Source organism: Corallococcus macrosporus, from assembly GCF_017302985.1.
In the GTDB taxonomy this organism is placed as follows: Bacteria; Myxococcota; Myxococcia; order Myxococcales; family Myxococcaceae; genus Corallococcus; species Corallococcus macrosporus_A.
On record NZ_JAFIMU010000008.1, the window covers coordinates 115,344 to 172,011 of the forward strand.

Below are 56,668 nucleotides of genomic sequence, written 5' to 3' on the forward strand. Positions count from 1 at the left end.
GCCTACCTGCTCACCGTGGCCGCGTACCTCGCCGCGCACAGCTACTGGTCCAACTACAACGCGCTGCTCGCGGGCCCGGAGGCGCTGCTCGGAGGGCTGGGCGCGGCGGCGCTCGTGGGCTTCGCCGCCGCGAGGGCCCGGCCGGTGGGCGCGGTGGCGTTCGGGCTGGTGCTGCTGGGGCCGCTGCACTCCGTGCGGGAGGCGCTGCGCGGTGCGGAGATCCGGCCTCCGGAGCAGGTCCTCCAGGCCCGCTACATCCGGGAGCAGGTCCCGCCGGACGCGTCGCTGTGCGGCTTCGAGCCGGGCTGGGGACTCATGGCGGGGAGGCTGCCGCCGAAGCTCCCGGGGCAGGCCGTGCCCGTGGACCCCTACGCGCTGATGCTCCAGGACGCGCTCACGTCGGGCGCACGCTACCGGGACGCGGCGGCGGCCTTCGCCAGCCCGGCCTCCCAGCAGCGCATGGTCGCGCTCCTGGGGCACTGCGACTTCGTGCTCCTGGGCGCGCGCGGCCAATGGCAGCTGTCCCCCGACAGCCGCCGCTGGCTCGAGGCGAACTACACGCGAGGCGTGTCCCCCGACTCGCCCGCCGTCGAGCTGTGGCGCCGTCACGAACCGCAGCCCGGGGCCGCGACCGGCGCGTCGCCGTAGGGGTCGCCGCCAGATGGCTTGACGCCCCGTTCGAATCAGGGGACGAACCGGCCCATGCCCTACACCCCCATCGTCGCCACGCTGGGCTACGTGATGTCGCCGGACGGCCAGCAGGTGCTGCTCATCCACCGCAACGCGCGCCCGGACGACGCGCACTACGGCAAGTACAACGGCCTGGGCGGCAAGATGGAGCGCGACGAGGACATCGCCGCGTGCATGCGCCGGGAGATCCGCGAGGAGGCCGGCATCGAGTGCACGCGCATGGTCCTGCGCGGCACCCTGTCCTGGCCCGGCTTCGGCAAGCACGGCGAGGACTGGCTGGGCTTCATCTTCCGCATCGACGCCTTCACGGGCACGCCGCTGGAGAAGAACCCCGAGGGCTCGCTGTCCTGGGTCCCCGTGTCCTCCATCCCGTCCCTGTCGCTGTGGGACGGGGACCGGCACTTCCTGCCGCTCGTGTTCGACGCGGACCCGCGCCCCTTCCACGGCGTCATGCCCTACGAGGGGGGACGCGCCCTGAGCTGGTCGTTCACCCGACTGTAGGGCCCGCGCGGGCGTCCTGAGACCAACGCTCGCGGGCGCCCCTTCCGGTTTTCCAGCCAGCCCCCGGCTCCGGGCGCTACAACCGCCGCCTCTCACTTTCGACACACGTGAAGGAGCGCGGCGCATGGACCTCATCGGACAGCTCTCGCAGCAGCTTGGGGTGGATGGCACGCAGGCACAGGGGCTCGCGGGTTCGCTCCTGAAGCTGGTGCAGGGCACGGTGCAGGAGAAGGTCGGCCCGGACGCGGCCCGGCAGATGGACCAGGCCATCCCGGAGATGCAGGGCTGGCAGCAGCAGGCCCAGGCCCAGGCTCCGGCGGCGGGCGGTGACGGCGGAGGCCTGATGGGCGCGCTGGGCGGGATGCTCGGCGGCGCGGGCGGCGGCGGTGGCGGTGGCGGCCTGATGGGCGCCCTGGGCGGCGCGGCGGCCCACGCGGGGGAGATCGCCGGCGTGGTGGCCATCCTCCAGCGCTTCAACCTGGACGCGGGCAAGGCGACGCTCGTGGCCCCCATCCTCCTCAACTTCCTCAAGTCCCGCCTGGACCCGGGCCTGGTGGGGAAGATCCTCGCCGTGGCTCCCATGCTCGCGGGCGGCTCCGGCGGCGGCAGCGGCCCCCAGGGCGGTGGCGGGCTGGGCGGGATGCTTGGCGGCATCCTGGGGAAATAGCCCCGGAGGCCTGCTGTAACCCCCTGGGATTGCAGGGGGATTCGGGAAGGTGCCGGACGGAAATGCAAAACAATTCCGTCCCTGGCGGCTTGTAGGGGAACGGCGGGCCTCCACCCGCCACGGAGCCCCGGTCATGACCTTCCTGTCCCGCATGCAGCCCTCCCCCGCTCCCATCGCCCCCCGCCGGCTTCCGGAGGTCCCGTCGCAGGGCCCCGCGAACCGCCCGGCGCAGCGGCCCGCTGTCGGGCGTGCGGGAGACGGGTTCGAGGTGCGCGGCGGGCGCGCGGGTCCTGCCGGCGTCAACGGAGGCGCGCAGGCGAACCCCGTGGCGGGTGGGGCCGCGAGCGATGGCCCCGGGGACCTGGGACTCGTGGCGGGCGCCGAGGGACAGGTGCAGCCGGATGCCGTGGCCGTGGGAGGCGTGGGCGGCACCGCGCAGCCGCCGGGAGCGATGGAGCAGTTGCTTCAGAGCGCGCGCGACAACGTGCCCGGCTTCACCTGGCTGGAGTCGAAGGTGGACGGGGCCCTCAAGGTGCTGGGCGCCGCGACCGACGTGACGGGCTCGCAGGCGGACCTGGAGTCCATGAAGCCGGGGGACAAGTACTCCACGTCCGGCGGCTTCGACGGCGGCTACAAGGTGGGCCGCCTCCAGACGCGCGCGCAGATTGAAGTCAGCTGCGAGGAGGGCATGCGGACGGATGAGAAGGGCAACCGCGTGCCGGGGCCCAACTACCGGCTGACCATGGACTCGGAGGTCCTGGGCGGCGTGGGCTTCGACAACGGGAAGATCGACGCCAAGCTGCTGGCCGGTGGCGGCGGCAAGGTGGAGTTCAAGTTCGAGACGCCCCAGGAAGCGGCGCGAGCCACCGCCATCATGGACCGCCTGAAGACAGGCATGCAGTGCAACATCGCGGGCACAGCCGACATGCCGCCTCCGGAAGACCTGGCGTGGCTGCGCGGGAAGATGGCCGCCGTGGAGCTCCGGGGCACGGGCGCCGCCCAGGTGGCCGCGGAGTTCCCCGTCCCGGCGGGCCCCCTGGCGAACTCCGGGGACGTGAACGGCAAGCTCCGCGCGGACCGCACGGTCCGCATCGAGTTCCCCGAGGGCAAGCCGCCGGAGCTCGTCATCAAGGACACCGCCCAGGTGGAGGTGGGCGGCGGTGTGGGCCGGAAGATGGAGGCCAAGGGCACCCTCGTCGGGCCGGACCGGATGAAGATTCCCCTGGAGGCCGGCACGAAGGTGGGGGGCACGGTCAAGGGCAGCGGCAAGCTGGAGATTGAAACGCGCTATCCCCTGCCCACCGGCGTGAACGTGGACGACGTGCTGAAGGATCCGAAGGGCACGCTCGGTCCCGCGATGAAGGACATGGCGGCGAACCAGAAGAGCAAGGTCACCCTGTCGGTGGAGGGGGCCGCCCTGGTCCAGGGCAACGGCAAGGGCACGTCGTACGAGGTCAGCATCGAGGCCAACCCCAGCACGCTCGTGAAGAACGGCACGTTCGACAAGCTGCTGGAGGGCGACGTGCCGGGCGCGTTCAACACCGCCGGCAAGGACGCGACCGTGGAGTACAAGCAGACGAACTACACGCAGCGGGGCGTCACCATGGCGCCCGGCTTCAAGGTCGGCCCCGTGAAGGTGGGCTGGGAGCTGGAGGTTTCACGCCGCACGGTGGACGGGCCCCCGACGACGTGGAAGGGCAACGGGGCGGAGGTGGCCCAGTGGCTGGAGAAGGACTCCAGCCAGAAGGCCGCCTGAGCGGCTACAGCGCCATCGTCCCGGCGATGATCTCCTTCATCACCTCGGACGTGCCGCCGCCGATGGTGAGCATGCGCACGTCGCGCCACGCCCGCGCGACGTGGGACTCCTCCACGTAGCCCATGCCGCCGTAGAACTGCTGGCAGTCATAGGCCACGCGCTGGGCCAGCTCCGTGGTGAGGAGCTTGGCCATCGCAATCTCCTTCACCGGCTTCTGTTTGCGTTTGCGATTGAAGAGCTGGACGGCCTGATAGGTGAGCTGCCGCGCCGCCTCCACGCGGGTGGCGTGGTCCACGAAGGTGTGACGCCACACCTGGAAGTCCAGCAATCGCTTTCCAAACGCCTGACGTTCGCGGCCGTAGCGGATGGCTTCGCGCAGCAGGTCGTCCATCACCGCCACCGTGTAGAGCGCCGTCACCAGCCGCTCCGCGTGGAAGCTGTTCATGATGTGGAAGAAGCCGTCGTTCTCCCGGCCCAGCACGTAGCGGGCGGGGATGCGGCAGTCCTCGAAGTAGAGGATGGCCATGTCCGACGAGCGGTGCCCCACCTTCTGGAGCTTCTTCGACACGGCGAAGCCCTTCACGTCCGTGGGCAGCGTCACCAGCGAGATGCCCGGCGCGCCCTCCCCGCCCGTGCGCACCGCCAGCACCAGGAAGTCCGCGCGGGCGCCGTTGGAGATCCACGTCTTGGCGCCCTGGATGACGTAGTCGTCGCCGTCCCTGCGCGCGGTGGTGCGCAGCCGCGCCAGGTCCGAGCCCGCGTCCGGTTCGCTCATCGCCAGCGCCGCGATGCGCTCCCCGGTGAGCGCGGGGGCGAGGAACTCGCGCTTCTGCTCGTCGGTGCCCAGCTCGTTGATGACCGGCGTGGCCATCTGCCCCTGCACCAGGAGGGACATCGCCACGCCGCCGTTGCGCGCCCGGGCCAGCTCCTCCGCGAAGGCGGCCACGTACCAGTAGTCCAGTCCGCTGCCGCCCCAGGCCGTGTCGTGGCTGATGCCGAAGAAGCCCAGCTCGCCGCAGCGGCGGAAGACGTCGCGAGGGAACTCACCGGCCTGGTCCCACTCCAGCGCGTGCGGGGCCAGCTCCTTCTCGACGAACTGACGCACGGTGCGGCGGAACGCCTCGTGCTCCGGGGTGAAGCGCTCATCCATGCGCGGGATGCTGTCAGGGCCCGCCCCACGCTTTCAAGCCGCGCGGCCCTCAGCGTGCGCGGATGAACGTGAAGGACAGCGGCTGGCCGCCCCGGTGGAGCGCGAGCACCGCGGGGCTGCCCGGCGCGCCCAGCTCGCGCCGCCGCGCCTCGCCCGTGTCCAGCACCACCGCCCCGTCGATGGAGCGCACCACGTCCCCCACCTGGAGGCCCGCGACGTCCGCGCCCTCCGCGATGCCGCTGATGATGACGTCCCGTCCCGTCATGCCGAAGCTCAGACCCAGCCGCCCCGGCTCCACGCGCTGGGGACCCAGGCGCCAGTCCCCCAGGGCCTGCGTCTTCCCCGCCGCCAGCGTCACCCGCCGGTCCACCAGCTCCCGCCCCCGGCTCCACGCGGTGAGCCGGTGCGGGCCCGGGGCCAGGTCCTTCAGCTCGAAGCGGCCGTCCGCGCCCGTCGTGGGGGACGCGATGCCGTCCGCGTCCACGTACGCGCCCGCCAGCGGCTCGTTCGTGCGCGCGTCCACCAGCCGTCCGGACACGCCGCCGCCCGCGTCCACCACCACCTCCACGGCGGCCTCCGCGCCCGACGCGAGCGTCACGTCCACCTTGCCCGCACGCCCGTCCGGCAGCGTGGCCGTGACGGTGACGCGCGTGGGGAAGACGTCGTCCACCTGGAAGCTGTCTCCGGAGAACTGGCGCTCCACGCGCGAGAGGAAGTCGTCCTCGCCGCGCGCCGCGGTGACGGTCAACGTGAAGCCCCGCACCTCGCGGCCTCCGGCGGAGCTCACGGTGCCCTTCAGCCGGGCGGCGGGCTTCAACTGGAGCGTGAGTTCCTTCTGTGTCGCGGACACGCGCGCGGCCTCGCCCTGCCGTCCGCCGTTCGTGGACCAGACGCGCCATGCGTCCGAGCCCAGCCCATCCAGCGCCAGCACCGCCTGGCCGGACGCGTCCGTCATCTCCTCCGCCTGGATGTCGGAGTGGCCCGCCTCCGTGGCCATCACGGTCGCCCGGACGGAGGGCGCGCCGTTGGGCTCCAGCACCGTCACGCGGAGCGGCTTCTTCGGCTCGCCCACCACCAGGTCCACCTGACGCCGGCCTCCGGCTTCCAGCTCCACCACCTGCTGCTGGTCGCCGTTCTGGTAGCGCAGCGCGGACAGCCACGCGCTCAACTGGTAGCGCCCCGCGCCCACGCGCATCGACCACGTTCCATCCGGCTTCGCGGGCACGTCGACGGACTCGGACGCGGGCGCATCCACCCGGTGCGCGGTGACCGTCACCGCGCCCGAAGGCCGCTGTCCGTCCCCGGTGCGCACCGTGCCCTCCAGCACGCCCTCGCCCACGAGCTTCAGCCGCGCCGTCGCCGTCTTTCCCGCCTCCACGCGCACGGGCTGGCGCACGGCGTCCTCGCTGTTCGCGCGGCGCGCCGCGACATACACGGTGCCCTCCGGCACGTCCTCCAACGTGAAGCGCCCCTGCGCGTCTGTCATTGAAGGCAACGCGTCCGGCAGGGGCCGCCACTTGAGCTGCGCCACCACCGTCACGCCGGGAAGCGGCGCGTCCGCGCCATCCACCACCGTGCCCTCGATGCGCCCGGGCGCCGCCAGCTCCAGCACCAGCTCGAAGCGCTGCCCCGCGAGCACGCCCAGCCCCGTGCGCGTGAGCGGCTGGAAGCCCTGAGCGCTCACCTGCACGTCGTAGGCGCCCGGCGCGAGCCCGCCCACCTCGAAGCGCCCGTCCGCCGCCGAGCGCGCCTGGAGCAGGTCCGCCCGGTCGCCATGCGCGCGCACGCCCACCGTGGCCCCCGCGATGGCCTCACCCGAGTCCTTGCGCCGTACCCAACCCACGAGTGACGCCGCGCCGCCGAGGCGGATCCGCACGTCCTTCACCGTCATGCCCGGCCCCACGACGACCGCGCCCCCGGCCGCGCCGGTCTCCTGCGCGTGACGGGCCGTCACCTGGAACGACCCCGGGGGCACGTCCAGAGAGAAGCTGCCCGTGTCCCCGGCCTCCACCTCCACCGCGCCGTCCTCGCCCCAGGCGCTCACACGTGCGCCCGGCGCGGGCGTCCCATCCGCGCGCGTGACGAAGCCCTCGATGAACGCGGAGCCCTCCAGCTCCACGCGCACGTCCGTCCCCGGGACGTGCACGCGCGCGATGCGGCGGGGCGCGTGGCCGGCAGCCCTCGCCTCCAGTTGGTACTCACCGCGCGCCAGCCCGTGGAACCCGAACGCGCCCCGTGCGTCGCTGAGCGCTTCGTGCCGCGCCTCGTCCGGCACCGACGCGCCCGTCTGGAGGAACACGGGGAGCGCGTCCTCGAAGCCCGTGTGCGGCGTCAGCGTCAGCTCCGCCATCGGCACTGGCGCACCGCCCGCGCGCTCCACCGTCAGGCCCGTCAACGACACGCCAGGCTCCAGCAGGAGCCGGACCGTGGATTGGGCTTCTCCACGCGGCCGCGTCACCTCCGCGCGCGCCAACGCCAGACCCTCCGCACGCGCGGTGACGAGATAGGGCCCGGGACGCGCGGGCAGCACGAGCGCTCCCGCCGCATCCGTCCGGCCCTGCCCCGCCACGCGCCATGAAGGCAGCCGCGAGCCCGGCGCCGCCGGTCCCCGCAGGTACAGCGTCACCTCCGCGCCCGCGAGCGGCCCCGCTGGCGTGACGGTCTCCACGCGCAGGGCCCCGTCCGCGTCCCGCATGGGCTGTTCCACGGGCGCGGTCGCCGGCCCCCCGTCCTGCCCCGGGGCCCCCGCCATTCCCGCCGTGGGAGACACGGCGTGCGTCACGGTCACGCCGCTCGCCGACGCGACAGGGCTGGAGGCGCGAAGCCAGACGAGGACGCCGGCCAGCAGGAGCGCCAGCCCGGCCACGACGACGAACACCTTGCGAGACATGCACCCTCCGGGGGGTGGGGAGCCGCGCTCCAGACACCTCACCCGGGCCCCAGGTTCCAGGGGACGTCCCGCTTTGTCCAACCCCCGCCCGCGCTACAGCGGGAGCACCGCCAGGCGGAGGCCCACGGTGAACAGCGCGTGGAAGCCGTCGTCCACGCGCGCGAGCGGCTGGTCGCGGCTGCCCAACCCGGTGATGTCCACCGTCTGCGAACCGGTCCGCACCGTGTAGCTGCCAATGGACGCGGTGATGATGGGTCCCACCGACAGGGCGCGCATCAGCCGCACGTCACCGCCCAGCGTGACGCGGGCGAAGGTGGGGCCCCGGTCCGTGACGTGCGTATCGACGTGCGCGGGCACGAACACCCCCGGCGCGGCCTGCACCTGCGTGTCGCCCTCCACGTGGCTCTTGAGGATCTCCAGGCCCACGCCCAGGCCAATCCACGGGTCGAAGCCCGCGTCCGGAGCGATGTGGTAGCGGACCTCCGGCCCGAAGCGCCACTGCTCGGTGGAGCAGTCGAAGCCCTCCGGGCACGACAGGTCGTTCGTCTTGGTGAACACCTTCTCCCAACTGCCCCACACCCCCACGTAGAAGCGCGGCGTCGCCCGGAAGCCCAGCTCCGCGATGACGGGGATGGACACCTTCGCGGAGTCGGTGATCTTGAGGCTCTCCACCGTGCCCGCGGGGCTCAGGCCGTTCTTGTAGACGTAGCCCACGCCGAAGCCCGCGTTGCCGCTCACCGCGATCTCCGGCCCCATGCGCCCGTAGGGCCGCACCGGCGTCGTCAGCGACTCCGTGGTCGTGGTCGTCGTGGTGGTGGTCGTCTCCGCCTCCGTCTGGGGCTCCGGCTCCTGCGCCCCCGCCGACGTGACGATTCCCAGCGCGGCGGCGAGCGACAGCGTCCAGCGGAACGGCGAGGTCATGAAGGTCATCCGGTACATCCTCCGTGTTCGGGATGGAGCCGGACGGAAGCAAGCCGCGAGTGCCGTTAGAAGCCACCCTCCGCCCGCGCGCGCCGCCATTCGACAGACAGCCGCTCTGAGCGACCGGTCGCGAACAGCCACCCCACCCCACGGGGAGGCAACCGCGATCCCTACATTAGCAAGACGGCCCGAAAATCCAACGGGTTGACCCGGCGGGGACCAGCGTTCACCTTGCACGGCCACCCAAACGCCCAAGGGCGGAAAGGAAGCCATCATGGCCGGCCAGGAGCTGTCGCCCGAGGCGCTCGCGCTCATCGCCGAGGAAGAGGCCCTGCTGTCCCGCGTCCAGCAGGCGCTGTCCGAGGCGCGCCGTCAGGCCGCGGAGCGCACGCTGGACACCCAGGGGCTCATGGCCCAGCTCCAGGTCCTGCGCGACGACGCCACCACCGCGCACGCCGCGGACCTGCCGCATGTCTTCACGCAGATGAACGAGGTGCGCTCCATGCTGGAGCGGCAGGAGACCGTGCCGCTGCCGGACGCGAACGCCCCCTATTTCGCGCACCTGCGCCTGTCCAGCGCCACGGGCGCGCGCGACTACCTGCTCGGCCGCACCAGCTTCGCCAACCTCGCCGCCGGCGTGCGCGTCATCGACTGGCGCTTCGCCCCCGTCGCGCGCGTCTTCTACAACTACGAGGAGGGCGACGCGTTCGAGGAGTACTTCGGCGACCGGCTCTCCGAGGGCGAGGTGGAGGCGCGCCGGCTGGTCATCATCGAGAAGGGCGTCCTCACCCGCATCAGCACCGGCCCGCACCTGCTCCAGCGCGACGCCCAGGGCCGCTGGCACGCGAGAGGACGCGACGCGGCCTCCGTGCTCGCGGGCGGCAGCGGCACCGCCGCGCGTCCGGGCTTGCTGGGCGTGGGCCGCGGCACCACGCGCGTCGAGGATGCCTTTGGCGTCACGGCGCTCCTGGACGCGGAGCAGTACGCCGCCGTCAGCACCGGCCCGGAGCAGCCGCTGCTGGTGCTGGGCAGCGCGGGCAGCGGCAAGACGACGGTGGCGCTGCACCGGCTGGCCAAGGTCGTCTTCGACGACGCGAAGGCGTACCCGCAGGCGCGCACCAAGGTCGTCGTCCCGGAGGCGGGCCTGGCCCGGCTCACGCGCCGGCTCCTGGAGCCGCTGGGCCTGGGCAAGGTGTCCGTGGAGACGCTGGAGTCCTGGTCGCTCGCCACCGCGCGCTCCGCCTTCAGCCTGCCGGGCATCAAGCTCTCCCCGGAGACGCCCGCGCTCGTGTCGCGCTTCAAGCGCCACCCCGCCCTGCGCCGCGCGCTGGCGGACCGGGTGCCCGTGTTCAAGGGCAAGGCCCTGCCGCCCACGCTGGACCGGCTGCGCCTCAAGCTGGCGGACGCGTACCTGGACCGCGCCTTCCTGGAGGCCGTGGTGGCGGACGCGAAGGGCGAGCTGCCGCGCACCGTGGTGGCGGAGGTGATGGAGCACACGAAGCAGCAGACCGCCACGCCGCTGGCGCGCCAGTACAAGGGCTACGACGCGGACAGCCTCATCACCGTGGACGGGCGCGCCATCGAAGCGGACACACCCGACGCGCTCGCGGGCACGGTGGACCCGGACGACCTGCCCATCCTCATGTTCCTCAAGGCGCAGCGGGGCGCGCTGGGCGCGGAGCGGCTGGCCCACGTGGTGCTGGACGAGGCGGAGGACTTCTCCCTCTTCGAGCTCTTCGTCGTCAGCCAGCTGCTCGGCGACAGCCGCAGCTGCACACTGGCGGGGGACGAGGTGCAGCAGACGACGGCGGGCTTCGCCGGCTGGGACGCCGCCCTGGAGGAGCTGGGCATCCGCGACGCCGCCACCTGCCGGCTCCAGGTGTCCTACCGCTGCCCGCGCCCGGTGGTGGAGCTGGCGCAGCACGTGCTGGGCACCCAGTCCCCGGCCAACGCCGCCCGCGCCGGCCGCGAGGGCGCACCGGTGGGCTTCCACCACTTCCCCGACGAGGCCCAGGCGTGGCTGTTCCTGGGGGACGCCCTGCGCGACCTGGTGCTGCGCGAGCCGCACGCGTCGGTGGGCGTCATCGCCAGCAGCCGCGAGTCCGCCCAGTCCTTCCACCGCGTCATCCGGGAGATGCCCTGGGCGCGGCTGGTGCTGGAGGGCGACTTCTCCTTCGAGCCCGGCGTGGACGTGACGGACGTGGACAACGTGAAGGGCCTGGAGTTCGACTACGTCGTCCTGCCGGACGTCACCGCGCGCGCCTACCCCGCGGACGACGAGGCCCGCCGCAGGCTGCACGTCGCCGTCACCCGCTCCTCCCACCAGTTGTGGGTGGCCTCCTCCGCCGTACGCTCACCGCTCATCCGCACCTTCCCCGGCGTGGACGGCGGGGCCTGAAGCGGCGGCCAGGGCAAAGGGGCTTCAGGGCTGACGGCCACCGCCAGCCCGCCACTCCTTCTGCCGCTGGGCGTTGGCCTCCCGGCGCGCCAGCGCGTCCGACTCCTGGCGCGGCAGCTCCGCCAGCCGCGCGCGGTGCAGGTTCACGCTCAACTCCAACAGCCCCTTGTGCTCCGAGGGCAGCTTGTCGCCGTAGTCCTGCAGCACCGTGGTGGCGAAGGCGATGGCGTCCTCGGACAGCTGGCGGCGGTGCTCGTAGTACTGGTGCACCTCCTCCTCCGTCGCCTCGTTGGCCAGCACCTTGCCGTAGAGCGCGTTCCACTTCGCCTTCACGCCCTCGCGGCGGCGCAGCTCGTCCGGGTCCTGGGTGGGGACGTCGTTCTCCCAGTAGAGGTTGCCCGGCAGCTTCGCGCGCAGCGCGTCCAGGTCCACCGGATAGGGGCCGGCCTCCGGCTCCTCCGCCTGCACCTGCGCCGTCGCCGCGCCCACCAGGTCCAGCCCGCCGTCCTTCGCGCGGGGCACCGCCGACGAGGAAGCGAACACGGGCGGCGGCGCGGGGGCCTGCGCCATGGGCGCGGGCGGCACGGCCGGCGTGGCGTCCTCCGGGGCCTGCCCGCCAAAGACAAGCCACGCCCCCACCGCCAGGACCAGGACTCCCGCAGTGCCCAGGGGCAGCTTCCAACGCGCGCGCGTGCTCATGCCCAAGGCCATACCGCGCGCCCCGCACCCGCCGCAACCCGTGTCACCCCGCCCGCCAACGCACCGCGCAATTGATACATTTAAAACATGGCATGCCGCGTCAATTCTTGACTCCCAGCTGACGCAAGACGGCAATCCCAGTCCTTCCAGATGGAATGCTGCACCCAACTTGGAATTCACTATTTTCACCGGTAGCGAAGTTTCCCTGCTTCCGGCTGATAAACAAAAACGTATCATTCGCGGCCGCAACCCCATTCACTCCCCCTCTTGGAGGAAGCCGCATGAGAAGTTTTCTCTGGATGAGCCTTCTGGCCCTCTCCGCCCCCGTGGGCACCGCGCATGCCGAAGTGCTGGTGGAAGGCATCGTTGACGTGCTGGTGGACGGCGGCAACAACTACGCCTGGCAGAAGGTGGCGCTGCCCGGCCTGAAGTGTGGCAACGGCTCGCAGTACAAGTTCTTCGTGCACCGCACGGCGTCCCCCAACCTGCTGTTCATGATGGAAGGTGGCGGCGCGTGCTGGGACTACGATTCCTGTAGCGGCCGCCTGGGCATCCTGGGCGCGGCGAACCCCAACGGCATCGCCGACGACTACATGACGCAGTTCACGGCCAAGTACGTGTCCCCCATCGTCAACGGGGCGGACCCGGGCCTGCCCTTCCGTGACCGCAAGGACATCGTCACGAAGGACTGGAACATCGTCTACATGCCGTACTGCACGGGCGACGTGCACATCGGCAACAACGCCAAGACGTACGTGGACACCACCGGCGGCCAGGCCCCGCTGACCTGGTACCACAATGGCTATAACAACACGCTTGCCGCGGCGAACTACGCCAAGCAGAACTTCCCCGGCGTCCAGAAGCTGCTGGTGACGGGCTACAGCGCGGGTGGCACGTCCACGTCCGCCGGCTACTACTTCATCCGCAAGGCCATCAACCCCGCCAAGGGGTACATGCTGAACGACTCCGGCCCCATCTTCATGGCGCCGAACTCGAACTCCCTGTCGCGCCCGCTGCACGACAAGATCCGCTCGTCGTGGAACCTGGACTCGGTGTTCAGCCAGCTGCCGGCCAGCTTCAGCATCAACGACATGGGCTCCATCAACAAGATGGTGGCCACGGAGTTCCCGAACGACCAGCTCGCGTACACGGGCTACACGATGGACTACAACTACTCGCGCTATTCGTATGAGCGCTTCAAGACGCCCAACGACGAGGCGTCCATCCACGCGTACTGGAAGCAGGACCAGGACGCGTTCGTGGCGGAGCTGAACAAGTACAACAACTTCAGCTACTTCATCCCGCACCAGCGCGACATCAACGCCAGCCACTGCAGCACCATCATCACCTTCGTGGGCGCGCACGCCTGCCAGCGCATGGAGAAGAAGTACTGGTACGAGTACGCCTCCAGCCCCTGGCAGTCCTGGGCCTGCCACAGCGAGATGGTCCCCATGGACGTCTTCCTGTCGCGCTTCATCAACGGCAACCAGCGCGTGCGCATCTACGAGCCGGCCAACAACTACAACAAGGAAGACGCGGGCATGAGCATCCTCGCGCCCCTCATCAACGGCGCGCTCGGCGGGTAGTCCTTCCCACCGGCTGTCCCTGAAATGAAAACGGGAGCGGGCCCCCTGGGGTCCGCTCCCGTTGTCTTTCCAGCCGTCTACCAGCTCAGGTGAGGCCGGGCAGCGTGCCCGTGTAGTCCGGGTGGCCGAAGCGGTCCACGTTCACGCCGAAGGCCTGGGCAATGGAGGTGAGCAGCTTGTTGTGCTCCACCGCGCCCGGCAGCGGGGTGCCCGGGCCCGGCCATGAGCCCAGCGGGTCCTTGCCGGGGCGCAGCGACAGCATGCGGCCCATGCGGAACTTCCCGCCCGCGCCGCCCGCCAGCACCGTGGGGATGGACACGTTCATGTGGCCGGCGGCGTCGCCCAGCTCGTTCCCCCAGAGGATGAGGGTGTTGTCGAGCACCGTGCCGCTGCCCTCCGGGATGGCCTTGAGGCTGTCCATGAGGCGCGCGACCTGCTCCGAGTACCACCGCTGCACCTGCACCATGCGCAGGCGGATTTCGGTGCGCGCGGGTTCGGACTGGGTGTCCGTGCGGTGGGCGATGTCGTTGTGGATGTCCTCGTCGATGCCAATCCACGGCATGGACGGCCCGGGGATGGTCATGGTCACCACGCGCGTCAAGTCACACGCGAACGCGCGGGCGATGAGGTCCATGTGCAGCTCGGTGAGGCCGGGCATGTTGTTGATGTCGCCCAGGTCGCTCAGCGCCTCGGACGGCGCGTCCGGCCGGGCGCAGTTGAGCGCCCCGGTGTTGGTGAGCCGCCGCTCGATGTCGCGCAGCGCCGCCAGGTGCGTGTCCAGCTTGGTGCCCTCCGTGGCCGCCAGCCGCGACTTCAGCCGGGTGGCGTCCTTGATGAGGTAGTCCAGCAGGCTCTTGCGCTTGGTGAGGATGGCCTGCGCCTCGGCCGGATTGGAGCCCAGGCCGCCGAAGAGGCGCTTGTAGACGTTGGCGGGGTTGAGCTCGAACGGGACGCGCGAGCCGTTCTCCGTGAAGGAGATGCTGTTGTAGACGTGCTGGGCGCCGAACTGCTCGAAGGCGTGCAACTGCAGCGAGCGGAACTGGGTGACGCCGCCCACCGCGTTGCCAATCACCTGGTCCAGGGACGGGCCGGAGGGCAGCTCGTCACCGCTGGACACCTCCACCTGGCTGCCGGTGAGGAAGGTGACGGGGCCGCCCTCGTGGCCGGTGCGGCCGTGCTCGTAGAGGACGCGGTAGTCCAGGCCGTCCAGCACCAGCAGCTTGTCGCGGTGGCGCTGGAGCGGCTGGAGGACGGAGTTCTCGAAGTCGATGTCGAAGTTCGTGTCGCTGCCCCGGGGCCGCCAGTACTCCGGCAGGAAGCCGTGCGGGGTGAACAGCGCGATGAAGCGCAGGGGCGCGGCGTCGGCCGCTTCGGCCACGGAGCTGGTGAGCAGGTGCGCGAAGGGCGCCGCCATGGCCGTGCCGGACAGGAGCTTCAGGATGCTGCGTCGGGAGAAGTCGCGGGACATGGAGGTCTAAGCTCAACGGGTGGGCAGACGCCGCTGGGTGAAGGAAGCCGAGCGCACCAGGCTGACCAGCGCTTCGGTGATTTTCAGGTGGTCCGTGCGGTAGGGGCCCGTGCGCATGGCGGCGAGCAGCTCCGCGTCCGAGGCGTGCTCGTCACGTCCCATGGCGTAGCGCACGAACTGGAGCGGCACGCAATTGGCCAGCTCGTCGCTGGTGGTCAGCAAGCGCGCCAGCTGCGCGCCGCCGGTGAAGCTGCCCAGGTTGGTGGTGCCATCCTTGGCCATCACCGCGCCGCTGGCGTCCACCGTCTTGCCGTTCTCCTCCGTGCGGTGCTGGCCCAGGCCGTCGAAGTCCTCCATGCCGAAGCCCATGGGGTCGATGATCTTGTGGCAGCCGGCGCAGTTGGGGTTGTTGGTGTGCGCCGCGAAGCGCTCGCGGGTGGTGGCGTTCTCCGACAGCGCCGGAGGGATGGTGGACACGTTGGCCGGCGGCGCGGGCACCGTGCGGCACAGCATGCGCGTGAGCACGAACTTGCCGCGCTTGATGGGCGAGGACGAGTCGAAGTGGGCGTACGTGGACATCACGCCCGCCTGCGTGAGGATGCCCTGGCGCTCCGGGGGCAGCGTCACGCGGCCCAGGCCGGTGTCGTCGTCCACGTTGGTGCGCTCCAGGCCGCCGTAGAAGTTGGCCAGCGTCTCGTCCACGAAGGAGTACTTCGCACCGAGCAGCTCCTCCACGGAGCCCCCGTTGTTCTTCACGATGGAGTCGATGAACGCGTCGCGCTCGCGGACCATGGAGTCGCGGAAGTCCACGCTGTAGTCCGGGTACACGAGGTTGTTCTTGTTCACCTTGGCCAGGCCGCCCAGCCCCAGCCACTCGATGAAGAACTGGCGCAGCTTCAGTTGCGCGGCCTCCGTCTTGAGCAGGCGGCGCGCCTGCGCCTCGCGCTCGTCGGGGGACGACAGCGTGCCGGCCTTGGCGGCGGACAGCAGCGTGGCGTCCGGCGGACCGCCGGTGACCATGAAGGACAGCTCGGAGGCGACCTCGTAGGGGGTCAGCTCCACGACCTGGCCCTTGCGCGCGGTGTCCGGGCCCAGCTCCGTGCGGTACAGGAACGACGCGGAGGAGAAGAGCGCCTGGAGCACCAGCTCCGCGCCCGTCTCCATGGTCCCGCCCTGCTTTCCCTGGTTGAAGAGGGCCAGGAGGTCCGTCTCCTCCTCCGCCGTCACCGGCCGGCGGAAGGCGCGCTCACCCACGCGCTGGATGAAGGACCGCGCGCACTCGTCCTGCGCCTTGCCGGAGGGGCACGCGTACAGGTCGCTCAGCTGCTCCTTGCCCTGCTCCGCCAGCGTCACCGCGGCGGTGTCGATCTGATCCGCCAGGAGCGACGTCACCTGGAGCCGCTCGTGGGTGGAGAAGCCAAGGATGGTGTCCTCGGCCGCGAAGCCCTGGGCCACGTCGACGGGCGTGCCCAGCACCGCGGAGGCGGACTTGTTGTACTCGTCGCGCGTCAGCCGGCGCACGCGCGCGGGCGCCGCCGCGCTTTCAGGTGCCGCGTCCTGCCCACCGATGTTGCCGGTGCACGCAGAGGCGGAGAGCACGAGAGCGGAGGACAGGTAGAAACGACGCAATGGCATGATGTCTGGCATTCCTCGCACCCGCGCGGCCTGGAAGACCGGCGCACAGGCGAACTGCATTGTACTGGTTGGCCCCCACGCGGACACGGGGATTTGAAGTGCGACCACACCGTCAGGTGCGCACACGGTGCGCAGCGACTCAGGGCGGGACTTCCTCACCCCGCGCCTTCCACCAGTTCTCGCCGTAGCTGATGCAGATCTGCTCGCCGGGGTGGATGTCCCGCAGTGCGTGATAACGGAACACATCGCGGTCCTCGGCACGGCTATAGGACGCGTTGGGTTCGGTGGCGTGATTGTAGATCATGCCGTAGCCCATCACGAGCGCGACCCAGTCCCCCTTGCGGGGCTCCTCGTGGCGGTGCCAGCGGATTTCGAAGACGTAGTCGTCGAGCGGCTCCCCCCGGCACTGGCGCTGCGGGACCTTGAGGTAGTGGCACTCCTCGATGAGCTCCCCGGCCGCGATGAACACGTCGGTGAAGACGCCCATCCCCCACTCGCACGGCCGCACCTTCACGCCGGGGTGGAGGAACAGCGCGGGGCCCAGGTTCATGGATGCTTCGTCTTCTCCGATTCCGGTGTCGTCCACGCGGAGCGAACCATCGCGCAAGACGGGCGGCCACGGGAAGCGGCGCGAAGGCGATACGGCCTTCCCTGACTTCCGGTGCTGTCAGCCTGCCTGCCCTCCGGGCGCGGGGCGGCGGCGGAAGGTGTGGCGCAGCAGGTACAGGCCGGGCAGCAGGGGCAGCCACAGGGTGAAGCCGCGCAGGAGCAGGGTGCCCGCGAGCGCGGCCTCCACCGGGACGCCGAAGAGGTTGAGCATGCCCACGGACGCGGCCTCGTAGGTGCCCACGCCGCCGGGGATGATGGACACGGTCTCCGCCATGGAGGCCACCATGAAGCTGACGAACACGGTGCTCAGCGGGACCTCCTGCCCCAGCGCGCGCAGCATGGCGCCCAGCGTGGCCGCGTCCAGCACGTACACGCCCAGTTGCAGGACGACGCCGCGGGCGAGCAGGCCGGGGTTGAGCAGCATGCCGGGCGGCACCTCCGCGATGGCCTTGAGCAAGGCGCCCAGCGACGGGATGCGCTTCGCGAAGCGGCCCGGCTTCCACTCGCGGTGCCGGGTGGCCCAGAGGATGGCCATGGGGATGAGCAACGCCACCACGCCGAAGCCTGTCACCAGCCATTGGATCCAGTCGTTCAGCTCGGCCCGCCGCCAGAGGAAGAAGAGGCTCACGCCCACGCCCAGCGCCTGCGCGATGTAGAAGCACAGCACCGTGAGCAGCACCGCGCCCGCGGCGGTGCCGGGGCTCGCGCCCTCGCGGCGCAGCCCGCGCCCCACGAGCAGCGACCCGCCCACGCCGCCGGTGGGGATGACCTGGTCGAACGCGAGCTTCATCAGCGACAGCCGCGCCAGCGACCAGAGCGAGGTCTTGATGCGCGCGCGGTGCAGCACCATCCACCAGATGCCGGACACGCACAGGTAGGTGCCCACCTGGCACGCGGCGGCCACCAGCAGCCACGCGGGCCGGGCCTGCCGCAGGAGCTCCAGGAACTGCTTCTCCTCCGAGTGCCGCGAGAGGATGAACGCGAGGAGCGCGACGAGCACCAGCGCCCCCGGAATCCACCAGCCCCGCCGGCGCTTCGCCGGGAGCTCCAGCGGCTCGTCCACGCTGGGGATGGGTTCCGCGCGAGTGCCCTCCATGCGTCTCCTTCCGGGGAATGGGATGGCTCCGGAAAGGATGCGCTTCCTCACCCCTCGGGGCAGGTTCCGGTGCACGCCGGCCCGCCTGCCCTCCAGACGGACGGGCAGGGCCTCCCTACCCCGGCGGCCTTCTTCAGCGGGCGCAGTCGCCCGTCACCTGCGGAGCCGCCGCGCCGTTCACCGTGTTGCCGCTGAAGGTGTTGCCCGCGCCCAGCACCAGCTCGATGGCGCTGCCGCTGCCCCGGTTGCAGACGATGACGCCCCCGGCGCCTGCCTGGTTGCCGGTGAAGGTGTTGCCGCGCAGGGTGACGCCCGTGTCGGGCACGTCCTCGATGTAGATGGCCGCGCCGGGCCCGCGCACGGCGGCGTTGTTCTCGAAGACGTTGTTCTCGATGAGGTCGTGGTCGGGCTGGAAGTAGTGCAGCGCTCCGCCGCCGCCCAGGTCGTAGTGGTTGGTGCCGTTGGGCCACACCTCGTAGGTGCGCGGCTGGAGCGCGTTGGCCTGGCTGCCGCGGAAGGCGGACAGCGTGTTGTTCCGGAAGGTGTTGCCGCGCACGATGGAGTAGCGCCCGTGCGTGACGCACATCGCGCCGGCGGCGGACGTGGCCCCGTCACCGGTGGCGAAGCGGTCGATGTCGCGCGTGCGGTTGTTCTCGAAGACGGTGTCCGTCACCACCGAGCCGTCGGTGAACATGAGGTCCAGCGCACCGCACGCGCCGGAGGACTCGTTGTCGCGGAAGAGCGAGTGCTCGATGGTGACGGGCCCCGGGTAGTAGGCCCACAGCGCGCCGCGCGTGCGGTCCCGGTCGCCGTTGTATTCGTTCTTGCGCACCTTCTCGAAGACCATGTGCCGGAAGACGGGGTCGCCGTCCCCCTTGGACTGGGCCCCGAAGAAGTTCATGCCCCACCAGCCATACGGGTTCGTGGAGGTGAGCGTCACCGGCGCGCTGGCGGTGCCCTGCACCAGGATGCGGCCGTAGACGCGCAGCTCCACGCGGCCGTTCTGGTGGTTCATCACGTCCTGCGCGCCGTCGCGCACGTCCGCGTTCGTCACCGCCGGGTCGCCCTTGAAGTCGATGACGACGCCCGGCTCCACCGTGGTCGTCTGGCCCTTGGGGATGGTGACGACGTACCGGGCATTGCCCACGACGCGGTAGGGAGAGCCGGCCAGCATCAGGCGCGCGGGCATGGTGTCCGTCACCAGCGTGCCTCCGTCCTGCGGGATGGGGACCCCCGCGTCGGTGGTGCCTGCGTCCGGGACGCCTGCATCGGAGGTCCCGGCGTCAGTCGTGCCGGCGTCAGGGGTGCCAGCGTCGCGATCCGGGGTCCCCGCGTCGTCACGGTCCCGGGGGCCGGCGTCGGGCACGATGCCCGACGGCTGCTCCGCCGACGGTCCGGCCTCATCGGAGCACCCCAGCCCGCCCACGAATAGAAGGGCGGACAGGACGGCGTGGAACGTGGTGGAGCGGTTCATGGTCTCTCTTCCCGGAAGCGCTCTGGTAGAAGCCCGCGCATGGCCGATGACATCCTCGTGCTGGCGTACTCCGGATGCGACACCTGCAAGAAGGCGCTGAAGTGGCTGGAGGCGCGCGGCGTCTCCTACAAGACGCGACCCATCGTGGACCAGCCTCCCACCGTGGCGGAGCTGCGCCAATGGATTCCCCAAAGCGGCGTGTCCGTGCGCAAGTGGCTCAACACCAGCGGCCAGAGCTACCGCGCGCTCGGGAAGGAGAAGGTCGACGCGGCCTCCGACGCGGAGCTGGTGCAGTGGCTGGCGAAGGACGGGAAGCTGGTGAAGCGGCCCGTGCTCGTGACGAAGGACGCGGTCACCGTGGGCTTCAAGCCGGAGACCTACGAGGCGCTCTTTCCGCTTCACGCGTCTTGAGGGCAGGCGGGCGGACGGGCCCCTGGCCGACCGTCGTCGCGTGCGGGGTGGGTTGCCACCTTGAGTGGGCATGGAAATCGGATCCAGACGCCCCCTGGGGGAGATCCTCCTGGAGCTGGGAGTGCTCGACAAAGGCCAGCTCCGGTTGGGGCTCGTGCACCACCACGAGGTCCACGTCCCCCTGGGACGTGCCCTGGTGAGCGAGGGCGTGTGCACGGAGGCGGACGTGCTGCGCGGGCTGGCGGTCCAGTTCGACGTGGACGCCGTGGACCTGGACCGGCACCCGCTCGACCGCTCCCTGACCGCGCTGGTGCCCGCGCGCATCGCCCGGCAGTACGGCGTCGTGCCGCTGGGGCTGGAGACGCGCGAGGACCGGGAGGTGCTCCACCTGGCCGTGCCCGCCCCGCTGTCGCTGGACGCGGTGGATGACGTGCGCGCCGTGTCCGGCAAGGCGCGCGTGGAGCCGCACCTGGCCTCCGACGGCGCCCTGTCCCGCGCGCTCAGCGCCCTCTATGGCATCCGTGAAACGGAGGGCTCCGCCGCCCCGGAGCCGCGCCGTCCGGCCGTGCCCAGCCCGCCGCTGATGCTCTACGGGTGGCCGCCCGTCACCGCGGTGCTCATCTCCCGCACGCTGGCGCGCAACGGCATCGCGTCGCGCGTCGCCACGCCGCTGGAGGTGCTGCACACGCGCGCGAACGACGTTGTTCTCGCCCCCCTCCAGGCGATGGAGGGACTGCTCGCGGGCGAGGTCCACATCGAGGGCGCGCTCATCGTGCACGGGACGTCGGACGACGAGGGCTTCGACCGGGCACGGAAGCTGGAGGCGCGCGGCTTCCTGGCCAACCCGCGCGACGAGGAGCTGCTCCTGCGTGCCGTGCGCAGGCTGCGTCCGGACGCGGGCAGCGAGGACTCCTGGCCGCGCCACTCCTGAGCGCGCGGGACTACGGCGCGGCCGCGGGTGAGGCCGGCGCCGAGGCCTGAAGCGCCGTCTTCGCGGTGCTGGCGGCGGGGCGCGTGGTGTGCTGCGCGTCCGGGCCCGGGGCCTCCAGGCCCAGCGCGCCCAGCACCTCCGGGTACACCTTGTTCGCGAAGTAGCGCCCGCCGGCCACGGTGAAGTGGACGCCGTCCGTCATGCGCAGGCGCATGGGCTTGCGGAAGCCCTCCACGCGGGCCTGCTTCAGCGCCTTGCCGCGCGCGTCGGTGAAGAAGGGCCGCGTCTCCAGGTGCACGGCGTCCTCGCGTCCGGAGATGACCTCGCGCTGCAGGTCGCGGATCAGCGTGAGCTTCTGCTCGAAGCGGTGGAGGCCCGTGGCGGGCAGCTCCAGCCAGACGATCTTCCGGCCCGGCGCGGAGATGGCGGTCACGAAGTCCGTCAGCCGCTGGCGGTACTCGCCCTGCCAGTCCGGCTTGCCCCAGGCGACGGTGGCGCGCCCCTGCCGCGTGTGCAGGGCCTGTCCGTCGTTGCCGCCCAGGATGACCACCACGACGTCCGGCTGGTGCTGCTGCACCTCCTGCTGGCCCACCTCCAGCCAGTCGAAGAAGTCCGGACGCGCCAGGCCCGTGGACGACTTCGCGCGGCGCTCGCAGCGGACCTTCGGGTGCGCGGCGAGCTGGTTCTGGAGGTACTCCCCGAAGCCCGTGGCGATGAGGCTGTCCCCCAGCAGCAGCACGGTGCGGCGGGGCGCGGGCGCCGGAGCGGCGGCCTGGGCCGGAGCGGTGGGCAGCACGGGCGAGGCATTCAGCCCGGATGCGGGTTCCGGGGCGGCCTGGGCCGCCGTGGACAGGAACGCCACGAAGAGGAGCGCGCGAAGAGGACGGGTCGACATCGGCGGAGGCGAAACTACTTCCCGCGCCCGCATCCGTACACCCCCCCGCCGGGCGGGCGGATCCGTCACCCGCGCGCGCGCCGTGTCAAGGCCGCGTGCGGCGCCACGCCGCGGCGCCCACGTCCGATGCCGCCAGCGCCGCGAGCCCCGCGGGCGCGAGCGCCTGGAGCCACGGCGTGAGCAGCCGCGCGCACTCCTCCGGATGCGAGAAATAGGGCACGTGGCCCGCGCCGCGCAGCAGGTGCCGGGGCGTGCCCTCCGGCAGCGACGCGGCCAGCCGCTCCAGCGACGACGGCGGCACCAGCACGTCGCGGTCCCCCTGGATGCACAGGCACGACACCTTCAGCGGCCGCAGGTCCGGCGGCGGAGGCTCCGTGTGGATGGCGAACGCGCGCCGCAGCGTCGTCACGCGCTCCAGCGCCGTGGTGGGCACCACGTCCGCCACCTGTCCAGTGGGCACCGGCCGCCACGCCGCCAGCGACGCCGCCACGCGGCCCGGACGCCCCAGCACCGCGATGGGTCCCATCATCGCGATGAGCCGTCCGCGAGGCCCCACGTGCTCGGTGCGCGTGAAGGAGCCCAGGAACGCGACGCCGCGCGTCGCCCCGCCCGCGGCCAGGTGCGCCGCCACCATGCCGCCAAAGGAGCTGGCCACCACCGCGTCCGTGGTACCCGCGACGCGCAGCACCTGCTCCGCCAGCGCACGTGCACCGCACGCCGCATGCTCGCCCTCCGGGTATTCAACCAGGACGGGACGCGCGACGTCCGTCAGCCGCAGGGCGAGCTCACGAAAGCCCGATCCACGGGCCCCCAGTCCCGGCAATAGGAGGACGCGGGGACCTTCGTCGTTCCCTCCGATGTCCGTCAGTTCGACCGTGCGGCGCATGTCTCCTGCTTTCCTCCAAACGCGCCGGACAACAACGCCGGCCCCCTGGGTCTGCCCGCGCCCACCGGGTGGCCCGCACGACCCATGGGCTTGGGGAAATGCCCCCGGTGCCTCGCCTGCCTGGACGGAGAGTGATACATGATTCATCCCACCACCCTTTTCCACCGACACGCTTTGTGGTGTCCGGAAGCCAAGGATTTTCGCGTCCAGCGTTCTGACAGCGTGGGGGCGAAGGGTTAAGAATGGTCACCGTGAATCTGCATGCCTTCGGGGAGTTTGTTCGTAAGCATCGTCCGGCCCTGGAAGTCCGGGCCGCGAAGCTTTGCGCTGGGAGCGCGGTCGACTCCACGGAGCTGGTGGGCGAGACGCTGGAGCGCGCCCTGTCCGTGTTCGAGCGGCTCCAGGACCAGGACACCGCGTCCGTGACGCAGTGGCTCGATGGCGCCATGAGCCGTTGCTTCGCGCGGATGGGCGGACAGCTGCCGGACTCGCGCGCCGCGGCGCCGGATCTCCAGCAGACGTTCGACCTGCTGCGCGCGCGCTTCCGTGAGGTGTACGGGCAGCCGGCGTTCGGCAAGAGCGCGGGCGTCACCGGCTGGCGGATGTAACAAGTCCCCCGGTGCCCTGTTTCAGGGCGCCGGCGGGCGGTGGCCGGACAGCGTGTCCACGTAGGACGCGGCCACCCGCAGGAAGCGGCCCCCCCGCACGCCGGTGAGGTACTGGCGCTTCATGGCGCGGGTGGCCCCTACGTAGAACATCGCCCGGCGGATGCGTTCGTTCTCGCGGTCGTTGCGCTGGCGGGCGCCGGCCATCCACGCCTCGATGGAGTCCAGGGCCTCCAGGCCCGCGAAGAAGACGACGGGGCACTCGTGGCCCTTGCAGGAGAACACCGTGGTGGCGCGCACGTGATCCACGCCGCTCACCCGGAAGTCCGCCACGTCCCGGCCGCCCTTGCCGCCGTAGGCCTCCGCGGGCACGCCCGCCTTGCGCAGCGCGTCCGTGAACGAGGCGGGCATCACCGGCGCCACCACGAGGATGTCCCCCGGGTGGACGCCCTCCTCGCGCACGAGCCGGGCAATCTCCTTGGCCACCCAGCGCGCCTCGCTGGTGCTGGAGGCGAAGTCCTTCACCCCGGGCAGCACGCCGCCGCGCTCGGTGGACTGCACGCGGTAGAGCCCTTCCAGGGTCTCCTCCGGCAGCCACAGGAGCCGCTCGCGGGCCAGTTCCCCGGCCTTCATGTACTCGCGCATGCCGGGGTCGGTGACGCGGTGCTGGCGCAGCGGGTCCAGCACCACGTTGAAGGCCACGTCGAGGATGTCTCGCGTGGCGCGGAAGGTCTCCTTGAGCACGCGGGTGCGGCCGCGGAAGGACAGCCCTTCGGGGAGCTGCTCCTTCAGGTGGTCGATGGGCACCTGGCCGTAGACGTTCTGCGAGTCGTCCATGAACAACTGGAAGCAGCGTGACTCGCGGCCTTCCGCGTCCACGCGGGGACGCACCAGCGCGTGCAGGGACGCCAGGCCCCTGGCGTCCATGTCCTGCGCCTCGTCGACGAAGACGGCGTCGAAGGTGTGGGGCTCCAGGCGCCGGAGCGCGCCCACGTGCTTCACCGTCACCTGGGCCCTGAGCGGCCGCACCTGATCCGCGCCCGCGCGCACGGCGAGCGCCTCCAGCAGCAGCTTGTCCACGAGCGGCGCGAGCGAGCGGTTGTAGAAGGACACCAGCACCCGGGCGCGCGGGTTCTCCAAGAGGTAGCGCGCGGCCCAGTGCGCCAGGACGTACGTCTTCCCGCTGCCGGCCACGCCGCGCACCAGGTGGTGGCCGTCGTCGAAGCGGCGCTCGAAGAGGGACACCTGCTCCTGGGTGAAGAGGGGCCCCGTGTCCTTGCCGCCGGCGATTTCACCGCCCAGCCCCACGGGCACCAGCGGCGGCGGGGGTGGCGGCGGCGGACGCGGCTGGGTGGCCAGCAGCTCCAGCTTCGGCGGCGTGCCGGCGTGGACGCGCACGCGGGGGAGCAGCGACAGGAAGCGCGCGGGCACGGGGGAGGCGCGGGCCTCCGCGCGCGAGGCGAGCACCAGCAGGTATTCCTTCGCGCGGCTGGCGGCGACGTTGAGGATGGGCACCAGCGTGTGCGGCGGGAACGGCCGGCCGCCGGCGACCGTGTCCACCATCACCACGTCGTACTGGGTGCCCTGCTGGCGGTGGATGGTGGAGGCGCTGAACATGTCGTGGCGCAGGCCCGCCGCGTTGCCCAGCTTGCGCAGGAGCGCCGCCTGCGCGCGGTAGGGCGTCACGCACAGCACGGTGAGGCCCAGGCGCACGGCCTGGCGGGCCAGCGTCACGGCGAGCTCCGCGGACAGCTCGCGCTGGTAGCCGGAGCCCGTCTCGCCCCGGCCGTGCGTGAGGCGGCGGGTGTCGCGGCTCAGGCCGTCCAGCACCAGCCACATCGCGCGGGACGGGAAGGCGGGCACGGGCGGGGGCTTCTGGGCCCGGTCCTTCACGAGGTCGCCGTCCTCCAGCGCGCCGCCGTAGCAGAAGTGGCTGACCACCTTCGCGATGTCCGGGTGCATGCGGTGCTGGGTGCGCAGCAGCAGCACGTCCGGGCGCTCCGCGTCCTTCACCGCGTCCTCCAGGTGGGACAGGGCGCTGGCGCGAAGCCACGTCTGGGTGCCCTTCCCCGCCCCTTCCGCCGCGCGGCTCACGGGACCGATCTGCTTGGGGTCGCCCGCGAGCGTCACCTGCCGGGCCAGCGGGGCGAGCAGCCCCGTCGCGGCGCGCGTCACCATGCCGGCCTCGTCCACGACGAGCCGCTGGAAGGTCTCCTCGCCTTCGAGCTCCGACACGAGCCGCAGGGCGCGGTGCACGGTGAGCACCATGAGGGGGCTGTCGCCCTTCTCCGCTTCTTTCAGCGTGGGGTCCTTCACGCGGCCGCGCAGCGTGCGCAGCTCCGCCTGCATCCGGGCGAGCTCCGGCGCGGCGCCGCCCCGGGCGCGCTCCAGGGTGAGCTCGCGCTCACGCTCCTGGATGGTGTTGAGCAGCTTGCTCGTCTTGGTCTCTTCCAGCGCCACGGTGGGCAGCTTCGCGAGGGCCTCGCTGGCGCCGGTGCCGCCCCGGAAGATGCTGCGGGCCAGGGGACGCAGCGGGATGGGGTCGCGCTCCAGCAGGGCGCTGACGCGCATGACGAGCTCGTCCGCGGCTCGGTTGGTGGGGGCCACCGCGAGGATGCGCTCGTGGGGGTAGGCGCGCAGGGCGCGGGCGATGAGGTCCGCGACGGCGGTGGTTTTACCCGTGCCGGGCGGCCCCCAGATGCTGCCCCACGGCTGGCGCCACAGCCGGTCCACGGGGATGAGCTCCGCGTCTCGGGGCGAGGGCGTGGACGGAAGCAGCTCCCCCTTCGCGCGGGACAGCGCGGTGGTGAGGTCGGAGACGCGGTCCTCGTAGGCGGAGGCCGCGGCGCACAGGGCCTCGGCGAAGTCGTAGGGCCGGTAGCACCAGCGCTCGCAGGAGAGGACGCGCCGGTCCAGGTCCTCGCCGGAGTCGGAGGAGGCGAAGACGCGGCCGGATTCGAAGTCCAGGTGGACGATGTTGCCGGCGAACACGAGCTCCTCGCCCAGGAAGCCGAGCAGCGAGCCACCGGACCAGTCCGGATCCGCGGCGGGAACGGGCACGAGCCCCAGCACACCGGGCCCGGCCAGGCCCACCTCGCGGGCCTCCTGGAGCCGCTGCGCGCGGTACTGGCTGCGCTCGGCGATGAGCGCGTCGCGCAGGTCCTCGGGGAGATAGGTGGGAGCGACCCACTGTTCCCGGCGGCGCCCGGAGGACACGGCGGCCTGCATGGCCTCGCGCTCCGCGGGCGTGACGTCACCGGAGGCGGACACGTCGCGGGCCGGCGCCTCTTCGGGAGGACGCGCGTCGGCCGGGTCTTCCACGCGGATGAGGTTCGGAGCGGACGGCTTCGGCGTGGAGCGCGAAGGCCGCACGGGAAGGCGTGCGTCGGCTGCGTCGTCCACACGCAGGAGGTCCGGCGCGGGCTGCTTCGGTGTGGAGCGCGAAGGCTGCACGGGAGGCCGTGCGTTGGCCGCATCGTCCACACGCAGGAGGTCCGGCGTCGCAGGCGTGGGTGCGCGACCGGAAGCCTGCGCGGGAAGGCGTGCGTCGGCTGCGTCGTCCACACGCAGGAGGTCCGGCGTCGCAGGCGTGGGTGCGCGACCCGAGGCCTGAGGCCGTGCGTCGGCCGCGTCATCCTCACGGAGAAGGTCCGGCGTCGCAGGCCTGGGTACGCGACCCGAGGCCTGCGTGGGAGGCCGTGCGTCGGCTGCGTCGTCCTCACGCAGGAGGTCCGGCGTCGCAGGCTTGGGTGCGCAACCCGAGGCCTGCACGGCAGGCCGTGCGTCGGCCGTGTCGTCCTCACGGAGGAGGTCCGGCGTCGGAGGCTTGGATGCGCGACCCGAGGCCTGCACGGCAGGCCGTGCGTCGGCCGTGTCGTCCTCTCGGAGCGGATCCGTGCCTCTCGAAGGAGACAGCGGAGCAGCCTGGGCGGCGGACTCGACGGCCGTCCCCGCTTCGTCCGCGGGGACGGCGGGACGCGGGGGCACCGCGCGGTTCATGCGGTGGGAGGGCGGCGTGGACTTCAGCGCCGCGGAGTCCAGCTCGCGGAAGGTCAGCGTCTTCGGCCGGGATGTGCCCCTCGTCGCCTTGGGCGCGGGCGGTGCTTCCCCGAACTCAGACTCCGACTCCGCCGGAGGCCAGGACGAACGGACCCGGAGCACCGGCGCGGCCTGGACGTCGGTGTCGTACTCCACGCGGAGCACGGGCATGAGGTCATCCGGAGCACGCTCGTCCCTCGGCGCCTCCCCCTGACCTGACTCCTCGTCCGTCCTGCGCATCATACGGGGTGCTCGCGGCACGGCCCTTCCTCACCTCGGAAGTGGCGGTGCCGGGAAGCCGGCCAAGCTAGGGGAGGCGTCGATCCCCGTCAACGCACGCGCAGGCTCCCTCGCACGCCTGCACCAACGGTGAAGCCCGGGCCGCGCACACTCGCGGACCCGGGCCGTCATCCACCGCGGAACGTCCCCGCGCGGCCTACAGCAGCGGGCAGAGCAGCCCGCCGCCCGTGCCCGCCGGACACCCCGTGCCCTGGCAGTACGCGGGACCCACGCCCACGGAGAGGATGCCCTGGAGGCTGGGCACCTTCACCTTGCAGCTGCCCAGCGTCGCGTTCCCGGACGCGTCCTCCACCGAGTACACCACCGTGTACACACGGCCGTTGCCCAGCAGGCTGGACTCCGCGCGCAGCTGCGCGGACTTGCGGTCCGCGCTCAGCACGATGTCCCGGCACTTGAAGAGGGCCAGGCTGAACAGCGCGTCCTCGGACTCGTCCGACTCCACGCGCACGATGGTGCCCGCCTGCTGCAGGTCCAGCGTCCCGCCGCAGGTGTCCACCGCCGGCTGCGCGCAGTCCGCCAGCGTCACCGTCTTGTAGTCCGCGCCCAGCGTGCGCGGCAGCACCAGGTCCTTGCTCCCGCCCGCCACCGGCCCGGCCGCGTCCACCACCGTCACCGTCGCGGAGCACGAGGCCGAGTCCATCCCGTCCGATACCGTGAGCGTCACCGGCGTCGTGCCCACCGGGTACACACCCGCCGGGCTGAACGAACGGCTCAGGGGCTGCGGGAAGCCGTCCGGATCATACGAACCGTTGTCGATGGACGCCGACGCCCCGCACGACGCGTCCGCCACCACCGTCACGTCCTGGCACAGCGCCACCGGCGCCTGGTTCACCAGACAGCCACCGCCGGCCGCCAGCGCCACCGACCCGGTGTTGTTCTCCTCGCTGTCCTCCGGGAAGAAGTTCGTGTGGTCCGCCACCACGAACAGCCGCTGCGTGCCCTCCGGCACCTGCACCGGCACCTGGAACGCATAGCGCTCCTTGCCCACCAGCCAGGGCACGTTCACCGTCGCCAGCAGCGTGCCGCCCTGCGCCGGGTCTCCGGCGTAGATGCCCGCCACCGACGGGTCGATGCCCGTCGGCGCCTCGTTGACGACCGCCCCCGTCACCGTCGCCACCTGACCTTCGTCACACGTCACGCCCAGATCGGCCACCGCCAGGTCGATGCCCGTGTGCAACGCCGAGCGGGCCTCGCCCATGGACCCGCCCTCCTCCGCGACTTCGGCACCACAGCCCCCCAGCAGCAACAGGGAGGCGAACAGGGACAACGGACGGCGCAAGGACATGACTGTCTCCGAGACAGGGCGGTGCCAGGTGAGCGGGAAGGCGGAACCCGACGCCAGACAATGACAGCCAGGGCCCGTGAACAGTCTTTGCCACAAACGGAATTTTCTAGCAATACCGGCAAACTTGTACCCGGGTCCAGGTGTAGACAGACACCCCTTTGGAGCCCCAATGACCCGGTGTCTGTCTTTGCAAGGAGTCGAGAAACGGTGCACGGTCCGTCTGGGTTTGGAGGACCTGGCGGGTTGCCGCCCTCCCCGGGGGGCAGGGGGGCAGGCGGCCGTCGCAGTGGACAGCGCCCTCCCTGATGGGGTTGGTTGGGCCCTCCCCCGCTGTTGAGGGGAACACGCCATGGCCTCCATCCCCCCGCGCTACGCCCACCCGTTCCTACCCGTGACCCGCGCCGACATGCAGGCCCGGGGGTGGGAGCAATGCGACATCATCATCGTGAGCGGCGACGCCTACGTGGACCATCCGGCCTTCGGGCCGGTGCTCATCGCGCGCTTCCTGGAGGGGCGGGGCTTCAAGGTGGGGCTCATCCCCCAGCCGGACTGGCACTCGGCGGAGCCCTTCAAGGCGCTGGGGGCGCCGCGGCTCTTCTTCGGGGTGGCGGCGGGCAACCTGGACTCGATGCTCAACCGGCTGACGGCCCAGAAGAAGAACCGCTCGGAGGACCAGTACAGCCCGGGCGGGCGCACCAACTGCCGGCCGGACCGCGCGTCCATCGTCTACGCGCAGCGCTGCCGCGAGGCCTTCCCGGAGGTGCCCGTCGTCCTGGGCGGCATCGAGGCGAGCCTCCGGCGCATCGCGCACTTCGACTACTGGAGCGAGAAGGTGCGCCGCTCCATCCTCTTCGACGCCAAGGCGGACCTGCTGGTGTTCGGCATGGGCGAGCGGCCCATCTGGGAGATCGCCGACCGGCTCCACCGGGGCGAGCGCATCGGGGACCTGACGGACATCCGGGGCACCGCGCGGCTCATCAACGACGCGGCGATGAAGGCCCTGGAGGCGGACCCGGCGAAGCGCGCGGCGGACCGCGACAAGGTGGTGGTGCTGCCCTCCTACGAGGAGGTGGTGGCGGACACGCGCGCCTTCGCGGTGATGAGCCGGGACTTCCAGTTGGAGACCAATCCCGGCAACGCGCGCGCCATCGCGCAGCGCCACGGCAACCGCGCCATCCTCATGAACCCGCCCGCCCGGCCGCTGGAGGACGGCGCCGGACAGAAGCCCGGGGACACGGCCACGGTGGCCATGGATGAACTGTACGACCTCAAGTTCAACCGCGTGCCACACCCCATGTACAAGGAGCCCATCCCCGCCTACGAGACGGTGAAGCACTCGGTGGTGCTGATGCGCGGGTGCTTTGGCGGCTGCACCTTCTGCTCCATCACGGAGCACGAGGGGCGCGTCATCCAGAGCCGCTCCGCGCAGAGCGTGCTGCGCGAGGTGCGCGAGGTGCGGCGCATGGGGGACTTCCGGGGGACGATTACCGACCTGGGGGGCCCCACGGCGAACATGTACAAGCTCAAGTGCAAGAGCGAGGACATCGAGAGCCGCTGCCGCAAGCTGTCCTGCGTGCACCCGGGCGTGTGCGAGAACCTCCAGACGGACCACGGGCCGCTCATCTCGCTGATGAAGCAGGTGCGCGAGGAGCCGGGCATCAAGCACGTCTTCATCGCGAGCGGCGTGCGGTACGACCTGGCGGAGCGCTCGCCGGAGTACGTGAAGGAGTTGGCGGCGCACCACGTGGGCGGCCAGCTGTCCGTGGCGCCCGAGCACGTGTCGCCGCGCGTGCTGGAGAAGATGAAGAAGCCCGGCATCGAGAGCTTCGAGCGCTTCCAGCACATGTTCGCGTGCGCCAGCGAGGACGCGGGCAAGGAGCAGTACGACATCGCGTACTTCATCAGCGGCCACCCCGGCTCCACGCTGGAGGACATGGTGCTGCTGGCGCAGTGGCTGAAGGAGAAGGGCAAGCGCCCCCGCCAGGTGCAGGACTTCATCCCCACGCCCATGTCGGTGGCGACGGCCATGTACTACACGGGCCTGGACCCGCTGAAGATGGAGCCCGTGTACACGGCGAAGGGCCTGCGCGAGAAGCGGCTGCAGAAGGCGCTCCTGCTCTACTGGAACCCGGAGCACTGGCCGCTGGCGCGTGAAGCGCTGCGGCTCGCGGGCCGGGAGGACCTCATCGGCCGGGGACCGAACGCGCTGGTGCCGCCGGAGTCCGCCGCGGAGGCCTCGCGCAACCTGCGCCGCGCGGCGGAGAGCACGGAGCCCGAGGAGCGGCTCGCGACGAACGCGTGGCCCCGTCCGGTGCAGCCGCGTCCGTCGGGCGCTCGCAGTGGGGGGCGCACGCCGCGTCCGGGGCCTCGCGGGCGGTAGGGGGACCCCGGCTTTCGTTCCGGGGCCGGGCTCGGGTATAGGGTGCGCCGCCTTTCTTCATGCGGCCACACCGCCGGAGCCACACCGCCATGCCCAGGACTTCCCAGGAGCAGTCGCAGGAGCGTCACGCGTTCCTGCTCGACCTCTTCCGCACCCAGCCTGACCTGAGCCGCCAGGACGCCCTGGAGAGCTTCAAGGACCGCTTCGGCGCGACCATCAACCTGCGCACGTTCAACGAGCTGCGCGACCAGGCGAAGAAGGAGCTGGCCTCGCAGCCCGCCGCTCCGGTTTCCGCCCCCAAGGAGGAGCAGGACGTGGACGTGCAGGACGAGCGGTCCGAGGTGACGTCGGAGGACGCGGGGACGCTGCTGAAGGCCGCGGCGGCGCCGGAGCTGCACAGCGGCGCGGCGCCCGCGAAGAAGCCGAAGGCGAAGGGCCCGGGCTCGCGCAACGTGTTCGTGGACGCGTCCGCGGAGCAGCTCCAGTTCCTGGAGCGCGTGATTGGCCAGCTCCAGGAGGCCGGCGCCGCCAACGTGCGCATCGACCACGCCACCGACCGGTGGATGGTGCTGGTGGTGGACTCCAAGTAGTCCTTCCGGCAGCCGTTGCCTGACACAGGGCCCGCCTCCCCCACCTGGGGAGCGCGGGCCTTGTCGCATCTGGAACAACGCAAAGGCAGCCCACAACCAGTAATCCAGGACTAGATTGACAGGACGTAAAAAGATTATTACCCCTATGTGCCGTGGACGCGCCCCTGCGTCCCCGCACCTGGAGAAAACCGATGACCCGTTCGATTCCCGCGCTGGCGCTGGCTGGGCTGCTGTTCGGCTGTGGTGGGATGCCCGAGGAGGCGGAGTCCACGCTCGTGTCCGAGGCCCAGAGCCCGGACGTCGCGCCGCCGGAGGCGTCGGCGGGAGAGGTCTCCGCGAGCCAGATCACGACGGTGACCATCGCGGGCTCGTCGGTGCGGTACAACTCGGACACCGACAACTTCGTGGTCTCGGACACCGCGGCGGACGGCCACTCCGCGGTGGCGCACATCTATAACTACAACACGGGCAACTACACGATGTGTTGGAACAGCCAGGGCGCGGGGACGACCCGGACGTGTGACCGCAGCTTCGCGAACGGCATCAACATCGCGTTCCGCGCCTGCACGGGTGAGGCCGGCCCCGGCACGCTCGTCGCCTGTTCGGTGTGGGTGCGCGTCGGCACCTCCGGCTTCGCGAAGTAGCCGCGACCGGGGCTTCAGTCCGGGCCTGCCAGGGGCAGTGTCACCGTGAAGGTGGCGCCGCCCCCTGGCGTCTCCGAAACGCCGACACCGCCGCCGTGGGCCTCCACCACCCTGCGGGCAATCCACAGCCCCAGGCCCAGGCCTCCGAAGTTGCGCACGGACACGGCGCGCTCGAAGCGCTCCCAGATGCGCTCGCGGTCCTCCGGGCGCACGCCCATGCCGTGGTCCACCACCGTCAGGCGCGCATGCGGGCCGTCCTGCTCCACGTGCACTTGCACCGGCTTGCCCGGCGCGTACTTCAGCGCGTTGGACAGCAGGCTGCGCACCACCTGCGCCATGCGCTCCCGGTCCAGGCGGACCGGCACCGGCCCGTCGCTCCGCAGCGTCAGGGCACACCCCGCGCGCGTCAGGTCCTCCTGCTGACGGGCCACGACGTCCTTCACCAGCGCGGCGAGGTCCGCGTCCTCCAGCGTCAGGTGCGGAGGCCCCGCGGTGAGCTGCGACACGTCCAGCAGCGTCTCCACGATGGTGACCAGCCGCTGCACCTGCCGCCGGGTATCGAGGAAGCGCTCGCGCAGTTCGGCCCGCACGCCCGCGTCCAGGCCGCGCTCCAGCCGCTCCAGCTGGAGCCGGAAGGCCGCCAGGGGCGTCTTCAATTCGTGGCTCGCGACGGACAGGAAGTCGTCCCGCGCGCGGACCGCCTCCTGCAACGCCACCTCCCGCGCCTCCAGCGCCGCCACGTCCCGGCGCACCCGCGCCATCTCCAGTTGCGTGCGCACCCGCGCGGACAGCTCACGCGCGGAGAAGGGCTTCACCAGGTAGTCATCCGCGCCCGCCTCCAGCCCCTCCACCGACGCCTCCTCCCCGGCCCGCGCCGACAGCAGGATGAAGGGGATGGCCCGCAGCCGGGGGTCCGCGCGCAGCTCCCGCAGCAGCCCGAACCCGCCCAGGCGCGGCATCATCACGTCGCTCACGACGAGGTCGGGGGGCCGCTCGCGGATGGCCTGGAGCGCGGCCATGCCGTCCTCCGCCGTCTCCACCGTCACCACCCCGGCCAGCAGTCCGGTGATGTACGTGCGCAGGTCCGCGTTGTCGTCCACCACCAGCACCCGCGCGGAGGCATCCGGCGGCAGCGGCAGCGGCGGCGCGCCCCGCGGGACGTGCGCTCCCGACTCCGGCGCGACGGGCGTGCGCAGCCACCCGCGGATCTCCTCCACGAAGGGCGAGGCGCCCTCGCCGCTGGAGCGGAGGACCTCCTTGCCCTCGGGGGCCAGCTGTTCGCGCGGCAGGTGCTGGTTGCCCAGCGGCACCTCGACCTGGAACGTCGTCCCCGTGCCGGGCTCGCTCGTCACGCCCACGGAGCCACCGTGCAGCTTCGTCAGCTCCTGCACGAGGCTCAGGCCGATGCCGCTGCCCTCGTGGCTGCGCGAGCGGGCGTTCTCCACGCGGTGGAAGCGCTCGAAGATGTGCGGCAGCTCCGTGGCGGGGATGCCCGTGCCGGTGTCCCGGACCGTCAGCCTCGCGTGTCCCTCCACCTGGCGCAGCTGGACGTGGACGCCGCCCTCGAAGGTGAACTTCATCGCGTTGGAGAGCAGGTTGAAGACAACCTTCTCCCACATCTCGCGGTCCACCCAGACGGACTCCGGCAGGGGCGCCAGGTCGGCCGTGAGGACCAGCCCGGCGCGCTTCGCGATGGACTCGAAGTGGCTCACCAGCTCCGCGGTGAAGGCGGACAGGTCCGTGGGCTGGAAGACCGCGTGCACGCGCCCGGCCTCCGTGCGGGTGAAGTCGAGCAGCGTGTTGACCAGCTTGAGCAGACGGCTGGCGTTGCGCTGGACCAGGACCAGCCGCTCCGCCTGCCGCGGCCCCAGCGGCTCCGCCGCGTCCGTCAGCGCGTCCTCCACGGGTCCAATCATCAACGTCAGCGGCGTGCGGAACTCATGGCTCACGTTGCTGAAGAAGGCCGTCTTGGCGCGGTCCAGCGCGGCGAGCCTCTCCATCCGCTCGCGCGCCTCCTGCTGCGCGCGGGCGCTGGAGGCGGCGGTGGCCAGCGCCCCCGCGACCAGCTCGATGAAGCCCAGGTATTCGCCCGCCAGCGAGAACAGGGGGCTCAGGCCCACGACCAGGAAGCCCAGGGTGCGGTCCCCTTCCGCGTGCAACAGCGGCAGCACCAGCGCCGGCCGGGGCGCGCTCCCGGGCTCCGGAGCCGCGTCGAGCCACCCGTTCACGTCGTCCACCCGGACCGGCTGCCGCGTGCGGGCCACGCGCGCGAGGAGTCCTTCCGCGCGCAGGTCCAGGTGCGCGGGCACCGCCGCGCTCCGGGCGCCCATGCCGGTGGAGCCCACCCGCGAGGCCCGCTCGCCCTCCGCGTCCGTCACGTAGAGCCAGGTGAAGGGCAGGTCCGAGCCGTTCTCCGACAGGGCGCTCAGGCCCGCGAGGCAGGCGGCCTCCACGGAGAGGGCGCCGCTGGCGCGCTCGGACAGGCGCTGCAGCGTGCGCAGGCGGCGCTGGCCCAGCACCTGCCCCGTCGTCTCCATGGCCGGCGTGTAGAAGCCCACGACCGCGCCCCGGTCATCCAGCACCGGCGTGTAGGAGAAGGTGAAGTAGGCCTCCTCCGCGAAGCCGTTGCGCACGATGGGCAGCGGCTGGCTCTCCGCCCAGCTCGCCTGCTTCGTGCGCTCCAGCTCGTCGAACATGGGGCGCAGGTCCGGCCACAGCTCCGGGAAGACGTCGCGCAGCGGCGCCAGCGCGTGGTGCGGGTGCTTGGCGCCCATGATGGGGATGCCCGCGTCGTTGTAGAGCTGCACGCGCTCCGGGCCCCAGTAGATGAACATGGGGAAGCGCGTCGTCAGACACATGCCCAGCACGGTGCGCAGGCTCTGCGGCCAGCCCTCCATGGGGCCCAGCGGGGTCGAGCTCCAGTCACGCTCCAGGATGATGCGCCCCATCTCGCTGCCGCCGCGCAGCGAGGCAAGCCAGCCATCCCCGGACGGCGAAGGGGCGGCGGCGTCCACCGGCCCCGCGCTCTTCTGTTCGTTCGTCGGACGGGTCAGGGCGGGCTCGGAAGGGTGCGGGACGGGGTGACGGGAGGACCTGGAGAGGACGTATCGGGCAGGCCCCCGGGCTTCAACGCCGGAGTCAGCCGACGGGGCCCTTTCGTCGCCTACCGAGCAGGGCTTTTCAGCGGGTTTCCCACCACTCGCCCGCCGCCTCCCCTGGAAGCAGGCGGACAGGCCGGGTGAGATGCGGGGATGACGCGATTCCCCCTCCTCCTCGTCCTCGCGCTGACCCCGGGCTGCGCCAGCCGGCAGCAGCCCTCCCCCACTCCCTCGCGCGAGTGGGCCACGACGCTGCACCGGGAGCACCCGCTGGTGGGCCGCGTCTGGGACGTGGCGGCGGGCCGCTTCGTGGACGAGAGCGCCCTGCGCGCGGCGGTTGTGCCCGCGCGCTTCGTGCTCATTGGCGAGCGGCATGACCACCCGGACCACCACCGGCTCCAGGCGGAGCTGGTGCGCGCGAAGACGGCCGCGGGCCAGCACCCCGCGCTCGCCTTCGAGATGCTGGACGTCACCCAGCAGCCCGCCGTGGACGCGGCGCTGAAGGCCCGGCCGGAGGACGTGGAGGGACTGGCGAAGGCGGTGGACTGGGCGAACAGCGGCTGGCCCGCCTTCAGCCTCTACGCCCCCGTGTTCAGCGCGGGCCTCCAGGCGCACCTGCCCATCGTCGCCGCCAACCTGCCCCGCGCGCGGGTGCGGGAATTGGTGATGAAGGGCCCGGAGGCGCTGCCCTCCGATTTGCGCTCGCGGCTGGGATTGGACGCGCCCGTGCCGGAAGCGGAGGCGAAGGCGGTCCGCGAGGAATTGGACCGCTCGCACTGCGGACAGCTGCCGCAGGAGATGCTGGAGCCCATGGCGCTGGCCCAGCGCGCGCGCGACGCGATGATGGCGGACCGGCTGTTGGAGACCGTGACCGCGGACGGCGCGGTGCTCATCACCGGCAACGGCCACGTCCGCGAGGACCGCGCCGTCCCCGCGCACCTGGAGCGCCGCGTGAAGGACGCCCCCGTGCTGAGCGTGGCGCTGCTGGAGGTGTCGCCAGAGGCGCTGAAGCCCCAGGACTACGCGGACGCGGGCGCCCTGCCCTACGACTACGTCTGGTTTACGCCCGCGATGCCAGAGGACGACCCCTGCAAGGCCTTGAGGGAACGGAACAAGAAGCCCTAGCCCGCCAATGTCTTGCCTTCTCAGGCCATGAGATGGCTTCGCAATGACAATGCAATGTCAGTCCTTGATGGTAGGTAGAACGGCAGCAGTCGCCGGAAAGGCTGTTCCCCCCGGGCAGCCTCGAACCCTACATCTTGAGAGAATGACAATGACGACTCGAAGCCTCGGGTTTCGTGCGTGGCGTTGGAGCGCCGTACTGGGCATGGCGTTGACGGGCTGTGACGTGGAGCCGCAGGAGGAGTCCGCCGGCAAGGAGGAATTGCAGGCGCTGCAGCAGCAGGCGCAAGCCCTCACCCCACCGACGGGGTGTACCGAAATCACGATGAACGAGCTGGCGAACGGCATCCAGCTGACGCCGGTGAAGTATGGCGCTCAGCCGACCTACCAGGGCACGTTCAGCCCCTTCGGGGACCCGGCGGTGGCGGACAGCGCGCTCATCCGCCTGGACGTGAACACGGCGCCGGGCCTGCATGACCTGGCGGCGGGCGGCGCGAACCTCTTCACCTGCGAGCAGTGCGTCTACGGCTACCAGGACGCGGGGACGACGGCCCAGAAGCTGTTCGTCGCGGACTCTGGTTCGCTGCTGCTGGCCATCAAGCTGTCGCCGCAGCAGACGGTGGGCGCGCTGGCCAACGTGACGCTGCGCGAGTCGGTGACGGCGCCGCCGCTGAGCGCCCCCTACCGCGGCAGCGCGGTGGTCCCGGGCGGGGCTTGCAAGTGGATCCGCTACGCGACCTGGAACACCGTGCGCTCGCTGGGCTGCGATCCGCGCCAGGGCTCGCTGACGGCGAACCTGCCGGGTTACACCTGCGTGGCGGACAACTACTTCGCGGATGACGGCACGCTGGAGAAGTCGCAGGGGACGAAGACGCAGGGCGCGGCGTGCACGGCCACGCCGGGCCCGGAGGCCAGCCACCCGGTGACGACGGACTGCGCGCAGGGCTTCGCGTGCACGGACCTGCTCTCGGACAACGCGCAGTGCCTCAAGACGTGCGACCCGATGGCGGCGGTCCCCGGCTGCCCCGGCGGCACCGTCTGCGGCGTGTACGGCCTGTGCATCGAGCAGTCCGTGCTGGAGCCCCTCGGCTTCGCGTTCGACACCGCGCTGATTGGGGAGACGTGCAGCGCGGGCTTCACCGAGTTCTGCGGCGTCGAGGGTGCGCGCGGCGTCTGCGCGGACCTGACGGGTTCGGGCCAGGCCACCTGCCTGCGCTACGCGCGCGCCCGGTCGGACTGCGGCGCGGGCGAGGAGCTGGGCTACGTCAACTACCCGCTCTCCGGTGGCGGCTACGACCGCGGCAGCGGCTTCTGCTACCACGACGGTCTGTAAGGACGTGACACGGGGCCCGGCCGTGGAAGGCCATGGCCGGGCCGCCGTGAGGTGACAGTGTCACCAGGGACCGCGTTCCGGAGGTGGGGGGCCCTGTATGCTGGTGTCCATGCTCTGCCCTGCCTGTGCGGAACCGCGCGCGACCGACTCCGGGCCCCTGTGCCCGGAGTGCGGCGCGGCCCTCGTGCCCGCGACCGGGCCGCACCTGGATGACTTCGTGTTGGCGCGGATGCGGCAACGGCTGGAGCGCTGGCGCTTCGATGGGCTGCTGGACCCCACCACGGCGGACCGGCTGGAGGCCTCGCTGCTGGCGCCCGTCGGCACGGTCGTGACGGCTCCGGAGCTGCCCGAAAAGATGGCGCCGGTCGTGGTTCCGGAGACACCGCCCGTCGACCCCGCGGCTCGCGTGGAGGCCTGGGCGGATGACGTCGCGCACTCGCTCCGGCGCGCGGGCGGGTGGCGTCCGGGATGGCTTGCGTCGCTCGCGCACTCGTTGGACGAGACGGCCCGGGCGGAGCGGGAAGAGGCGGCACGGCGGCGGGCGGCGGTCCTGGACGGGGACGGGTCCTCCAGCGAGGAGGACCTGGGCTCGGCGCTGGGCTCCGGGCAGGCGCTGTTCGCGCGCGGGCACCTGGATTCGATGGGGGGCGGCGGACTGGAGGCGGTGCTCGCGCTGGATGAGGGCGACAACCCTCCCCGCCTTCATGAGTACATCTGGTGGTTCCTGGGCGCGGTGCTGGTGCTGGGCGGCTCGCTCATGGGGGTCCGCGAGGCGTGGCGGGCGCTCGGCGGGGTGCCCCGGCAGTTGATCGTCACGGGCGCGCTGCTGGGCTACCACGCGGCCTTCATCGGGCTGGGCACGTTCCTGGCGCGGCGGTCGCGGTCGGCGGGACGCGTGCTCGCGAGCATCGGCCTGGCCCTGCTGCCCGTGGTGTTCATCGCGCTGTCGGCCCTGGTGGCGCTGGCTCCCGGGATGGGCGTTCCCACGGCGCTGGGCGTCGCCGCGGTCGCGCTGCTTCCATTGAGGGCCGCTGGACGGCTGTGGCACGGGACGTCCGCGACGACCCTGGCGGTGGCGCTGTTCCCCTCGCTCCTGGCGGGGCTTCCGCTGATGGGCTGGGACGACGCGCCGTGGTTGAGGGTGTCGTGCGCGTTCGCGGGCGTGGTGGCGCTGGGGGCTTCGGCGTGGCGGGCGCGGGCGGCGGACGCGGGCAGGGCTTCGTTCGTGGGCGTGGGCGCCGCGCTCTACGGCGCGCTGTGGCTGGCGGTCTTCTGCGTGGCGAGCGGCCCTTCCGGGTTCGATGCGCTGGAGCCGGGGAGCCCCCTGTTCGCGGGCCTCGTGCTCTGGGCGGTGGCGATGGGCGCGGTGGTGGCGGTGGCCTCGTCCTCGGAGGCCGTCCGGGCGGCGTACCCGCGCGCGTCCGCGGTGGTGGAGACGCTGGCGCACGCGGTGGTCGCCAGCGGTGCGCTCGCGGGAGCGCTGGGCGCGTTCTCGACCTTCCCGGGCGAGCAGCCCTGGGTGGACACGGCGTCCGCGTGCGCGCCCGTGCTGGCCGCGCTCGTCTTCTTCCTGCTGGAGTTCCGTCGGCGGGCGCTGGTGCATCCGGCCGTCATGGCCGCGCTGCTCGCGGGGGCTTTGGTCGCGCACGTCCAGGCGCCCGATGCGCCGGCGTGGTGGTGCTTCGGCGTCGCCGTGGTGGCGTCCGCGCTGCTGCTCCTGGCGCGGGTGACGACCTCCGGCGGCCTGCGCAACCGGATGCTCGCCTGGGGCGTCGTCGCCTCCCTGGCGACGATGCCTGCCTTCCCGGTGCTGGCATGGACGCAGGGGACGGACCTGCCCTGGCCCCGGGCCTTCACGGGCGCGGTCATCGCGGTCGCGGCCCACCTCGCGGGGCGGTGGAGGTGGCGGGGCCTGCACTACCTGGGCGGCGTCGCGCTGCTCTTCGGTGCGCTCGCGGCCGTGGACGCGACACCGTGGCTTGCGTCCAGCGCGGCGAGCCTCGCCGTCTTCGCGCTCGCGGCGGTGCTGTATGGACTGGGTGGCCTGGCGCAGTCCGCGTGGGTGGAGCGCCAGGGCCTGCGGGATGCGTTCCGGCCGCTGGAGGACCTGTCGCTGGGCATCGCCGTGCTCGGCGTGGTGAGGGCGCTGGGCGTCGCGCCTGTGCTTCCGGATGCGCTTGTGTCCTTCGCGGGAGCGCATGCGGCGCTGCTCGCGTGCTTGCCCATGGCGGTGATGACGGGCGTGCTGCTGCTCCGCGTCCGGCGCGAGGGCAGCCGGCTCGTGAGCTTCCTGGCGGCCACGGGGCTCGCGATGACGGTGTCCCAGGCCCTGGGCACGGTGTCCGACTTCGCCTCGGCGCGGGCCGCCCTCGTGGCCTCGGTGCTGGGCTTCGGGTTCGCGCTCCTCGCCTTGCTTCGCGGCCGTGACTTCGAACGGGTGAAGGGCCGGAAGCTGCTGGACGTCATCCCCCTGCCCTTCGGCGCGAAGGGACAACCGCTCTTCACGGATGGCTTCGCGGGCGCGGCGCTCGTGCAGGCCCTCTTCACCGTCGTCACGCTCCTCAACTGGACCACCCTGCCCACCAGCGCCGAGCGGCCCGTGGCCCTGCTCGCCGGAGCCCTGCTCACGGCCGGCGCGCTGCTGGCGTTCGTGTCGCGCGGCTTCGTGGCGTTCGACCTGCGGGGCTCGGTGGCGACGCTCGCCGCGGGCGGTGGGTTCATCGCGCTCACCGCCATCGTCAATCGCGCGGGCCGGCCGCTCCCGCCCGACGTGAGCGCATGGCGCCTGCCGCTCATTGGCATCGCGCTGTGGGCGCTGGCGTTGGTGCTGCGGCGTGAGGGGCCCTGGGTGGGCGAGCGCCTGGAGAAGCCACGGCACGGGCCGCTGTACCACGCGGTGCCGCACCTGGGCGTGGCCGTGCTGGCGGTGGTGCTGCTGCGCTCCGCCGTCGTCGTGGGCCTGCCGGATGTTTCACGCGCGCTGGGGCTGGTGCCGCCGCTCCTGGTGCTGGGACCCGCGCTGCTGACGGTCCTGCTCGCGGCCTCGTTCCGCTCTCGCTCCCTGGCGCACCTGGGCCTGCTGCTGGGGCTTCCTGGCGCCGCGCTCTGGGCCGCGCAGCAGTCGCTGCTCGGAGGCCCGCTGGTGGCCTTGGTGCCGCCCAACGGGCAATGGATCCGCGCCACGGCGGAGCACCTGATCAGCCCCGCGTTGAGCTGGCGGAACCCGGCCGCCTGGATGCCGCCGGACAGCACTCGCTTCCTGCTGTGGCAGCGTGCGTTCGCGGGCATCGCTGCCGCCGGGCTCGCCTACGCCGGGTTCGCGGTCGTGGTGGCCCGCGTGGAAGCGGGACGCGCGTTCTTCCGGCGGCTGCTGTCCCTGGGGACCGATGACCGTCCGGGGCCCTTCCTCCAGGCCCTGCGACGCGAAACCCTCACGGCCGTGGTGCTTGTGGTGGCGGCGGCCTTCTTCCAGCCCGGCCTGACCGCGGCGGCGCTCGTCATCGCCACCGGTGCCGTGCTGTTCGTGGGCGGCGCTCGCGGGCCCGGGCGCGGCGTGGTGGGCATGGGCCTGATGCTGCTTGTCCATGCCCAGGCGCACCTGGCGACCAGCGTCGAAGCCTGGCCGGGGCCCACGCTCGCGCTGCTGGGGCTCGCGGTGGTGGTCGTCGCGCCTTGGCTCGCGAAGCGGCGAGGCCTGGACGAGGGCCGGGCGCGGCTGCGTGCCCATCAGGCCGTGGTGCCCTATTTCATCGCGGCGACGGTGTATGCGCTGGCCGTGACGCGAGACACGTCATCGACGTTCGCCGTCCCCGTCCTCGTGTGGCGGATGCTGGAGGGGCTGGGCGGGTCGTGGATGGTCTCCACCGCGTTCCCGCTGACGCTCGGGCTCCTGGCGGCGGCGCTCCTCGTCGCGGCGTTCCAGTGGCGCGGGGCGCTCGCCGGGTTCATCGCGGGGCTCGGGACGATGGTGGCCGGCGGGGCCGTGGTCGCCACGGGGATGGTGTTCCTGTCGCGCGGCATGGGCTCGCGGGCGCCGGCGTACCTGGACCTCTTCGCGGTGTCCGGAGCCATGCTGGCGCTGGCCGCCGCGGGGAGCGCGCTGGTGCTCCATGCGGGCCGCCGCGCGATGGCGCGCCGCCGCGGCGACGTCGCGGGGGGCATGGGCTGGGGCCGCGACCTGTGGCTGGTGGCGAGCGCGGTGCTGCTCGCGGCCGTCGCCGTCGGAGGCCGGGCCTCGGAGGACGTCCTGCCCGTGGCGCTCGGGGCCATCGGGCTGGCGGTGGGCGTGGCCCTGCATGCCGCGTGGCGCGAGCACACCGGCCGCCACGTCTACTTCGTGCAGGTCGCGGCGGTGGGCGTCTACGCGCTGGTGCGCGGGCTGTACGCGCAGGGCCTGCGCCCCGAGCATGACGCCCTGTTCGCGCTGTCGCTGGGCTTCGTCCTCGTGGGCGTGACGGTGCTGGCGCGCAGGGCGGGCGTGCGCCCCGTGGAGCAGGCGACCCGGCGGTTCGCGGCGCTGCTGCCCATCGCGGTGGCGCTGGTCCTCCCGGGCGACGCGACGGGCGAGGCCGCCCTGTTCGCGGGAGGCTCCGGCCTGCTGTACGCGGCGCTGGGCGCGGTGGAGCGCAGCCGGATGTTCGGCGCGTTCGCCGCGGCCGCGTGCAACCTGGCGCTGCTGCTCGCCGCGCTCGCGTACGGCCTGGAGGGGCTGGAGGTGTACCTGGCGCCGCTGGGGCTGCTGCTCCTGATGATGGGACAGCTCTTCACGTCCAGCCTCCCGCACGCGGCGCGCAACGCGGTGCGCATCCTGGGCGGGCTGCTGCTGTACGTGCCCGCGGCGGCGAAGCTGGCGGCCCGCATGGGCGAGTCCGCGGACGGCACGTATGCGATTGTCTTCGGCGCCGTCTGTCTTCTGGGCGTGGCGGTGGGAATGGCCCTGCGGATCCGCGCCTACCTGGCGCTGGGGACGCTGTTCCTGCTCCTGGACGTGGTGGCCAACCTGCTGGACGCGGGGCTGCGGGACCACCGCATCGGGTTCCTGGTGATGACCCTGGCGGGCCTGAGCATCGTCACCGGCCGCGTGATGGCGACCCTCAAGCGGCAGGAGTGGGAGCTGCTGCTGCGGCGGGTGCGCGTCCAACTGCGTGGGTGGGACTGAGGGACGGGCGGATTCCGTGCATCGATTTGCGCCTCGGGGGCTCCTGGGAAACGTGAACGCGTCCTTCAAAGCCCTGCCGGCGTGCCTGTTCCTGCTCCTGTCCGCGCGTGTCCAGGCCGCACCGCCCGTCGCGCCGAAGCCCGGGCCCACCCGGTCCGTGACCGGCCCGACCGACGCCGAACGCTACGAGCGCCGCTGCCAGTCCCAGACGACCCAGCGCATCGCCCGGCCCCAGGGCACGATGCTGTGGGGCACCAAGCGCAGTTGGGACGCGGAGAAGCCGACGGACGAGCGCACCAGCGTGCTCGTCTCCGTGGCGCTGGACGCCCCCCGGCAGGCGGAGCCCGGGGTGAAGGCCCTGCGCTTCGAGGGTGGCCGCCTGTGGGCGGTCCCCGCACCCGAGACCGGAGCGACGGCCAGCGACGTGGTGGGCACGGTGCTCCAGGGCACCGCCAGCGACGGCAAGCCGGTGGAGGTGGCCATCTGCGGCGCGGAGCCCGCGGCGGATGATCCGGGCCGGGTCTTCTACCGCATCGAGGCCTGGAACGCGGTGGCGCGCGAGTGGGAGAACCCCTGCGTCGCGCTGGACCGCTCGCCCGCGCCCCGGGCGCTCGCGGTGGGCGGCGTGTGGGACGCGACGGGAGCCCACACCGACGCCCCGGACCGCGTCACCTTCGCGTGTGAGAACGGCGCCATCTCCAAGTGCATCCTCTGGGGCTACGCGCCCTGGGCCTCGCGCGACGGACAGTCGCTGGCCGGCCTCCACCAGGCGTGCACCCGGCTGGCCCGCGCGGACTACTGCGGCAACGGCCGCAGCCACACGCGCCAGGACACCACCATCGACATCTATGACCGGATGGGCGTGCTGGAGCGCGCGACCGAGGTGACGCGCGAGTGGGACCCGGCGAAGGGGTCCTTCGAGGCGGCCTGGGCCCCCGACGGCGCCACCTGCCTCTCCCGCACGCGGGATGGCCGGGCGCTGGACCTCATCCTCCAGGAGTGCCCCGGCCGGTTCCAGGCGGACGCGGGCGACGCGCGCGGCGAGGGCGAGGTCTGCACCGTGAGCCGCGGCGACGTGAAGCCCGGGGCCGCGCTCCTGCGCAACCTGTCCTACGGGCCCCCGAAGGCCGACCCCGCGTCGGTGCGGTAGTTCAGCCCTCGGACGGCGGCTCGCGCTTCTCGTCGAGGAGCTGGCTGAGGGTCAGGTCCAGCTGGCTGTCGACGAAGGCGATGAAGCTCTGGAAGTCCTCCGTGGAGAGGCCGAGCTGTTCCTGGAGGCGGCGCCGGGTCTCCGCGTAGACCTGCTGCTGCACCCGCTTCAACCAGCGGGAGATGGTGGACTGGTTGACGCGGAAGAGCGGCGCCATCTCATACGTGGAGAGCCGGTCGGCGAAGTGGAGGCGGAGCAGATGGCGGTCCTCGGCCGACAACGTGGCGGCGGCTTCGCGCACGGCCTGCCGGAAGGCCGCGTGGTGGCGGCGCTTCATCACGTCCAGCTCCGGATCCAGCCCCTGCGCGGGCAGCGCCTTGAACAGCTCCTCCGCGTCGTCCTCCGTCGAGGGCTTCTCCTGGCCGCGCAGCTTGTTCGCGATGCGCCCGGCGATGACGACCACCCAGCTCAACAGGCCGCCGCGCCCCGTGTAGTCCGCGATGGCGGGCGCGTGTCCGGCGTTGGCCACCAGCAGCTTCACGCCCACCCGCTGGCGGACCTCGTCGATCATCGCGTCGGGCTGGCGCAGGCCGCGCAGCCGCTCCGGCAGCCGGGCCAGGTAGTGGCGCTCCAGGGCCTCGTGCGCGGCGGAGTGGCCCTGGAGGCAGGCGCACGCGAGGTACAGCTCCGCCAGCGACAGGCTGGAGACGAGCGGCGCGATGGGAGAGGTGGGGGCCGCCGGGGGGAGCCGCTCCGCGACGTGGGCCACGAAGCTGGCGGCGGGCAGCGCGACCCCGGGCCAGCGGGCCTGCGCGTCCTCCCAGGCGCGCGACAACAGGGCGTCGAGCGCCGCGAGGTCCTCCGGCGAAGGGGGCACGAAACGCGTCTTCGTGTGCGAGAGGAAGGTCGCGGCCAGTGCGGGCACCTGGGACATGCGCAAGGCCATACCATGACCTGCCCCGGCCCGCCCTCCACGCGCGACGCCCGCCCAGTGCGGAACGCCGTGTCCGCGTGTGTCATTGAACGCCGCGCGCCCCATGGCCAACCTGCTTCAGGGAAGCCCGGCAAGGCTCAGGCCAGCGGAATGGAAGGTCGATTTTCCCGCCCATCGCCCGGCCCACCACCTTGCGGCGCCGGGTTGAAAGTTCTTTCCCAGGCGGTTCGGTCCCCCGGGTGGCGATGGGCCGAGTCGGTGGTCCGCACGAAGCGACGCCGTGCGCGGCCACGCAAGCACACCTGGCGCATCAGGCGAGCCACTCGCATCCGGGCCACCCGCTGGCCTCTGGCTTTGAGTTCCGCATGCACCCGAGGCGCACCGCTCCAGCGTCGTCAGCGCTCCGGGCTTGCCTCGACCCACAGCTTCTGCGCCCCGGCCTTGTACTCCGCCGTGAGCTCCCGGCGCGGCCGGCGGGGCGTCCACTGCTTCTCGTCAGTCGCGGACATCCCGTGCTCCTTCCATCACATCGCGGATGTCCACGGAAGCGGGCTACTCCCAGCCCACCTCGTGGCCGAGGAGGTGCACTCGCCACTCAGGTGCCACGCGGCCCAAGCCGCTCACGCTCCGCCTCGAAGATGGCCACCACCGCGTCGATGAGGGCGCGCACGCGCGGTACCTCCCTCAGGTCGCGGTGCACGACCAGCCACACTTCGCGCTCGGGAAGCGGGGCGGGAGGCGGCAGACGGACGAGGCCCCGCTCCTGCTCAGCGAACCAGCACGGCAGCAGCGCCTTGCCGAAGCCCGCGCGCACCGCGGCCAACTGCACCATGAAGCCGTTGGCGCGCAGCGCCATGCGCGCTCCGGCGGCGTGCCGGGCCAACCACTGCGATTCTGGGAGGTACGCGAAAGAGTCGTCGTAGCCCACCCACGCGGACGTGTCACCGCGCGGCGCCGCGTAAACGCCGTAGCCAAGGGCTGAGAGGCGGCGGGCGAAGAGCTCTCCGGACCGAGGCCGGGCGAGGCGGATGGCGACGTCAGCCTCGCGCCTGGCAAGGCTGAGGGAGCGCGAGTCCTCAATCACCTCCAGGTCGATGCCCGGGTGCTGGCGGCGAAAGTCCGCGACGCGCGGGATGAGGAGGCGCTCAGCCATACCCTCCACGGCCGTCAACCGCACGGTGCCCGTCAAGCTGCCACCCTGGCCTGCCCGGCGCTGGATGGCCAGGGCGCGCTCCTCCATGTCCGCAGCCGACTCCAGGACGGCCGCGCCCTTGACCGTCAGCGTGTAGCCGTCCGCCCGGCGGTTGAAGAGCGTACAGCCCAGCGCTTCCTCCAACGCGGCCACACGGCGGCCGACCGTGGCGTGACTCACCTGGAGGCTGCGCGCGGCGGACGAAAGGCTGCCGGCCCGCGCGAGCGCTACAAAGAAGCGCACGTCCTCCCAGTCGAGGGCCCCTGAACTTTTTCGCACAGCCATTGAACAACGATAGCCGGACGCGAAGCGAGCGTGAGGGGGCATCCACGCGATGTGCATGGATGCTCCGACGTGGCGGCCCTCTGAGCACGCCCCCTTCCCCCTCGTCCTGCGGGTGCAGACATGCCCAACACGTTTCAGGTGACGTACTTCGACACGGCGGTGGTCGGGGCGCGAAGCAGGAGCGCGTCGGGGGAGCCCGGAGTGAACGAGGGCGGTTGGGAGCTCCCTCCCGGCCACCCTTCTCCTTGTTGGCTGCGCACGCCTTCAGCCGGAGGTCACGGCCCGCGCGAGCGCCTGGCGCACGGCAGCCCGCACGGGGACCGGCACCTCGTCGCCCGGGATGCGCCGGCACAGGGACACCGAGCGCTTGAGGGCATCGCACGCCCCGGCGCAGCGCGGACAGCGCGTGAGGTGCTCCTCGATGCGCACGCAGGTCGCCTGGTCGAGCTCGCTCGCGGCGAAGGCCGTCAGCTCCTCGGCGAGTTCCGGGCACCCGGCGGGTGCGGCGGCTTCGCCGCCCTCGCCCATCAACGTGACGAGGTGCTCACGCAGCTGCATGCGCGCGCGGTGCAGCCGGCTCTTGAGGGCGCGCACCTCGATGCCCACCACCTGCGCCGCCTCCTCCGCCGACAGGCCCTCCACGTCGCGCAGGATGAGCGTCTCGCGGTAGGTGTCGGGCAGCGCGAGGATGGCGGCCTGCAGCACCTCGCCCATCTGCCGCGCGTGGGCGCCCTCGTCGGGGGCCGCGACCTCGGCATGGACAGCGGCCGCCGCGGGCGCGTCCAGGGCCTCGAGCGTGTCCGGCTCACCCGCACGCTTGCGGCGCGTGCGCAGGCAGTGCGTGCGCGCCACCTGGTACAGCCAGGTGGACAGCTCCGCCTCGCCGCGGAAGGCGTGCATGCCCTTGAAGGCAGCCAGCAGCGTCTCCTGCAACACTTCCTTCGCGTCCTCCTCCGAGCCGCACATGCGCAACCCGAAGCGGTACACCTGCTTCTCATGGCGGCCCAGGAGCGCCTCGAGCGCCCGTCCATCTCCGCCTTGCGCCAGGGTCAGCAGCTCCGCGTCGGTCTTGTCATTCGCCATCCCATGCTCATAACGCCGCTCCGAGCCCGCGCAGCCCCCGTTCACCTGGGGGTGAATCCTCGACGGCGTCCCGTGGCTCACACCTCGCACCGCAGCCCCACCTGTCTCCAAGGAGCCCCGCCATGTCCCGCCCCTCCATCCGCTTCCTGGCCGCCGCCGGCCTCGGGTTTGCCCTGCCCCTCGCTGTCGTGGGCGCATGTGCGACGCCGCGCGAGGAGGTGGCGCCGGCCACGCGGCCGGCCACCGCCGTGACGGCCACACGCGCACAGGAGCTCGTGGCCCATGGGGCCCTGCTGCTCGACGTGCGAACGCAGGAGGAGTACGGCGAAGGCCACCTCGTGGGCGCGCAGCACCTGTCGCTGCAGTCGCTCCAGGCCGGCGAGCGCCCCGCCATTCCCGCGGACCAGCCCGTCATCGTGTACTGCCGCACCGGGCGGCGCAGCGCCCAGGCGGCGCAGGTGCTGCGTGAGGCGGGCTTCCAGCACGTCCACGACCTGGGCGCCATGGAGAACGGCGTCGGGGCATTCGGTGCGAGCCCTGCCGTGGGGCAATAGGTGTAGAGCCTTCCCCGATACACCTGAATCCTCCCGGGACGGCCCTGGCTCCCACGTGTCGAGGCCGGGGCGACGAGCGCCCCGCCCCGCAGCCCCGCGCGGGCGTGGAGGAAGAAGACAGGGCGACGGTGAACGTCACGGCAGCGAACCTCAAGCAAACAGTGGGAAGCCCCGGCATCGTGGTGCTGGACTTCCGGGCCGCGGGGTGCGCGCCGTGTCGTGCCTTCGCCCCCGTCTTCGAAGCCGCGGCGGCCGTCCACCCGGACGTCACCTGGGGGAAGGTGGACACGCAGGCGGAGTCGGCACTGGCAGGCGCGCTCGGCATCCGCTCCATCCCCACGGTGGCGGTGTTCCGCGACGGCATCCCCGTCTTCGCGCAGCCAGGCGTACGGCCCGCCTCTGCCCTTGAAGAGGTGCTCGCCCAGGTGCGTGCGCTCGACATGGACGCGGTGCGCCAGGAGGCGTCACGGCACGCCCCTGCAATGCGCGGCCAGGAGGGTGCGTGATGTCCCGCGAGACGACGGACGCGGGGAACTGCCAGGGCAGCGGCAACGAACTCCTTGCGAGCGGGCTGGGCGTGGGGGCCGTGGGAGCACTGGGCGCGCTCGTCACGGGCGCGGTCTGCCCGCTGTGCATCGTGGCCACGCCCGCGCTGCTCGCCGTGGGACTCGTGCAGAAGTGGCGCGCACGGCGCACCGCGAGCGAGGTTTCCCCGCCCGCGGCGCCATCGGCGTAGGAAGGTCGCGTTGCGGCCTTCCCCCCGCCCAGAGGTCAGGCCTGGGGTGAGGACGTCTGAGTGGGCGAGATGACCCCGCAGGCGAGGTTCGCCGGCACCGCCTCGTTCAGCTTCTTGGGGGGCGGCAGGTTGAGGTTGCCCATCAGTTGCACGAAGGCCTCGCGCTCGCGGTGGGCGGCGCGCGTGTTGTAGCGCTTCTCCTCCGCGATGCTGCTCTGGGTGTGGCCGTTGTAGTCGTGGGCCGGGTACACCTCGGTGTCGTCCGGGAGTTTGAAGAGCACACCGGTGATGGAGTCGAAGAGGTGCCCGGCGTCCCCATTCTGGAAGTCCGTGCGGCCGGCGGAGCGCACCAGCAGGGCGTCCCCGGTGAAGACGCGCTTGCCTATCCGGTAGCTGACGCTGTCGTCGGTGTGGCCGGGCGTCTCGAGCACCTCCACCCGCAGGGCGCCCAGTGCCAGCACGTCACCGTGGTGCACCTTGACGTCCACGCAGGGTGCCCCCCGGTGGCTGGCCACCACGCGCGCGCCGGTGCGCTGGCGCAGCAGCCCCGCGGCCGTCACGTGGTCCGCATGCACGTGCGTGTCCAGCACGTATTCGAGCGTGAGGTCCAGTTCCTTCAGCAGGTTCAGGTCGCGCTCGACCTGCTCATGCACCGGGTCGATGAGCAGCGCCTGGCGGGTGCGCCCGTCGGCGAGGAGATAGGTGTAGGTGGAGCTTTCGGAGTCGAAGAGCTGACGGAAGAGCATGGGGGTTTCCTTCTCCGCGGGACGTGAAGACGATGTGCGGGTGGGAGCCAGGGGGCGGCAGAAAAGATTCGCGCCCCCTGGCGCCGGGGCTGCCTGCCCTGCGGTCGGGCTAGTAGCGGATGACCTGGTAGCCCTCGGCCACGAGGCGGGAGAGCTCGGCGACGCCGTTCGGCACCACCTCGGCGGCCGGCTGCAGCTTCTTCGGGTCGATGTCGTACTTCTTCAGCGCGCTGCCGCAGGCCACCAGCCGCACCCCGGCGGCCCTGGCCTTCTCGGCCGCCTGCCTCACGCTTTCCGGCACGGCCTTCACGGTGGGGTCCAGCGACACGATGGAGCGCCCGTAGCTCAACCACACCACGTCCGAGAGGTAGCCGGACTCCTTGGCCGCCACCGCGTGGCGGAAGCTGCTGGTGAGGGTGCCCACGTCCTCGAGCCCGGTGGTGGCCACGAAGACGAGCTTGCCCTTCTGCGCGGGCCGCGGCGGCCGCGCATCCGGGCTGGCGGCGAGCGCCGCGGCGGGCACGGCGAGGAGGAGTGCGGCGAGCAGGGTGAAGAGGGTGCGGTGCATGGGGCTCCTGTCTGCGGGTGAGGGGTGAAGGGGGAAGAGCGCGTTCAGGGCAGTTGCTGGGTGCGCAGCACGGGCGGCAGGTCCTCCCCGACCGCGCGCCCCTGCAATCCACCGTTCAGCTCGGGACGCGTGGCGAGGTAGCGGCGCACGGCCTCGTGCGCATCGACCTCCAGGGTGCGTGTCTCCGTCGCGCCGGGAATGCGGCAGAGCATGTCGGGCGTGTCTCCCTCGCGCTCGCAGGCGGCCACGGTGTACACACGGGCTTCGTCCAGCGGCTCGCCGTTCACCTCCGCCGAGAGGAGCCGCTGGCCCTTGGGCGCATTCGCGCGAAAGCGCAGCGTCATCCCCGAGGGCCGAGGCAGCCAGCCGCCGAAGCGCTTCTCGGCGTCCCGCGCGAAGACGTTCTCCAGCTCCTGCTCCCAGAAGTCACGCAGCTGCTTGCCGGTGAGCTTGCCTGTCTTCACCGGGTTCACCACTGGGAAGAAGTTCCACAGGTCCGCCTCGCGCACCGGCCCGGGAAGGAGCGGCGTGCCGAAGCGGAAGCCATTGGACAGGCCAATCTCGGTCCCACCGGCGGCGCGGATGGCATCCGCGAGCATGTTGTCGAGCGGGTTCTCCACCACGGCGTAGCGCGCGAGCGTCACCCCGGTGTGCCCCACCTCCTTGGACAGCCGCGGCCCCAGGGGTGCGAGCGCGGCGTCCACCAGCCTCACGACTTCGGGACGCTCCGGGAAGCGCGCGGCCGTCAGCTCGAGAAGCTCCCACTTCCTCTCCACCACCTTGCCGCCCTCGACCCACAGGTCCAGCCGGCCGAGGAATGAGCCAAAGGCTCCGGGCTCCACCACCCAGCTGCCTCCGCGCTCGATGGGCACGTAGGTGCGCTCGTGGGTGTCGGCGGACAGGTGCGCGTCCACGCCAGGCACCTGGTCCGCGAGCGCCACCGCCTTGGAGAGGCCCACGTGCGTCATCAGCAGCACGACGTCCGCGCGCTCCTGCTCGCGCACCTCGCGCACCAGGGCGGGCAGCGCCTCGGGGCCGTCGTAGCGCAGGCCCTCGCTGTAGCCGGGGGGCTGCCGGCGCGGCACGTCCGGGTCCGTGAAGCCGACGACGGCGATCCTCACGCCGGCCACCTCCCTCAACAAATAGGGGGAGAAGAGCCGCTCGCCGCTCGCCGCATCGCGCAGGTTGGCGGCGAAGAGCGGGTAGTTGAGCTGGCGGGCACGCTCGCGCAGCACCCCGGGGCCGTAGGCCACCTCCCAGTTGCCGGGCACCGCGCCCTGCAGCCCCAGCGCGTTGAGCGGCGCGATCAGCGCCGCCCCCTCGGTGAGCGCCGCCTCGCCCGAGCCCTGCAATGTGTCGCCAGCGTCCAGCACCAACACGTCGCCACCGCGCTCACTCCTGATGCGCTCGATGGCCGCGGCCACGCGTGCGAAGCCGCCGGCCATCTCGATGCGCTCCTCGCCATCGCGCCAGAACAGCTCCGGGTGCGCGCGCAGCTGCGCGTGCAGATCCGCGACGTAGAGGATGGTCACCTGACGGCGCGAGCCCTGGGCCGAAGTGGCCCCGGTGGGGGCGGGCGGTGTAGCCGCGGGGCGGAGCACCGTGCGCGCACAGCCGGCGGCGAACCACACGGCAGCGAGTCCGAGGAGGAGGAGTCGACGGTACATTCAGGGGACCTTTCGGGGTGGAAGGAGGCTGGCGGAAGGACCCGGAGAGCTCCGCGCGTCCGCTAGCCGGGCCAGGCCTGCGTGCCCCAGGGCAGCGCGGGCGCCACCTGCGCGCAGGCACCCGCGCCGATGGCCGCGAGCCCCTGTGCGAGCGCCGCCTGCGACTGCTCGCCAACGCGGCGCGACACCTCGCGACCGCCGGCCTCGAGGAAGAGGAAGGTGGGCACGCCGCGAATGCCGTGTCGGGCCGCGGCCTGGCGGCCCTCCGCGCTGCCCACGTCCACGAGCAGCACGTCCACGTCGCCGCGCGCCGCGCAGGACTGCTGCAGCCGCGCCACCACGGGCTTCATCCGCTGGCACACCGGGCAGCTCTGGCTCACGAACTCCACCATCGTCGGGCGCTGCAGGAGCGCCAGCGGTGCGCTGCCCGCGGGCAGCGTTGGAGTGAACGTGGGCTCCGGCAACGCGCATGCCGTCGTGCCCCCACTCCCGGGGGTACATGCGGCTGTCTCGGAGGCGCCGAGGTCCGCATCCCGCTCCGGCGTGCGGGAGGTGAGCGTCGCGGCGGGCGCGGCCTGCGCCGCCACCGGCGCGGGCTCCAGAGGACTGTTCGTCGGGGTGAGCAGCGCAAGCGAGTCGGTGAGGAGCAGCAACCCCAGCGCCGCGAGCAGTGCGCCCGTGGCAAGCTCCGCCTTGCGCAGGTGGCGCTTCATCCCGTCCATCCAGCGCAGCACGAGGGGCGCGGCGGCGGCCGCGGCCAACAGCGGCACGGAGAGCCCCAGCGCATAGGTGCCCAGGTAGAGCGCCCCCGTCATGGGCTCCGAGGTGGAGGCGGCCGTGTACGTGAGCACCCCGCCGAGCACCGGCCCGATGCAGGGCGTCCAGCCCAGGGCGAAGGCGCCACCGAAGAGGAAGGCGCTCAGCACGTTGCCGCCGCGCTGCACGCGCGTGAGCCACGGACGCCCCTCGCGCTCGAGCCACGGCACCTGGATGACACCCAGCTGCTTGAGCCCGAAGAGGAAGAGCAGGAGCCCGCCCAGTTGCAGCACCCAGCCGCGGTGCTGCGCGAGCGCGCCGCCCACTGCGCTCGCCGCCATGCCCAGCGCCACGAACACCGTGGAGAGGCCCAGCGAGAAGGCCACCGCCACGCCCCAGGGCCGGCGCACGGGCCCGCCCGCCTCGCCGCGCAACTGCGGCAGCGACACGCCCGCGAGGAAGGAGAGGTAGAGCGGGATGAGCGGCAGCACGCAGGGGGAGACGAAGGTGAGCAGCCCCGCGAGGAAGATGCCTGGAAGCCCCAGACTCATCGCGCCACTCCAGTGCTCTGACGGGTGGCCCGCACATGACGTTCACGCATGGGCAGGGAGACACGGACGGGGCCCACGGAAGTTCCCGCCGCCATGCGCGATGGCTCCGACCCATGAATCGCGTGCGAAGGGCGGCGTGCGTGCGTGCGTATCTAGAGCACCATGCGCCGCCACCGCCTGTCCCCTGCCCTGCTGCCCGCCCTCGCGCTCTGCATGCTGCTCAGCGCCTGCGACCGCTACGACCGGCCCAACCTCCCCGTGCCCGAGAGCTTCTCGGCGCGCACGCTGGAGGGCCGCGGCCTTGAGCGCGCGGGCCTGCTGGGCAAGCCCTGGGTGGTGAGCATCTGGGCACCAGGTTGATACGCCTGTGCTCGGAAGTTGCCCGAGCTGGACGCGGTACGCCGCGAGTACGAGCCGAAGGGGGTGGGCTTCCTCGCGCTCTCGCTCAACCCGAGCGAGGAGCGAACGGTGCGCGAGGCGGCGAGGCTCGGCCTGGGCATGACGCTCGCCATCGCGCAGGGCGAGGTGCTCGGCCCGCTGCACGTGTCCACCGTGCCCGCTACGGTCTACATCGACCGGCACGGCGTGGTGGTGGCCGCCATCAGCGGCGAGCGCGACCGGGCCTTCCACACGCGGCGCGTGAAGGCACTGCTCGCAGGGAGCCCGTAGGCACGCCCCGCCAGCGCGAAGCCCGAGGCGGCACCGGGCAAGCGGCGCCGCCTCTTCGGGCTCTTCTGAACCCGCTGCGGCGCCTACCCGATGCGCAGCAGGCGGATGAGGCCCCACGCCATGCGCGCGAGTCCTCCAAAGCCCAGCAGGCCCGCGTAGATGACCTTCATGCCGGCCTTGCGGATCATCTGGAAGGGCGTGGCCAGGCCCATGGCCGCCATCGCAATCACCATCAGGAACACACTGGTGGTGGACAGGCCCGCACGCAGCGAGGGCGCGAGCAGCACCACGCGGGTGAGCTTCACCCGCGTGCCCAGGTCACCGGCCTCGGTGCCCCAACTGAAGGCGGCCGCCATCACCTGCGCCACCTCGTGCGGCGTGGAGCCGGAGAGCACGGCGAGCTGCAGGGTGCTGAAGCCCAGCAGGGGCCCCGCGAACACGTAGAGGAGCACGCCCGCGGTGCCCAGGATGCCGCACAGCCCCACGGCCAGCGTGGTGTCCTCCTCGTCCGCGCGCGTCACGCTGCTGGCCGCCACCACCGCGCTCGCCCGCACACCGAGGTGCCCACGGCGAGCAGCATGGCGAGCCTCGAGGGCACGCCGAAGCGGCGCGCCAGCCACGCGATGCCCGCGATGCCCACGGCGATGACGGCCAGGTCCAGCAGCAGGATGCGCAGCCCCGCCTTGGCCACGAGACCGAAGTCCAGCCGCGCCCCCATCAGCACGATGCCCAGGCGCAGCACCGTCTTCGCCGAGAGGCGGTTGACCTCGGCGAGCACCTGCGGCAGCCCCATCACCGCGCACAAGGCACGTCCGATAAGCAGCGCCACGGTGAGGGGCCCCACCACCTTGAGCCCCGGCAGCGTGGCGAGCCAGTAGCTCACGATGGCGAGCGCCACGGCCAGCAGCATGCCGGGGGCGCGCACGCGCCAGGGAGAGGAAGCGCTCGCAGGCGCGGCGGAGACGACAGGGGTGGGCGTCATCGGTGGTCCAGGCCGGGGTTGAAAAACGCGTCGCGGGGGCCCACCCGTGCCGCCTACGGCTCATCCGGAGTCGAGAGCGCGCTCAGCAGCACCGAGTCCCCCAGCTCCGACACCGCGATGGTGACGTCGTCGCCGCGCGCCACCACGCAGATGCGCTCACCCACGGGCCCCTTCGTGCAGCGCGGTCCCTTCTGCGCGAAAGCGAGGCCCTGCGCGCCGGCGCTCGAGCCCCTCGGGGGCGCGAACAGCGTGAGGGCGTGGTTGCCGTAGCGGTAGAGCAAGGAGATGGTGATGCGGCCATCGAGCCTGCAGCGCCGCGCGCCCAGCAGCCGCGCGCCAGGCACGTCCGGTACCTCGACCTCCTCGCCCGTCTGGGCGCGCGCCCACGCGCGCACGGCCGTCCGGTCCGAGGATTCGAACTCGCAGGGCTGCGCGCGGGAGAAGGCCCGCAGGTGGTGGCGCTCGAGATCCGCCGCCAGCACCTCGTTGAAGCCGCGCGGCCATCCCGTCCACAGCAGGCCCACCGCGAGGAGCAGCGCGGCCGCGGCGGCGGCGAGGCGGCGCATGGGCGCGGAACGCGGCAGGTGGACGCGGGCGGCAGCGGAGGGCGGGCCTCCACCCTCGCCGAGTACCTCGATGCGCGTCCGCAGCCGCCGAGGCACGGTGGGCAGGGACGCGGCCCCCCGCAGCGCCATGCGCAGCCCGGCGTAGCGCTCGGCGAGTTGACGGCACGCTGCGCACGCGGCCAGGTGCGCCTCGGCGCGCGCGCTCTCCGAGGCGCTGGCCTCGCCGTCGAAGTACTCCGAGATCCTCTCGCGCCACGTCTCGCTACATCCGCTCACGGCCACTCTCCCCTTGCATGAAATCCAGGAGCGCCCCCCGGGCACGCGCCAGCCGCGAGCGCACGGTGCCGACGGGGCAATCCTGCACTTGCGCAATCTCCTCGTACGACAGCTCCTCCACCTCACGCAGCCACAATGCCTCGCGCCACTCGGGCGCAATCGCCGCGAGCCCCGCCGTCAGCGAGGGGCTCAGGGCACGCGCGTGCAGCTCTCGTTCGAGGTCCCCCGTCGGCTCGGGCAGGGGCGCCTCGGAGCCTGAGCCCCCCTGCAGCACCTCCAGCCGAGGCCGCAACCCACGCGCGCCGTTGAGGTGAACCGTGCGCTGCACCGCGAGCAGCCAGCCGCGAAGCTGCTCGGGACTGCGCAGCTCGCCACGCCGCTCCAGCGCGCGCACGACCGTGTCCTGCACCAGGTCCTCGGCGTGGGCCGGGTTCCGGGTGAGGCGGAGGCCCGTTCGCAAGAGCGTAGGCAGGTGGGGCAGCACGAGCGAGATGAAGCCGCGGGGGGTCACGGGAGCGAGGACACGCGCAGGGGTGGAAAAGGTTCCCGGCCGCCCACACACTCCGGTGGGAGGGGCGCAAGCGGCTGGGGAGGGGCGGAGGGAGGGATGCTCAGCGCTGGGGGACGGGCGCCTGGACACGGGCGGGCACGGGGCGCTTCTCCCAGAGCTGGAAGAGCAGCATGCCGCCCACCATTGCCGCGACGAAGAGCAGCGCCGGGTTCGCGCCGGAGCCCAC

The 56,668-nt window shown here is 72.2% G+C and carries 44 protein-coding genes and 2 pseudogenes (2 of these 46 only partly in view); 20 read left to right on the forward strand and 26 right to left on the reverse strand.

Going from position 1 to position 56,668, the window contains the following annotated elements; all coding sequences use genetic code 11:
* The 4 genes from JYK02_RS27290 to JYK02_RS27305 form a co-directional block, all read left to right on the forward strand.
* Positions 1-648: the final stretch of an ArnT family glycosyltransferase gene (locus tag JYK02_RS27290; protein WP_207055480.1), read on the forward strand. The gene continues 918 nt to the left of window position 1, outside the view; 648 of the gene's 1,566 nt are visible here — the last part of the coding sequence; its start codon lies off the left edge, out of view; the stop codon is at positions 646-648.
* A 54-nt stretch (positions 649-702) separates the two neighbouring features.
* A complete protein-coding gene (locus JYK02_RS27295) occupies positions 703-1,191 on the forward strand; it encodes an NUDIX hydrolase (RefSeq protein ID WP_120524136.1) in 489 nt (162 codons plus the stop codon).
* Positions 1,192-1,315: 124 nt separating this feature from the next.
* Positions 1,316-1,858 (forward strand): DUF2780 domain-containing protein, encoded by a 543-nt coding sequence (locus JYK02_RS27300; RefSeq protein WP_207055481.1) that lies wholly within the window; start codon positions 1,316-1,318, stop codon positions 1,856-1,858.
* A 133-nt stretch (positions 1,859-1,991) separates the two neighbouring features.
* A complete protein-coding gene (locus tag JYK02_RS27305; protein WP_207055482.1) occupies positions 1,992-3,614 on the forward strand; it encodes a hypothetical protein in 1,623 nt (540 codons plus the stop codon).
* A 4-nt stretch (positions 3,615-3,618) separates the two neighbouring features.
* On the opposite strand, the gene JYK02_RS27310 is transcribed toward JYK02_RS27305, so the two are convergent.
* The 3 genes from JYK02_RS27310 to JYK02_RS27320 all read right to left on the reverse strand — a co-directional run bounded on the left by JYK02_RS27310 (position 3,619) and on the right by JYK02_RS27320 (position 8,584).
* On the reverse strand, positions 3,619-4,764 hold the full coding sequence (locus tag JYK02_RS27310; protein ID WP_207055483.1) for an acyl-CoA dehydrogenase family protein: 1,146 nt from the start codon (positions 4,762-4,764) through the stop codon (positions 3,619-3,621).
* 49 nt (positions 4,765-4,813) lie between these two features.
* On the reverse strand, positions 4,814-7,654 hold the full coding sequence (locus JYK02_RS27315) for a carboxypeptidase regulatory-like domain-containing protein (protein WP_207055484.1): 2,841 nt from the start codon (positions 7,652-7,654) through the stop codon (positions 4,814-4,816).
* A 93-nt stretch (positions 7,655-7,747) separates the two neighbouring features.
* Positions 7,748-8,584, reverse strand: a complete 837-nt coding sequence (locus JYK02_RS27320; protein WP_207055485.1) for a hypothetical protein — start codon at positions 8,582-8,584, stop codon at positions 7,748-7,750.
* 265 nt (positions 8,585-8,849) lie between these two features.
* Here JYK02_RS27320 and JYK02_RS27325 point away from each other — a divergent pair, with 265 nt between their 5' ends.
* Positions 8,850-10,973, forward strand: a complete 2,124-nt coding sequence (locus JYK02_RS27325) for an ATP-binding domain-containing protein (RefSeq protein ID WP_207055486.1) — start codon at positions 8,850-8,852, stop codon at positions 10,971-10,973.
* A gap of 24 nt (positions 10,974-10,997) precedes the next feature.
* Here the strand turns inward: JYK02_RS27325 and JYK02_RS27330 are convergent, their stop codons facing one another.
* Entirely contained in the window at positions 10,998-11,672 is a 675-nt protein-coding gene (locus JYK02_RS27330) for a hypothetical protein (protein WP_207055488.1), read from the reverse strand.
* Between the two features lie 281 nt (positions 11,673-11,953).
* On the opposite strand from JYK02_RS27330, the gene JYK02_RS27335 reads away from it, so the two are divergent.
* Positions 11,954-13,258: a pectin acetylesterase-family hydrolase gene (locus JYK02_RS27335; protein ID WP_207055490.1), complete on the forward strand. Its 1,305-nt coding sequence runs from the start codon at positions 11,954-11,956 to the stop codon at positions 13,256-13,258.
* 85 nt (positions 13,259-13,343) lie between these two features.
* Here the strand turns inward: JYK02_RS27335 and JYK02_RS27340 are convergent, their stop codons facing one another.
* The 5 genes from JYK02_RS27340 to JYK02_RS27360 all read right to left on the reverse strand — a co-directional run bounded on the left by JYK02_RS27340 (position 13,344) and on the right by JYK02_RS27360 (position 19,540).
* Complete coding sequence (locus JYK02_RS27340) at positions 13,344-14,726, reverse strand: DUF1552 domain-containing protein (RefSeq protein ID WP_207055491.1); 1,383 nt, start codon at positions 14,724-14,726, stop codon at positions 13,344-13,346.
* Between the two features lie 12 nt (positions 14,727-14,738).
* Complete coding sequence (locus JYK02_RS27345) at positions 14,739-16,361, reverse strand: DUF1592 domain-containing protein (protein ID WP_242589271.1); 1,623 nt, start codon at positions 16,359-16,361, stop codon at positions 14,739-14,741.
* Positions 16,362-16,500: 139 nt separating this feature from the next.
* The gene (locus tag JYK02_RS27350) at positions 16,501-16,911 is read right to left on the reverse strand and encodes an SET domain-containing protein-lysine N-methyltransferase (RefSeq protein WP_207055493.1); all 411 of its coding nucleotides are present in this window, start codon (positions 16,909-16,911) and stop codon (positions 16,501-16,503) included.
* Between the two features lie 117 nt (positions 16,912-17,028).
* Positions 17,029-18,066 (reverse strand): lysylphosphatidylglycerol synthase transmembrane domain-containing protein, encoded by a 1,038-nt coding sequence (locus JYK02_RS27355; RefSeq protein ID WP_207055494.1) that lies wholly within the window; start codon positions 18,064-18,066, stop codon positions 17,029-17,031.
* 133 nt (positions 18,067-18,199) lie between these two features.
* Positions 18,200-19,540: a right-handed parallel beta-helix repeat-containing protein gene (locus JYK02_RS27360; protein ID WP_207055495.1), complete on the reverse strand. Its 1,341-nt coding sequence runs from the start codon at positions 19,538-19,540 to the stop codon at positions 18,200-18,202.
* Positions 19,541-19,579: 39 nt separating this feature from the next.
* On the opposite strand from JYK02_RS27360, the gene JYK02_RS27365 reads away from it, so the two are divergent.
* On the forward strand, positions 19,580-19,951 hold the full coding sequence (locus tag JYK02_RS27365; RefSeq protein WP_207055496.1) for a Spx/MgsR family RNA polymerase-binding regulatory protein: 372 nt from the start codon (positions 19,580-19,582) through the stop codon (positions 19,949-19,951).
* A 70-nt stretch (positions 19,952-20,021) separates the two neighbouring features.
* Complete coding sequence (locus JYK02_RS27370; RefSeq protein WP_207055497.1) at positions 20,022-20,882, forward strand: general secretion pathway protein GspE; 861 nt, start codon at positions 20,022-20,024, stop codon at positions 20,880-20,882.
* Positions 20,883-20,892: 10 nt separating this feature from the next.
* On the opposite strand, the gene JYK02_RS27375 is transcribed toward JYK02_RS27370, so the two are convergent.
* Positions 20,893-21,777: an SGNH/GDSL hydrolase family protein gene (locus tag JYK02_RS27375; RefSeq protein WP_207055499.1), complete on the reverse strand. Its 885-nt coding sequence runs from the start codon at positions 21,775-21,777 to the stop codon at positions 20,893-20,895.
* Positions 21,778-21,862: 85 nt separating this feature from the next.
* Positions 21,863-22,663: an alpha/beta fold hydrolase gene (locus JYK02_RS27380; protein WP_207055501.1), complete on the reverse strand. Its 801-nt coding sequence runs from the start codon at positions 22,661-22,663 to the stop codon at positions 21,863-21,865.
* Positions 22,664-22,905: 242 nt separating this feature from the next.
* Here JYK02_RS27380 and JYK02_RS27385 point away from each other — a divergent pair, with 242 nt between their 5' ends.
* Positions 22,906-23,271, forward strand: coding sequence for a hypothetical protein (locus JYK02_RS27385; RefSeq protein ID WP_207055503.1), 366 nt, complete (start codon positions 22,906-22,908; stop codon positions 23,269-23,271).
* Between the two features lie 21 nt (positions 23,272-23,292).
* Here JYK02_RS27385 and JYK02_RS27390 read toward each other — a convergent pair whose 3' ends face one another.
* Together JYK02_RS27390 and JYK02_RS27395 are read right to left on the reverse strand one after the other, a co-directional pair.
* Positions 23,293-27,477 (reverse strand): AAA family ATPase, encoded by a 4,185-nt coding sequence (locus tag JYK02_RS27390; RefSeq protein ID WP_242589272.1) that lies wholly within the window; start codon positions 27,475-27,477, stop codon positions 23,293-23,295.
* Between the two features lie 265 nt (positions 27,478-27,742).
* Positions 27,743-28,891, reverse strand: a complete 1,149-nt coding sequence (locus JYK02_RS27395; RefSeq protein ID WP_207055504.1) for a hypothetical protein — start codon at positions 28,889-28,891, stop codon at positions 27,743-27,745.
* A gap of 349 nt (positions 28,892-29,240) precedes the next feature.
* Here JYK02_RS27395 and JYK02_RS27400 point away from each other — a divergent pair, with 349 nt between their 5' ends.
* The 3 genes from JYK02_RS27400 (at position 29,241) to JYK02_RS27410 (ending at position 32,505) form a co-directional block, all read left to right on the forward strand.
* Positions 29,241-31,271: a YgiQ family radical SAM protein gene (locus JYK02_RS27400; RefSeq protein WP_207055505.1), complete on the forward strand. Its 2,031-nt coding sequence runs from the start codon at positions 29,241-29,243 to the stop codon at positions 31,269-31,271.
* A gap of 89 nt (positions 31,272-31,360) precedes the next feature.
* Entirely contained in the window at positions 31,361-31,861 is a 501-nt protein-coding gene (locus JYK02_RS27405) for a hypothetical protein (RefSeq protein ID WP_207055506.1), read from the forward strand.
* Positions 31,862-32,052: 191 nt separating this feature from the next.
* Entirely contained in the window at positions 32,053-32,505 is a 453-nt protein-coding gene (locus JYK02_RS27410) for a hypothetical protein (protein WP_207055507.1), read from the forward strand.
* Between the two features lie 14 nt (positions 32,506-32,519).
* Here the strand turns inward: JYK02_RS27410 and JYK02_RS27415 are convergent, their stop codons facing one another.
* A complete protein-coding gene (locus JYK02_RS27415; RefSeq protein ID WP_347402596.1) occupies positions 32,520-35,519 on the reverse strand; it encodes an ATP-binding protein in 3,000 nt (999 codons plus the stop codon).
* 237 nt (positions 35,520-35,756) lie between these two features.
* Here JYK02_RS27415 and JYK02_RS27420 point away from each other — a divergent pair, with 237 nt between their 5' ends.
* The 4 genes from JYK02_RS27420 (at position 35,757) to JYK02_RS27435 (ending at position 44,366) form a co-directional block, all read left to right on the forward strand.
* Entirely contained in the window at positions 35,757-36,728 is a 972-nt protein-coding gene (locus tag JYK02_RS27420) for a ChaN family lipoprotein (RefSeq protein WP_207055508.1), read from the forward strand.
* Positions 36,729-36,876: 148 nt separating this feature from the next.
* Positions 36,877-38,058: a hypothetical protein gene (locus JYK02_RS27425; protein ID WP_431603504.1), complete on the forward strand. Its 1,182-nt coding sequence runs from the start codon at positions 36,877-36,879 to the stop codon at positions 38,056-38,058.
* Positions 38,059-38,242: 184 nt separating this feature from the next.
* A complete protein-coding gene (locus JYK02_RS27430) occupies positions 38,243-43,216 on the forward strand; it encodes a hypothetical protein (protein WP_347402597.1) in 4,974 nt (1,657 codons plus the stop codon).
* A gap of 52 nt (positions 43,217-43,268) precedes the next feature.
* A complete protein-coding gene (locus tag JYK02_RS27435) occupies positions 43,269-44,366 on the forward strand; it encodes an ADYC domain-containing protein (RefSeq protein WP_207055513.1) in 1,098 nt (365 codons plus the stop codon).
* A 1-nt stretch (position 44,367) separates the two neighbouring features.
* Here JYK02_RS27435 and JYK02_RS27440 read toward each other — a convergent pair whose 3' ends face one another.
* The 4 genes and pseudogenes from JYK02_RS27440 to JYK02_RS27455 form a co-directional block, all read right to left on the reverse strand.
* Positions 44,368-45,312 (reverse strand): sigma-70 family RNA polymerase sigma factor, encoded by a 945-nt coding sequence (locus tag JYK02_RS27440; protein ID WP_242589273.1) that lies wholly within the window; start codon positions 45,310-45,312, stop codon positions 44,368-44,370.
* A gap of 233 nt (positions 45,313-45,545) precedes the next feature.
* Positions 45,546-45,695 (reverse strand): annotated as a pseudogene (locus JYK02_RS39925) (IS3 family transposase); the annotation flags it as partial.
* Positions 45,696-45,895: 200 nt separating this feature from the next.
* Complete coding sequence (locus tag JYK02_RS27450) at positions 45,896-46,735, reverse strand: LysR substrate-binding domain-containing protein (protein ID WP_207055517.1); 840 nt, start codon at positions 46,733-46,735, stop codon at positions 45,896-45,898.
* 306 nt (positions 46,736-47,041) lie between these two features.
* Positions 47,042-47,860: an RNA polymerase sigma factor gene (locus JYK02_RS27455; protein WP_207055518.1), complete on the reverse strand. Its 819-nt coding sequence runs from the start codon at positions 47,858-47,860 to the stop codon at positions 47,042-47,044.
* Between the two features lie 122 nt (positions 47,861-47,982).
* Between JYK02_RS27455 and JYK02_RS27460 the strand changes: the two genes are divergently transcribed.
* The 3 genes from JYK02_RS27460 to JYK02_RS27470 all read left to right on the forward strand — a co-directional run bounded on the left by JYK02_RS27460 (position 47,983) and on the right by JYK02_RS27470 (position 49,150).
* Entirely contained in the window at positions 47,983-48,414 is a 432-nt protein-coding gene (locus JYK02_RS27460; RefSeq protein ID WP_207055520.1) for a rhodanese-like domain-containing protein, read from the forward strand.
* A gap of 128 nt (positions 48,415-48,542) precedes the next feature.
* A complete protein-coding gene (locus JYK02_RS27465) occupies positions 48,543-48,920 on the forward strand; it encodes a thioredoxin family protein (protein ID WP_347402598.1) in 378 nt (125 codons plus the stop codon).
* On the forward strand, positions 48,920-49,150 hold the full coding sequence (locus JYK02_RS27470) for a hypothetical protein (RefSeq protein ID WP_207055522.1): 231 nt from the start codon (positions 48,920-48,922) through the stop codon (positions 49,148-49,150). Before JYK02_RS27465 ends, JYK02_RS27470 begins: the two co-directional genes overlap by 1 nt.
* 35 nt (positions 49,151-49,185) lie before the next feature.
* Here the strand turns inward: JYK02_RS27470 and JYK02_RS27475 are convergent, their stop codons facing one another.
* The 4 genes from JYK02_RS27475 to JYK02_RS27490 all read right to left on the reverse strand — a co-directional run bounded on the left by JYK02_RS27475 (position 49,186) and on the right by JYK02_RS27490 (position 53,438).
* A complete protein-coding gene (locus JYK02_RS27475) occupies positions 49,186-49,896 on the reverse strand; it encodes an MBL fold metallo-hydrolase (protein WP_207055523.1) in 711 nt (236 codons plus the stop codon).
* Positions 49,897-50,005: 109 nt separating this feature from the next.
* The gene (locus JYK02_RS27480) at positions 50,006-50,464 is read right to left on the reverse strand and encodes a DsrE family protein (RefSeq protein ID WP_207055524.1); all 459 of its coding nucleotides are present in this window, start codon (positions 50,462-50,464) and stop codon (positions 50,006-50,008) included.
* 44 nt (positions 50,465-50,508) lie between these two features.
* Entirely contained in the window at positions 50,509-52,131 is a 1,623-nt protein-coding gene (locus JYK02_RS27485) for a bifunctional metallophosphatase/5'-nucleotidase (protein WP_207055525.1), read from the reverse strand.
* A gap of 62 nt (positions 52,132-52,193) precedes the next feature.
* On the reverse strand, positions 52,194-53,438 hold the full coding sequence (locus tag JYK02_RS27490) for a cytochrome c biogenesis protein CcdA (protein ID WP_207055526.1): 1,245 nt from the start codon (positions 53,436-53,438) through the stop codon (positions 52,194-52,196).
* A gap of 162 nt (positions 53,439-53,600) precedes the next feature.
* Between JYK02_RS27490 and JYK02_RS40805 the strand changes: the two genes are divergently transcribed.
* Positions 53,601-54,107 (forward strand): redoxin domain-containing protein, encoded by a 507-nt coding sequence (locus tag JYK02_RS40805; protein ID WP_207055528.1) that lies wholly within the window; start codon positions 53,601-53,603, stop codon positions 54,105-54,107.
* 83 nt (positions 54,108-54,190) lie between these two features.
* Here JYK02_RS40805 and JYK02_RS40925 read toward each other — a convergent pair.
* The 4 genes and pseudogenes from JYK02_RS40925 to JYK02_RS27515 form a co-directional block, all read right to left on the reverse strand.
* Positions 54,191-55,089: pseudogene (locus JYK02_RS40925) on the reverse strand (YeiH family protein).
* A 53-nt stretch (positions 55,090-55,142) separates the two neighbouring features.
* A complete protein-coding gene (locus JYK02_RS27505) occupies positions 55,143-55,931 on the reverse strand; it encodes a zf-HC2 domain-containing protein (protein ID WP_207055529.1) in 789 nt (262 codons plus the stop codon).
* A complete protein-coding gene (locus JYK02_RS27510; RefSeq protein WP_347402600.1) occupies positions 55,918-56,442 on the reverse strand; it encodes an RNA polymerase sigma factor in 525 nt (174 codons plus the stop codon). Before JYK02_RS27510 ends, JYK02_RS27505 begins: the two co-directional genes overlap by 14 nt.
* Before the next feature lie 100 nt (positions 56,443-56,542).
* Positions 56,543-56,668, reverse strand: the 3' end of a protein-coding gene (locus tag JYK02_RS27515; RefSeq protein ID WP_207055533.1) for a DUF6691 family protein. The gene runs 330 nt beyond the window's last position; only the last 126 of its 456 coding nucleotides appear in the window; its start codon lies off the right edge, out of view; its stop codon occupies positions 56,543-56,545.

Excerpts from the sequence above, each read along its gene's own strand:
- JYK02_RS27370 (WP_207055497.1), top strand. The coding sequence starts at position 20,022 with ATGGAAATCGGATCCAGACGCCCCCTGGGGGAGATCCTCCTGGAGCTG.
- JYK02_RS27355 (WP_207055494.1), bottom strand. The coding sequence starts at position 18,066 with ATGGAGGGCACTCGCGCGGAACCCATCCCCAGCGTGGACGAGCCGCTG.
- JYK02_RS27405 (WP_207055506.1), top strand. The coding sequence starts at position 31,361 with ATGCCCAGGACTTCCCAGGAGCAGTCGCAGGAGCGTCACGCGTTCCTG.
- JYK02_RS27400 (WP_207055505.1), top strand. The coding sequence starts at position 29,241 with ATGGCCTCCATCCCCCCGCGCTACGCCCACCCGTTCCTACCCGTGACC.
- JYK02_RS27315 (WP_207055484.1), bottom strand. The coding sequence starts at position 7,654 with ATGTCTCGCAAGGTGTTCGTCGTCGTGGCCGGGCTGGCGCTCCTGCTG.
- JYK02_RS27410 (WP_207055507.1), top strand. The coding sequence starts at position 32,053 with ATGACCCGTTCGATTCCCGCGCTGGCGCTGGCTGGGCTGCTGTTCGGC.
- JYK02_RS27485 (WP_207055525.1), bottom strand. The coding sequence starts at position 52,131 with ATGTACCGTCGACTCCTCCTCCTCGGACTCGCTGCCGTGTGGTTCGCC.
- JYK02_RS27395 (WP_207055504.1), bottom strand. The coding sequence starts at position 28,891 with ATGTCCTTGCGCCGTCCGTTGTCCCTGTTCGCCTCCCTGTTGCTGCTG.
- JYK02_RS27385 (WP_207055503.1), top strand. The coding sequence starts at position 22,906 with ATGGTCACCGTGAATCTGCATGCCTTCGGGGAGTTTGTTCGTAAGCAT.
- JYK02_RS27460 (WP_207055520.1), top strand. The coding sequence starts at position 47,983 with ATGTCCCGCCCCTCCATCCGCTTCCTGGCCGCCGCCGGCCTCGGGTTT.
- JYK02_RS27360 (WP_207055495.1), bottom strand. The coding sequence starts at position 19,540 with ATGAACCGCTCCACCACGTTCCACGCCGTCCTGTCCGCCCTTCTATTC.
- JYK02_RS27300 (WP_207055481.1), top strand. The coding sequence starts at position 1,316 with ATGGACCTCATCGGACAGCTCTCGCAGCAGCTTGGGGTGGATGGCACG.
- JYK02_RS27350 (WP_207055493.1), bottom strand. The coding sequence starts at position 16,911 with ATGAACCTGGGCCCCGCGCTGTTCCTCCACCCCGGCGTGAAGGTGCGG.
- JYK02_RS27440 (WP_242589273.1), bottom strand. The coding sequence starts at position 45,312 with ATGGCCTTGCGCATGTCCCAGGTGCCCGCACTGGCCGCGACCTTCCTC.
- JYK02_RS27340 (WP_207055491.1), bottom strand. The coding sequence starts at position 14,726 with ATGTCCCGCGACTTCTCCCGACGCAGCATCCTGAAGCTCCTGTCCGGC.
- JYK02_RS27470 (WP_207055522.1), top strand. The coding sequence starts at position 48,920 with ATGTCCCGCGAGACGACGGACGCGGGGAACTGCCAGGGCAGCGGCAAC.
- JYK02_RS27335 (WP_207055490.1), top strand. The coding sequence starts at position 11,954 with ATGAGAAGTTTTCTCTGGATGAGCCTTCTGGCCCTCTCCGCCCCCGTG.
- JYK02_RS27365 (WP_207055496.1), top strand. The coding sequence starts at position 19,580 with ATGGCCGATGACATCCTCGTGCTGGCGTACTCCGGATGCGACACCTGC.
- JYK02_RS27455 (WP_207055518.1), bottom strand. The coding sequence starts at position 47,860 with ATGGCGAATGACAAGACCGACGCGGAGCTGCTGACCCTGGCGCAAGGC.
- JYK02_RS27310 (WP_207055483.1), bottom strand. The coding sequence starts at position 4,764 with ATGGATGAGCGCTTCACCCCGGAGCACGAGGCGTTCCGCCGCACCGTG.
- JYK02_RS27480 (WP_207055524.1), bottom strand. The coding sequence starts at position 50,464 with ATGCACCGCACCCTCTTCACCCTGCTCGCCGCACTCCTCCTCGCCGTG.
- JYK02_RS27320 (WP_207055485.1), bottom strand. The coding sequence starts at position 8,584 with ATGACCTTCATGACCTCGCCGTTCCGCTGGACGCTGTCGCTCGCCGCC.
- JYK02_RS27375 (WP_207055499.1), bottom strand. The coding sequence starts at position 21,777 with ATGTCGACCCGTCCTCTTCGCGCGCTCCTCTTCGTGGCGTTCCTGTCC.
- JYK02_RS27305 (WP_207055482.1), top strand. The coding sequence starts at position 1,992 with ATGACCTTCCTGTCCCGCATGCAGCCCTCCCCCGCTCCCATCGCCCCC.
- JYK02_RS27345 (WP_242589271.1), bottom strand. The coding sequence starts at position 16,361 with ATGCCATTGCGTCGTTTCTACCTGTCCTCCGCTCTCGTGCTCTCCGCC.
- JYK02_RS27330 (WP_207055488.1), bottom strand. The coding sequence starts at position 11,672 with ATGAGCACGCGCGCGCGTTGGAAGCTGCCCCTGGGCACTGCGGGAGTC.
- JYK02_RS27425 (WP_431603504.1), top strand. The coding sequence starts at position 36,877 with ATGACGACTCGAAGCCTCGGGTTTCGTGCGTGGCGTTGGAGCGCCGTA.
- JYK02_RS27475 (WP_207055523.1), bottom strand. The coding sequence starts at position 49,896 with ATGCTCTTCCGTCAGCTCTTCGACTCCGAAAGCTCCACCTACACCTAT.
- JYK02_RS27380 (WP_207055501.1), bottom strand. The coding sequence starts at position 22,663 with ATGCGCCGCACGGTCGAACTGACGGACATCGGAGGGAACGACGAAGGT.
- JYK02_RS27420 (WP_207055508.1), top strand. The coding sequence starts at position 35,757 with ATGACGCGATTCCCCCTCCTCCTCGTCCTCGCGCTGACCCCGGGCTGC.
- JYK02_RS27325 (WP_207055486.1), top strand. The coding sequence starts at position 8,850 with ATGGCCGGCCAGGAGCTGTCGCCCGAGGCGCTCGCGCTCATCGCCGAG.
- JYK02_RS27490 (WP_207055526.1), bottom strand. The coding sequence starts at position 53,438 with ATGAGTCTGGGGCTTCCAGGCATCTTCCTCGCGGGGCTGCTCACCTTC.
- JYK02_RS27390 (WP_242589272.1), bottom strand. The coding sequence starts at position 27,477 with ATGCCCGTGCTCCGCGTGGAGTACGACACCGACGTCCAGGCCGCGCCG.
- JYK02_RS27295 (WP_120524136.1), top strand. The coding sequence starts at position 703 with ATGCCCTACACCCCCATCGTCGCCACGCTGGGCTACGTGATGTCGCCG.